Annotated in this window: 36 protein-coding genes and 1 tRNA gene (2 of these 37 cut by a window edge); 14 read left to right on the top strand and 23 right to left on the bottom strand. The window is 45.4% G+C overall.

From position 1 onward, the window contains the following. The 4 genes from QME03_RS02980 to mnmA form a co-directional block, all read left to right on the top strand. Positions 1-108: the end of a RagB/SusD family nutrient uptake outer membrane protein gene (locus QME03_RS02980; protein WP_281723410.1), read on the top strand. 1,503 nt of this gene lie to the left of the window's left edge; only the last 108 of its 1,611 coding nucleotides appear in the window; the start codon falls outside the window, past its left edge; it ends in the stop codon at positions 106-108. A 25-nt stretch (positions 109-133) separates the two neighbouring features. After that, positions 134-961 (top strand): hypothetical protein, encoded by an 828-nt coding sequence (locus QME03_RS02975; protein WP_281723409.1) that lies wholly within the window; start codon positions 134-136, stop codon positions 959-961. A 5-nt stretch (positions 962-966) separates the two neighbouring features. Next, positions 967-2,664 carry a C10 family peptidase gene (locus tag QME03_RS02970; RefSeq protein WP_281723408.1) on the top strand — a complete coding sequence of 566 codons (1,698 nt, stop codon included), beginning with the start codon at positions 967-969 and terminating at the stop codon, positions 2,662-2,664. 370 nt (positions 2,665-3,034) lie between these two features. Then, positions 3,035-4,111, top strand: coding sequence for a tRNA 2-thiouridine(34) synthase MnmA (gene mnmA / locus QME03_RS02965; protein WP_274946937.1), 1,077 nt, complete (start codon positions 3,035-3,037; stop codon positions 4,109-4,111). A gap of 173 nt (positions 4,112-4,284) precedes the next feature. On the opposite strand, the gene QME03_RS02960 is transcribed toward mnmA, so the two are convergent. Genes QME03_RS02960 through QME03_RS02945 form a run of 4 tightly spaced genes read right to left on the bottom strand, consistent with a single transcriptional unit; the run spans position 4,285 to position 11,221 of the window. Then, on the bottom strand, positions 4,285-5,304 hold the full coding sequence (locus QME03_RS02960) for a M64 family metallopeptidase (RefSeq protein WP_274946938.1): 1,020 nt from the start codon (positions 5,302-5,304) through the stop codon (positions 4,285-4,287). Positions 5,305-5,363: 59 nt separating this feature from the next. Further along, positions 5,364-6,275 (bottom strand): hypothetical protein, encoded by a 912-nt coding sequence (locus QME03_RS02955; RefSeq protein ID WP_281723407.1) that lies wholly within the window; start codon positions 6,273-6,275, stop codon positions 5,364-5,366. 45 nt (positions 6,276-6,320) lie between these two features. Further along, positions 6,321-8,042 carry a RagB/SusD family nutrient uptake outer membrane protein gene (locus tag QME03_RS02950; RefSeq protein ID WP_281723406.1) on the bottom strand — a complete coding sequence of 574 codons (1,722 nt, stop codon included), beginning with the start codon at positions 8,040-8,042 and terminating at the stop codon, positions 6,321-6,323. A gap of 23 nt (positions 8,043-8,065) precedes the next feature. Next, a complete protein-coding gene (locus QME03_RS02945) occupies positions 8,066-11,221 on the bottom strand; it encodes a SusC/RagA family TonB-linked outer membrane protein (RefSeq protein ID WP_281723405.1) in 3,156 nt (1,051 codons plus the stop codon). A 1,872-nt stretch (positions 11,222-13,093) separates the two neighbouring features. Between QME03_RS02945 and QME03_RS02940 the strand changes: the two genes are divergently transcribed. The 5 genes from QME03_RS02940 to QME03_RS02920 are packed head-to-tail and all read left to right on the top strand — an operon-like array spanning position 13,094 to position 23,302. Further along, a complete protein-coding gene (locus tag QME03_RS02940; RefSeq protein WP_281723404.1) occupies positions 13,094-16,093 on the top strand; it encodes a SusC/RagA family TonB-linked outer membrane protein in 3,000 nt (999 codons plus the stop codon). 14 nt (positions 16,094-16,107) lie between these two features. Continuing rightward, complete coding sequence (locus QME03_RS02935; protein WP_281723403.1) at positions 16,108-17,715, top strand: RagB/SusD family nutrient uptake outer membrane protein; 1,608 nt, start codon at positions 16,108-16,110, stop codon at positions 17,713-17,715. Between the two features lie 44 nt (positions 17,716-17,759). Further along, the gene (locus QME03_RS02930; RefSeq protein WP_281723402.1) at positions 17,760-19,481 is read left to right on the top strand and encodes a BACON domain-containing protein; all 1,722 of its coding nucleotides are present in this window, start codon (positions 17,760-17,762) and stop codon (positions 19,479-19,481) included. An 11-nt stretch (positions 19,482-19,492) separates the two neighbouring features. Next, positions 19,493-22,348 carry a S8 family serine peptidase gene (locus QME03_RS02925; protein WP_281723401.1) on the top strand — a complete coding sequence of 952 codons (2,856 nt, stop codon included), beginning with the start codon at positions 19,493-19,495 and terminating at the stop codon, positions 22,346-22,348. 9 nt (positions 22,349-22,357) lie between these two features. Then, entirely contained in the window at positions 22,358-23,302 is a 945-nt protein-coding gene (locus tag QME03_RS02920; protein WP_273115834.1) for a PorV/PorQ family protein, read from the top strand. A gap of 1,517 nt (positions 23,303-24,819) precedes the next feature. On the opposite strand, the gene QME03_RS02915 is transcribed toward QME03_RS02920, so the two are convergent. The 10 genes from QME03_RS02915 to QME03_RS02870 all read right to left on the bottom strand — a co-directional run bounded on the left by QME03_RS02915 (position 24,820) and on the right by QME03_RS02870 (position 38,918). Then, complete coding sequence (locus tag QME03_RS02915) at positions 24,820-26,763, bottom strand: NAD(+) synthase (RefSeq protein ID WP_281723400.1); 1,944 nt, start codon at positions 26,761-26,763, stop codon at positions 24,820-24,822. Between the two features lie 83 nt (positions 26,764-26,846). Beyond that, positions 26,847-28,037: a DUF2027 domain-containing protein gene (locus QME03_RS02910; protein ID WP_281723399.1), complete on the bottom strand. Its 1,191-nt coding sequence runs from the start codon at positions 28,035-28,037 to the stop codon at positions 26,847-26,849. 16 nt (positions 28,038-28,053) lie between these two features. Next, positions 28,054-29,277 (bottom strand): S-adenosylmethionine:tRNA ribosyltransferase-isomerase, encoded by a 1,224-nt coding sequence (locus QME03_RS02905; protein WP_281723398.1) that lies wholly within the window; start codon positions 29,275-29,277, stop codon positions 28,054-28,056. Positions 29,278-29,279: 2 nt separating this feature from the next. Then, positions 29,280-29,975 carry a phosphatase PAP2 family protein gene (locus QME03_RS02900; RefSeq protein ID WP_281723397.1) on the bottom strand — a complete coding sequence of 232 codons (696 nt, stop codon included), beginning with the start codon at positions 29,973-29,975 and terminating at the stop codon, positions 29,280-29,282. A 476-nt stretch (positions 29,976-30,451) separates the two neighbouring features. Then, positions 30,452-33,019 (bottom strand): BatD family protein, encoded by a 2,568-nt coding sequence (locus QME03_RS02895; RefSeq protein ID WP_025816374.1) that lies wholly within the window; start codon positions 33,017-33,019, stop codon positions 30,452-30,454. A gap of 41 nt (positions 33,020-33,060) precedes the next feature. Then, entirely contained in the window at positions 33,061-34,725 is a 1,665-nt protein-coding gene (locus QME03_RS02890) for a VWA domain-containing protein (RefSeq protein ID WP_281723396.1), read from the bottom strand. 218 nt (positions 34,726-34,943) lie between these two features. Next, the gene (locus QME03_RS02885) at positions 34,944-35,942 is read right to left on the bottom strand and encodes a vWA domain-containing protein (protein WP_025816376.1); all 999 of its coding nucleotides are present in this window, start codon (positions 35,940-35,942) and stop codon (positions 34,944-34,946) included. Positions 35,943-35,966: 24 nt separating this feature from the next. Further along, positions 35,967-37,046, bottom strand: coding sequence for an RING finger protein (locus tag QME03_RS02880; protein ID WP_110370153.1), 1,080 nt, complete (start codon positions 37,044-37,046; stop codon positions 35,967-35,969). Continuing rightward, positions 37,043-37,921: a DUF58 domain-containing protein gene (locus QME03_RS02875; RefSeq protein WP_273264115.1), complete on the bottom strand. Its 879-nt coding sequence runs from the start codon at positions 37,919-37,921 to the stop codon at positions 37,043-37,045. The genes QME03_RS02880 and QME03_RS02875 overlap by 4 nt, the downstream gene beginning before the upstream one ends. A 1-nt stretch (position 37,922) precedes the next feature. Next, on the bottom strand, positions 37,923-38,918 hold the full coding sequence (locus tag QME03_RS02870; protein WP_273264116.1) for an AAA family ATPase: 996 nt from the start codon (positions 38,916-38,918) through the stop codon (positions 37,923-37,925). A gap of 1,084 nt (positions 38,919-40,002) precedes the next feature. Between QME03_RS02870 and QME03_RS02865 the strand changes: the two genes are divergently transcribed. Next, positions 40,003-40,761, top strand: a complete 759-nt coding sequence (locus QME03_RS02865; protein WP_273117026.1) for an amidohydrolase — start codon at positions 40,003-40,005, stop codon at positions 40,759-40,761. Between the two features lie 205 nt (positions 40,762-40,966). On the opposite strand, the gene QME03_RS02860 is transcribed toward QME03_RS02865, so the two are convergent. The 5 genes from QME03_RS02860 to QME03_RS02840 form a co-directional block, all read right to left on the bottom strand. After that, positions 40,967-41,539, bottom strand: coding sequence for a metallophosphatase domain-containing protein (locus QME03_RS02860; RefSeq protein ID WP_273149271.1), 573 nt, complete (start codon positions 41,537-41,539; stop codon positions 40,967-40,969). A gap of 282 nt (positions 41,540-41,821) precedes the next feature. Further along, the gene (locus QME03_RS02855; RefSeq protein WP_281723395.1) at positions 41,822-43,471 is read right to left on the bottom strand and encodes an ATP-binding protein; all 1,650 of its coding nucleotides are present in this window, start codon (positions 43,469-43,471) and stop codon (positions 41,822-41,824) included. Between the two features lie 105 nt (positions 43,472-43,576). Then, entirely contained in the window at positions 43,577-46,024 is a 2,448-nt protein-coding gene (locus QME03_RS02850; RefSeq protein WP_281723394.1) for a DUF262 domain-containing protein, read from the bottom strand. Between the two features lie 4 nt (positions 46,025-46,028). Continuing rightward, positions 46,029-47,921 carry a DUF262 domain-containing protein gene (locus QME03_RS02845; protein ID WP_281723393.1) on the bottom strand — a complete coding sequence of 631 codons (1,893 nt, stop codon included), beginning with the start codon at positions 47,919-47,921 and terminating at the stop codon, positions 46,029-46,031. Between the two features lie 59 nt (positions 47,922-47,980). Next, entirely contained in the window at positions 47,981-48,901 is a 921-nt protein-coding gene (locus tag QME03_RS02840) for a WYL domain-containing protein (RefSeq protein ID WP_281723392.1), read from the bottom strand. Between the two features lie 248 nt (positions 48,902-49,149). On the opposite strand from QME03_RS02840, the gene htpG reads away from it, so the two are divergent. The 4 genes from htpG (at position 49,150) to QME03_RS02820 (ending at position 54,019) form a co-directional block, all read left to right on the top strand. Continuing rightward, the gene (gene htpG, locus QME03_RS02835; RefSeq protein ID WP_281723391.1) at positions 49,150-51,204 is read left to right on the top strand and encodes a molecular chaperone HtpG; all 2,055 of its coding nucleotides are present in this window, start codon (positions 49,150-49,152) and stop codon (positions 51,202-51,204) included. A 151-nt stretch (positions 51,205-51,355) separates the two neighbouring features. Then, positions 51,356-51,429 (top strand) — tRNA-Arg (locus tag QME03_RS02830). A gap of 227 nt (positions 51,430-51,656) precedes the next feature. Then, positions 51,657-51,938, top strand: a complete 282-nt coding sequence (locus QME03_RS02825) for an HU family DNA-binding protein (RefSeq protein ID WP_025816388.1) — start codon at positions 51,657-51,659, stop codon at positions 51,936-51,938. A gap of 506 nt (positions 51,939-52,444) precedes the next feature. Then, on the top strand, positions 52,445-54,019 hold the full coding sequence (locus QME03_RS02820) for an Rne/Rng family ribonuclease (RefSeq protein ID WP_281723390.1): 1,575 nt from the start codon (positions 52,445-52,447) through the stop codon (positions 54,017-54,019). 278 nt (positions 54,020-54,297) lie between these two features. Here QME03_RS02820 and QME03_RS02815 read toward each other — a convergent pair whose 3' ends face one another. The 4 genes from QME03_RS02815 to QME03_RS02800 all read right to left on the bottom strand — a co-directional run. Then, the gene (locus tag QME03_RS02815; protein ID WP_273113760.1) at positions 54,298-54,654 is read right to left on the bottom strand and encodes a hypothetical protein; all 357 of its coding nucleotides are present in this window, start codon (positions 54,652-54,654) and stop codon (positions 54,298-54,300) included. A 256-nt stretch (positions 54,655-54,910) separates the two neighbouring features. Continuing rightward, on the bottom strand, positions 54,911-55,261 hold the full coding sequence (locus QME03_RS02810) for a hypothetical protein (RefSeq protein ID WP_281723389.1): 351 nt from the start codon (positions 55,259-55,261) through the stop codon (positions 54,911-54,913). Positions 55,262-55,904: 643 nt separating this feature from the next. Next, entirely contained in the window at positions 55,905-57,620 is a 1,716-nt protein-coding gene (locus tag QME03_RS02805; protein WP_281723388.1) for a fimbrillin family protein, read from the bottom strand. A 47-nt stretch (positions 57,621-57,667) separates the two neighbouring features. Next, positions 57,668-57,671 carry the 3' portion of a hypothetical protein gene (locus QME03_RS02800; protein WP_025816393.1) on the bottom strand. Its footprint extends 185 nt past the window's final position, so only the last 4 of its 189 coding nucleotides appear in the window; the start codon falls outside the window, past its right edge — the gene reads right to left on this strand; it ends in the stop codon at positions 57,668-57,670.

Below are 57,671 nucleotides of genomic sequence, written 5' to 3'. Positions count from 1 at the left end.
TGGATGAACTTCGTTATCGTTGACCAAGAGGTTATGTCTAACCCCATTCTGAACGATCACAACAATCCCGACCCCTCTGGACTATATAAACCTTGGACGGGACATTGATTATCAACCAATAAAGATTATGATTATGAAATCCATAAAAAGCAAAATAACAGGCATGTTGGCGTGCGCCAGCTTGCTGATGTGTGGCTGCGTAGAAAGTTATGAGTATGAAGCTGCGTCGCTCTCTGGCGAAGGTAATGCCTTTATTGTGGGCAATGCCGTTACCACTTTGGGCTTCAAACCAGGCGATGCACTTACGTTTAGCGTAACCATTCAGCGCCCCGATAGCAGCGAAGCAGGCACTGTACACCTTTCAACAACAAGCAAAATCGTTACGCTGCCCGAAGGAATAAACTTTGCTAAGGGCGAGAAAAGCAAGACCGTAACCCTTTCTTTCCAAAGCCAAGAGGCTACAACCGATACCGTGAAGATTAGCGTGGCACCCGCCGACGCTTCTAATTACGGCGTTACATCGGCCACCTATATCCTGAAACATTATAAGGTGCGTCATGTAGATTATGTGTCGGGCTGGTTCGAAAAAACCTGGAACAACCTCGAAATACTGGAAGCTGGCAACGGAAACTTTAGCTTGTCTATCCCACTTAATGATGCTAACAACAATGCTTTCTTGCCTATCGAAATTGTTAAGCATACCGATGGTAAGGTATTTGTGCGCCCACAGGATGTGTATGCTTCGCGAAGCAACAAGGGAGATGTGCTGATGCTGCGCGTGGTGGGCAACTGGACAGGCGACGCCAGTAGGCTTTATAACGATGCCGACATTGCAAATGCTAGCACCTATGCTGGCAATTACAATGCCAACGACGATGCTTTCGAACTGAATTTTGCATGGTATGCCCCAAATTACGGTTGGTGGGGATGGAACGAAGAGAAGTTGTATTTCCTTGATTAATGCGTATGGAGAAACTTCTCATTGCAGCGTTATGCTTCTTTTCGCTTAGCGCAAAGGCTGCTACACGCACCGAAAAAGAGATGAGCCAGGCAGCTTGCCAGGCTCTCTCTGCCTTGTTTGTACCCACGTTACGGGCCAATGGCATGCCTCAAAAGGCACCTTCTACGATGCAAAAACTATATGCCGACGACCAATTGGCTGTGTATGGAGCGGCTCAAGGGGGCTATGCACTGGTGGCTTATAATGATGAATGGCCGGCAGTGTTGGCCTGTTCGCCCCATGATTTCGCAGGTGTAAGTGCTTCTTTGGCATGGTATATGGAGGCGGTTAAGCAAGCAATGGCAGCCAAAGTGCCATCGGAAGCAGGTCTGCCTGCAAGCTATGGCTACGAAAGTGCTGTGCAACCCTTTGTAGAAACGCACTGGGGACAGACCAAACCCTACAACCAACTATGCCCAGCCAATACGTCGGGCGAGCATTATCTCACAGGATGCGTGGCCACGGCTATGGCACAAATCATGAGATACCATGGTTATCCCGCTCATGGCAAAGGAACAAACACCTATGGGTTTACTCCTCATGGCGAAGCGGGCACGGGTTATAACATCACAGTTGACTTTAGTGCGGCTTCGTATGATTGGAAAAACATGCTTGCCTCTTACAAAAAAGGCTATAATGCACAGCAAGCAAAGGCCGTGTCAACACTGATGTATCATTGTGGCGTATCGGTTAGCATGCAGTATTCTATGACTTTCAGCGGCGCTTTTACAAGAGAAGCGCGCGAAGCATTTATCAAACACTTTGGTTATGACGAGGGAGCGAACATTTGTACGCGCGACTTTTACTCGGCAAACGAATGGATGCGCCTGGTGTATGGTGAGCTTAATGCCCGCCGTCCCATATATTACACGGGCGTAGACAATAACGCTGGCGGTCATGCTTTTGTGCTTTGTGGTTACGATGCGCAAGGTCGCGTGTGGGTTAATTGGGGATGGGATGGCAACGATGATGGCTATTACAACATCGCTTTGCTTAATCCTGGCACCCTTGCTTTCTCTTCTAGGCAAGACATGGTTATCGGAATTAGTCCTAAAAAGGTGATGGAACACGAGTCGCACCTATGTATGGACCAGCCGTTTACTGTAAGTAGAGCCGGTAAAAACGTGTCGATAAACGGAAGTAATGTTATTAATCGTGGCGGTGCTCCCTTTGTTGGGCGTGTGGCTGTTGTGATGCAGAAGAGCAATAAGCAACTGTTGCTCTGCTCAACCAATATCACATCGCCTATAGCTAACTACGACCATCAGTCTGTTTCGTCGCTCTATACTGTGCATTCTATGCCTACTGGCATCGAAGATGGTGTGTGGCGCGTGTTTATGGGGTCGCGTGATAGCGAGGATAAAGATTGGAGATTGGTGCGCCATTGGAATGGAAACCAGAACAATTATAACAGTGCGATGGTTACTATTCGTAGCGGTCGTATCGTTAATGTGTCGCAAGAAGACGACGATCGATGGTTTACCACTGGCATAACGGCGCCTCGCGCCGAGCCTTCTGCCACTTCTGCCACGCGTGTTTACGATATTGAAGGGCGTTTGGTATTAACTTTGCCCCACGGAGGTTACACTGCTTCCACGCCATTGCCTGGTAAAGGTATGTTTATCATCAAGCAAGGCAACCACACATGGAAGGTGTTTAGATAATCATTGCTTTTATTGCAAGGCGCCAAATGCTCTGCGCAACATCTGCTATAACGTGCCCTTTATGTGCCAAAAGGTACATATAGGGCGCGTTTTGTTTATAGAAGTGTTGTTGCTTGCTAGGGTAGGGGTGTGAAAAATAGGGCAGACGTATTGTCTATACCGGTTCTTGTTGGGTTAATTTGCTAGGTTTAGGGCTGTTTATCTCGTAAAAGGTGCTAATAATAACATTCAAAACGAGTTTTAAAGCACAACTATTTATGGCCTTTCTAGTGGTGTAAAGGCACAAAAGCGGTGTGTATCACATTGCCCAATAGCGTTAAACCTACATCAATAGATGGTAATAAGCTGATTTTTAACTAACTTTGCAAGCATGAATATCGAAGAATTGCAAGGAAAAAAGATAGCCGTGCTGCTCTCGGGTGGCGTGGATAGTTCGGTTGTGGTGTACGAGTTTAATCGGCTTGGACTGCATCCCGATTGCTTTTATATCAAGATTGGTCCTGAAGAAAACGAAGAATGGGACTGCTCTTCTGAAGAAGATTTGGAGATGGCAACGGCTGTAGCCAAACGTTTTGGGTGCAAACTAGAGGTGGTTGACTGTCATAAGGAGTATTGGGAGCAAGTAACGCGTTACACCATGGATAAGGTGAAGGCCGGATTTACGCCCAATCCCGATGTGATGTGCAATAGATTGATTAAGTTTGGTGCTTTTCACGAGAAGCGCGGACACGAATACGACCTCATTGCTACGGGACATTATGCCCAAACAGAATGGATTGAAGGCAAAAAATGGTTGGTTACAAGTCCCGACCCGGTGAAAGATCAGACCGACTTTTTAGCGCAAATATACGATTGGCAGTTGCAAAAAGCCCTCTTCCCCATAGGGCATTACCAAAAAGGAGAGGTGAGAGAGATTGCCGAACGCGAACATCTTATCAATGCAAAACGCAAAGATAGTCAGGGTATTTGTTTTCTTGGAAAAATCAATTACAACGATTATATCCGCCGTTTCTTAGGCGAAAATCCTGGCGAAGTGTTGGAATTGGAAACCGAAAAGAAGATTGGCATGCACCGCGGACTATGGTTTCACACCATCGGTCAGCGTCATGGACTGGGCTTTGGCGGTGGACCTTGGTATGCTGTAAAGAAGGATGTGGCGCGTAATGTGCTTTATGTGAGCAAGGGTTACGAGCCTGCTACAGCTTATAAACAAACTTTTAAGGTGAGCGACTTGCACCTGTTGACAGCTCCGCTTGACGACCTTGACATCCGATTTAAGATAAGACACACACCCGAATATCATCGTGCGCGACTCGAACCGCTAGCCGAAGGTGGCTATATGGTGCATGCTGAGACGCCCATGCAAGGCGTTGCGCCAGGTCAGTTTTGTGTAATCTACGATAAAGACCATCATCGTTGTTTCGGTTCTGCCGAGATTTCGTGGTGAGTAATGCCCGCTAAAGCTGGCGTTATGGGCCGTAACGTCTAGCACAAAGAACATATTGGCCTTAACAAAGCCCAAAGTGGCAAACGTTTTCACGCCATGTGCAATGCCAACCATGATAGAGGCATTGCGCATGGCGTGAAAACATATTGTTAACGGCCCGTTAGGCCTTGCTTTTACTTTTTGTCGAAGGCCACAAACTCTTCGTAAGTGGGTGTTCTACCCGTTGCAACTTCCATCACCTTATTATAAATGGCACGTCGCGAGGGCGCATTAAATTCGGTGCTTTCGGTGTCGGTGATAAGCATAATGCTGCTTTCTGTGGGTCGCCACACGCCCGTTGCATAGCGAGCACCGCCACCTTCGAAGAAGCCTAAGCCCTGATTAGCATAACGCGGGTCGGCTAAGAACTGGGCCCAAGGTGCTTTTGTGGGGTCGGTAGTTGTCGAAATGTTTGTCAACCAGCCCAAAGTATGGCCATAACGATAACGCTCCAATCCTTCGGCATCTATGGCAAGGTTCTGCAAGTCGTATTCATCGTCGAGCTTACCAATGGCATGTCCAGCCGTTTCGTGTATCAGAGTGTAGCGAAAATAGTTGCCGTCAACGCCGCCATAGAGTGTGGTATAGGCACAGGCCAGCGTAGAATTCCAGTCGTGCCAGTAGGTAATACCACCCGATTTTGTAGTATTCATCACCACGCTGATAACCGAGTTCTCCTCTTTATAGCCAGGAACGGTAGAGGCATAGAGCATTGTTTTATAGTCCAGGTTATCGTCGTTTACAAATCCGCACACCTTGTTGGCACTACTAATAGCACTACCTAGGGCCGTAGCACCATTTAAGTCGCTGCTTAAAGAAACCTTTTGCACCACATAGACATTAAAATAAGGACGCAACGACTTCATTGGTTCGAGTGAAAAGAGATGTTCGGCCGACTTTTTCATCACCTCATCGTAGGTTCCGTTTTTAATCATATCAACGGTAAAACCGTCTCCCATGAGGATGATATTGTATCCATTGCCTTTGGTTGCTGTTTGCAGTGTGGTTACTTTGCCATCAAGTGCCACGATATCGTCGGTGTTTCTTGTTAGTGCCGCTTGCTCTTCGTCGTCGACACGCTCGTTACATGCCGCGATTGTTAGAGCAAAAGCGGTAAGCAAGATATAAGTTAAGTATTTGCAGTTGAAATGCATAAGAGATGTTTTAGATGTTAAAGGGGTGGCGACAGCATGCGCCGTCACCACCCATTTGTTTATTTAAGTTGGAAATATAGGTACACCCAGCTGTCTTCTGAGTCGTTGCTATACTTGGCATAGTTGATATAAATCTTACCCCAAGTGCCGTTAGACGAGTACGATGAGTAGTCGGGACCACCATAAAGTACAAGTTCTTTGATTGAAGGTTCGCTTCCAGTGTTGCCCAAAGGATACAACTTGTAGGGTTGTAGGCGATTGTTGATAAGCTTATGGAAATAGAATGTGTATCCGCCTTCTAGCGAAGCGTCGGGCACGATGCTCGCTTTAGTCCACGAATCGCTTTTAACGGTGAGCACACCCGCTGAACTAGTGTTAAGCCAGAGGTTCTCTCCCGAGTGCATAAAGTCTTTGATGAAGAAGTTGTTGTTACCCAAATCCATCAGCGTTTCTTCCCAATAGTTAAATAGCGAGCGGCCATTAGAGCCGTTAGCCATCCAAAAATCGGCCTTCTTTGCTTCGGGGAAGTTGAGTTGTCCAGAGAAAACAATTCCGCCATCGAGTTTAGAATAGGGGTCAACCTCCTTCCCTTCCAGTTTCACTTCGTACTTAAACACATCTTTCAATTGCACTTGTTGCGGTGCTTTGATGTTCAGTTCAGCCAGCGAATCGCCCGCAGCGAAGGTCACCGAAGTAGGAATTTCCAGTCCTGTCGATTGCGAAACAACCTTCACAGGCATGTTCAGTTCAGCGCCAGCATTGTTTCGTTTAAGAATAAGTGTGGCTGTTCGTTCGTTGGCATTGTCCAAGTTGAGCACGCAAATGGGGTTGTTGGTGTTGGTGAAATGCACCTGTTGGCATCCGCTAGCCACCTCAGGCCCCGGTGTATAGTCGTCTTTATTAGTGCAGGCGCCCATCAATGCCGTTGCCACCAAGGCGCCTAACAAGCCAATATGCTTGAATGTCTTCATGTCAAATCGTTGTTAATTGTTTTGAAAATCAATGATTAAAAGCTGTTATTCGTGAACGTTCGTTGGGTTGGGATTATTAACGAGGTTCTCGTTGTACATCGTTTCGTAGTGGCTTAAGCAGATATTCATGCGCGGAGCCACGTATCCAGCCTTGGTGTTAAACTGATAACCCTCGGGATGGTTCGAACCATCGTAGCGTCTGATAACGGGTTTCTCCAGGCGTTTATAGTCGAAGAAAACAATACCTTCGCCCCAAAACTCGATGCGTTTTTGGCGTAATATCTCGTCGTTAAAGGCATCCATTGTTGTGGCATTGCACTGATAAGAGCCATCGTCGTATCTGTAAGTGTTCAGATAGTTGGTTAAAGCTTGCTTGCCAGCCTCCAAACCCTCGTAATGTGCTTTGGCTTCGGCCTCGATAAGATACATTTCTTCGGCGCGCATCAAGGGGATATCTACAGCAGCACCCACCTTATAGTTCTTCATATCGCCACTTCGTGGGTGGAATTTCAGTCCTGTATAAGCAGGTAACTGTGCCCATTGTTCGGCCGAAAACAGTGTGGTGTACTTCGAAAAAGCCGATGCGTTGCCTGCGTCTGCAGGGGCAATCCAGGTATTTTTGCGCCAGTCGCCTGCCTCAATAGTTTTGTATAAGGCAGCATCAATTTCGCGGAACGCTTTATATTCGAGGTTGTTTACACCGAAAGTGTTTTCAGACGACATGTTTCCAACAAAGTTTTTCCAGTTCCAGCTAGAGCCATTGGTCATATCGTTCGAATTGATTTGCACTGCCAACAGCCATGCTTCGTTGGCCGTATTAAAGCCCGTTGTGCTGTTAAACCATTCTGCTTTAGTGGTTGGGCGATGGCCTTGCGATATGGCTAGGCGAGCATATTGCGCTGCTTTTTTAAAGCAGTCGTTGGCCGATGTGATGCCCAGTTTGTTGTAAATGGCCAGTGCTTCATCGTTTTCATGACTGATTTGCGCTTGCAGGTCGGTGCTGCTTTTCTCAAATCGCGAACCCATTTGCAGCCACAAACGCGCCTTCATACCGAAGATAACGCTTTGGTCAATCATGTTAGCGCTTGTTCTTTTATATCCTTGCAGATACTTCTCGGCTCGGTCAAGGTCGGTCATGATAAAGCGATACATGGCGTAGAAGGGTGCTCTGGTGTCTTTTGTAGCCTCCTGTTGCGTGGTAAACTCAGTACGAATAGGTACTGTTAAGCCGTATATCTTGTCTGCTTCGGCTTTGCTGTCAAGCTGTGTAAAGCCAGTCTTCTTATATTCGTAGGCGCAAGCCATGTCGTAATAAGCAAATGCACGATAGCCAAGAGCGTTGCCCACATAAGCTAATTCTTCGGCAGAAGTAAACTCGGTGATGGGTACAGCGCCTAACGTAAGGTTGCATTTCTTAATGAGTTCGTAATAGAATGGCCACCAATCAGTAGCCACATAATATTCGGGGCCCAGCTGATGGTCAAAACCTTCGTCTTGATAGAAGTCGTAAAGCGTGCTGTACACGGGTATCTCGGCACCCATCGTCTCTCTATCCATGGCCAAACCGGCATATCCATAGTGTCCGTTTCCGTTGCCCATGCGTAAGAAAGCTCCAGGTATGGCTTTGCTTAATGCAGCTGCCGAGTTGTCGGTTTCTTTAAGTTGCTCTTGCGTAAAGCCTTGTCCGGGGTACACTTCTTCAAGACAACCTGTTAGTGTGGGTACTGCCAGACCTAGGAATATGATGCTTTTAATGAACTGTTTCATAAATGTGGTTCCTTTCTTTGTTCTTAGAATTTAACAGAGATGCCGGCAGATGCGGTGCGCATTGGCGAATAAGAGTTGTCGTAAACACTGCCATCGAGTGAGGTTCGTGGGTCGAATCCCTTGCGTTTGCCCCAATAGGCCACATTGTCACACGATAAGAAGAGGCGCAAACTGCTTAATTGCAGTTTCTTAACAAGCTGTGCGGGGAAGGTGTAGCCCAGTGTAATCGACTTGAATGTGAGGGTGCTAGCATCCACCAAGAACCTATCCGAGAAGGCCGAAGTGTTGAGGTCGCCGTATTGGAATCGAGGAACAGTGGTGTTGGTGTTCTCGGTCGACCAGGCATTGAGCAGGTCTTTGTGGTAGGCTTGTGGTGCGATAGAAGGTTCGGGGTTGCGCATCATGCCTTCGTATCCGCTGTCGTAGGCTTTTCCTCCCAACGAGTAAATAAAGTTAACGTTGAGGTCGAAGCCGTAAGCGCGTAGCGAAGTGCCGAAGCCACCATATACATCGGGATGCGGACTGCCACCTAGATAGTAGTCGGCCGAGCTGTAATCGGTGGTTGTTTTCATGTCGCCTGTGGTGGCATCGGTGTAATACCATGTGCCCAAACCTTGTTCGTTTACACCAGCATACTTCTTAATATACCAGGTGTTGATGGGTAAACCCTCGCCCACATAACGCGAACTGTTGGCATAACCCGCGTGTCCTTCCTTCTCCATGGTTTTGTTTTGTTCGGGAAGGTAGCTAATATTGTTGTGGTTGTGGGTGATGTTGAAGTTCATTGCCCACGTAAAGGACTTTGTGCGAATGAGGTCTGCATCGAGATTTAGCTCCACGCCGCGGTTCATCATGTCGCCAACGTTGTCGTAATAACCATCATAACCCAGTGAAGGAGGCACCGAGAACCACAGCAGCATGTCGGTGGTTTTACGCTGATAATATTCCACGCTACCCGTTAAACGCTGCTTGAAGAGTTCGAATTCGAAGCCCAAGTTCATGTTGGTGTTGGTTTCCCAGGTGATGTCTCGTTTGCCTTTGTTGCTGAATGCCAACGAACCTTCGCCGTTGACGGCCGAAAGATTGTAGAAGTCTGAGTAATAAAAGTCGCCGATGGCGTCGTTTCCTTGCTGTCCAAAGCTGGCTTTAAGCTTCAGCATGTCCATCCAAGTGGGTTTAAACCACTTTTCTTTTGTAAGAATCCACGCACCACCAAACGACCAGAAGTTACCCCAACGGTGTGAGGGATGGAAGCGCGAAGAACCATCGCGACGGAACGATGCCGATGCGAAAAGCTTATTGTCGTAGTCGTATTGACCGCGGAAGAAGAAGCCTTCAATATTATAGAAGTTCTTATAACTATTGGTCGACACCAGCGAAAGCGCACCAGCGAGTTCGGTGTTCATCTTAAACGCAAAGATATTGTTCTTTCTGCCAGTAAGTGTGGTGCTGGTGTTGCGTGTAAATTCGTGTCCAAGCAATGCCGAAACGGTGTGTTTGCCAAAGGCTTTGCTATAGTTTAGAAGTTGTTGCGTGTTGAAAGCGAAAGTGCGATAGTGCGAAACGCCCACCTGTCCGCCACGTGTTTTGTCGAAGCCGTAGTAAGGATTAGAGGCGTCGTTGTCGCGGTTTTCGGTGTTATAGATACTCACGTTGAGTGTAAGTTTCAGGTCTTCGATAAACGAAATATCGGTATATCCCTGCATTCCATACGAGTTGCTGCTATTGGTCGACACGTTTAGGCGGTCGTCTTGCAAGGGTGCTTCGTTCAAAAATATTTCTCTTGTTACGCCGTTTACCGCGCCATTACCATAGTCATACATGTTTCCGTTGCGGTCTTGCAGAATGTTGCCTTGTCCGTCGCGCAGATATAGGGGGTAGATGGGTGGTATTTGGTGGGCTGCACCGAATGCATTACCCGAGGCATTAGATTCAGAATGAGTGTAACTAATGTTTCCTCCCACCGTCATCCATTTGCGTGCTTGGTATTCAGACTTAAGGCGAGCCGAGTAACGCGTGTAGTCCGACCCATAGCAGATACCATTATTCTTCATATAACCCAGGCTAGCGTAGGTTTTAAACACATCCGTTCCACCATTAATACCAATATTATATTCTTGGCGGAAGCCCTTTCTCAAACCCTCTTTCTTCCAGTCGTCTGGATAAAGCAGATATTCTTTACCATTGTGTGTAACGATATTGCCAAGCGTGGCATGCGGGTTGAGTTTGCCGTTTTGGCCAATCAGATATTCGCCAGTGGGCACACTATATAGAATACTGCCCAAACCGCCCTCGCTACCACGTTTATACATGGTTTGGTTAGCCTTGATATAAGCCGAATAAGCATCTAGCCCATCAGCGTTATGAAATTTGTTATAGATGGATTTAAAGAACAATTCATAATATTGTCTGGGGTCGCTAACGGTTTCGTAATCCACTTTTGCGTCTTCGTTATATCCCCATTTAGCGTCAACAGATATGGTGGCTGTTCCGCGTTTTGCCGTTTTTGTGGTGATAAGGATAACACCATTGGCGCCACGAGCACCATAAAGCGAGTTAGATGCGGCATCTTTTAGCACGCTGATACTTTCAACATCGGCTGGGTTGATGTCGCTGTAATAGCCAGCATAAGGCAAACCATCCACCACGATTAGCGGACTGTTGCCTGCGTTGAGCGAACCAATACCACGAATTTGTATGGTAGGCGAGGATGAAGGGCCATTGCCTTCAATCATTTGAACGCCCGATACCTTACCGTTTAATGCCGATAAAGGGTTGTTTACTTGTCGCTCGGCAATCTTGTCTGCATTAACAACACCAGCCGAACCCGTAAATGCTTCGCGCTTTTGTTTACCGAAAGCCACAACGATAACGTCGTCTATTTGTTTCGAGTCAGACTTCATTACAATGCGCATTTCGGGCTTAATCTGTGTGGTTACGGGCAGCATACCAATATACGAAACCACTATTGTGCGTGCAGTTCGCGGTACATTGTCGAGTGTAAACTTGCCATCTAGGTTGGTAGCCACGCCAAGCGTTGTGCCCGTAACCTTTACCGAAGCACCGATAATGGGTTCGCCAGACTCGTCTACCACTGTTCCACTGACCTTCATTGTCTGTGCCGAGGCGAAGAAGGCCACCAAGCACAAAATCATTAATGTTGCAGTTCTTTTAATCATAGAGTAAAGTCAATTGTTAATAGTATGCGTTATGTTAGGCTTTAGGTGTATTCTAAAATGCTCCCCACATCTTGTTTTGGGCCCTTTAATAGGGTGTCGCTTCAATGTCTTTTTGCTTTTGTCAGGCAGTTCCACTCGCTTTCTTTGCTATTTGGCTTGCTGTATTGGTAAAAAGTAAGTGAAGTCTGTTTGGCGTTCAGTCAAAAGGCTTGTTGAAGGTGGCTTTCAGAACCACCAAAGGCTAAATTAAATGTTTCGTTCTTTGATGGCAAATGTAAGTAATTTCCATTATAAGTGCAAATATTTTAAAAGAAAAAAGATAATAAGTGGAAAATTGTTACAGGCTGTAATTAAAAACGTATTCTTTGGAAGATGTTTAATCTCAACGAATTAGCCGTTTGTTAGGGCGCACAATTCATTATTACTTGGCTTTGTTGCTCGTAAATGTAGGGGCTAACAACGGTGCTGTGCAATGCTTGCGCTGGGTATGGAGGGGAGGGGGATGTAAAGGGGTAGTCCTTTAGTGGGTGCTTTAGTGTTTGCACACACCAATATGCGCGCGCATTCTATTTTGTACTTGGTGTCTTTCAGCTATATTTCATATCGCCAGTGGCAGCGTGTTTGATGTTCGTTCTTATTGAAAGGTGTGTGGGGTGTGGGGTTTGATTTGTTAATTAAGTAAACAAACTTTACAAAACATGCTCTCTAAGTCAGTCTATTCTAAACCAAAAGAGCGGGTAAAACCTATGAAAAACGCTCTCGAAGAGCAAAAACAACTGCCTGTTTAGAGCGATTTTGCTCCCCGTTTTTGCTATTTACTATGAAATTGCCTTTCTATTTTGAGAAAAATAGCGCCAAATTTGCGTTGCGTAAACAAACATTTTGTCCCTAAAAAGTAGAAATTCGTTTTCTAATAAGTACCATTTTACCTTGCTAACTCCAGCAAAACACCTTGCGTTTTGCTGCATATTACCATGCGTTTTGCTGCATATTGCAGTGTTATTTGGTGCAAATAGCACTAACTTTTTGTTGCGAAAATGCGGTTGTTTGTGTGTTTGTGTTTTATTTGTGACAAATAACAGTACAAAAAGAAATTAAAAACAGATTATTCGTGACAGTCTTTTGCGGAGTTAGAAATCCATTATAAAAAGGAACTTTTTTACCGATGCGCAGGCGCTAACGTGGCAAAAATAGTTGGTTTAGAAGCCTTTAAAGGGCTATTTTTGCTTGTTTTACGTGTAAGTAGCACAAAATCAGCGGGTTATAAACTTTCGAAATACGCCAGAATTTCGGAGCTTCGCCAAGAAAATTTATAGCGATGGCACTCATAATGTTAAATTTTAGTACAAATAATTTACAATTTTATTTCGTGCTTTGCTGTTTTATCTTCATCAAGGCGCAACACGAGTTATAGTTTTACTCGTTGTTTAGAAGCATAAGTATTAAGAATGTAGCTTTAGTAGTCGTATTTATTGTTGTTAAGTTCCAAATATAACATTGTTTTTGGTTCATCTTTGTAGCTAAATAAGTAGATGTATAATGTCCTATTTTGTTTCTGCAACTACCCTTTAGTTGTTTGGGGTTCTGTCTTTTGCATCATATAGGCTTGCATTTTCCTGTTTGTAAAGATTGCAAATACTATTAAATACAATACGTAAAATATGCAAAATTGCTGCATTTATTAACTTATTTAGTCAAAAAGGCCTGCAATTCAGAAAAAATGAATATATTTGCAAAATGATATAAAGTATTAGACTAGATATCAAAGCTATTAGAATAAGATTAATACAAGACCTAAGCATTTTCCACATAACCTTGTTATGGTCGCGTAGGTACATGCATAAACTATAATCAACCTAGATAATTGCATTTATGAAAGTAAGGATTTGGATGTTGACCCTTTGTTTGTTAACTGGCTTAAGTCAGGTTTTAGCACAAACGATAACAGTAAAGGGCAACGTCGTAGATGAAAACGGGGAGGCCTTACCAGGTGTAAGCATCGTCCCTAAGTCGGCTCCTAAGACGGGCACCGTGTCTAACATAGACGGTAATTTCTCTATTAGCGTGCGAAGCGGAGAAAAACTCACGTTTAGTTTTATGGGTTATAACAGTCAGGAATTGGCTGCTTCGGCGCAGATGAAAGTGCGCATGCAGCCCTCAGACCTCATGCTAAACGATGTTGTAGTGGTGGGTTACATGGAACGTAAGGTGGCCAACACCTCGGCTTCGGTGGTAAAGGTAAGCGCTAAAGACCTTGCCATGAAGCCTGTTGCCAACCCCCTAGACGCTGTTCAGGGCAAAGTAAGCGGTTTACAAGTGTTTTCTTCGTCGGGCGAACCCTCTGCTCGTCTTTCAATGGCCTTGCACGGACAAGGCTCGTTGGGTGCAGGTACGGGCTTACTGATTATACTCGACGGTATGCAAGTAAGCATGAACGTGTTACAATCCATGAATCAAAACGACATTGAGAGCGTTCAGTTTCTTAAAGACGCGGCAGCAACCTCTATTTATGGTGCACGTGCGGCCAATGGTGTGATGTATGTAACCACCAAACGCGGCCGAACAGAGACGCGCCCCACTGTAAATCTCAGGGCACAATATGCTGTTTCGTCGTTGGCTAACACCGATTATTTCGACCAATTGATGTCGGGACCAGAGCTGTTGCGTTATTATCAAGAAACAGGTATCTACACCCCAGCCGAGATTGCAGCCTTTAAAGAAAATTATTTTAAGGAAACCGACTTTCAATGGTATAAGTATGTGTATCAGCCTGCGCCCATGTACACGGCCGATGTGTCGGTGTCGGGTGGCACAACAGGCGTGAGATATTACCTCTCGGGTGGTGCATTGAGTCAAGACGGATTGCGTATGGGCTCGAGTTACAAAAAGGTTTATGGGCGTATTAACCTTGATGCCAATCTAGCCGAATGGGTTAAGGCCAACGTAAACACACAAGTGTCGTATGATGATACGCAAGTTTCGCCCTTCGGAAGCAACAATGCCGTGGGTGGCGGACTAGCAGCTATGAACGCTCCCTTTGCTTCTCCCTACGACCCAAACACGGGATTGGAGTTGGAACGTGTGCCTTTGCTCGACCTTTCAACGCCCAAGCACGTCATCTCTACCAATCCTGCCAAGACCAATGCCTTCATACTCTCGGCCAATGGTAGCCTAACGCTCACTCCTATAAAGAACCTTACCATCCGTTCGCTCGCTGGTTTGGAGCTAAATTATGGCGATAGTCGTTCGCGCACCTTGCCAAGCTATTACCGTGCATATGGCAATGGCAGTTCGCAACGTGCCTATTCAATGGCTTCTAACGTCACCCTAACCAACACCGTGGCCTACAATATTGGTTTCGACGACCATCATATCACGGCATTGCTAGGTCACGAGTACACCAATTATAAAGACGATGGTTTCTCGGCATCAGGTTCGGGCATCCTCGACGATCGCCTTTACCTACTCAATAACGCCACCCAAAGCAAGTCGGTAGGCGAAGACACCAACAGTTATGCCTTTCTATCGTTCTTCACCCAGTTGTCTTACGACTTCTCGGAGCGTTATTTTGTCGATCTCGTTTTGCGAAACGATGCTTCGTCTCGCTTTGGTCGCAACAAGCGCAACGGTCTATTCTGGTCGTTAGGTTTACTATGGAAGGCCAAGAGCGAAAGCTTTCTAAAAGACGTTTCGTGGCTCAACGAACTCGACTTGAAGGCTAGTTATGGTACACAAGGCAACTCTTCCATACCGCCTTACAGCACTTCGTCGTATGTAGGAAAGGTGGGACAGAAGAAAGGTGGCATGAGTTTGGGTTTCGTTAGCCTTGGAAATCCCGACCTGGGATGGGAACATCAAAGCAAATTTACTGTAGGCGCGAAGGCTCGTTTGTTCAATCGATTGGATGTAAACCTAGAATACTACAATCGTATAACCAGCGATATGCTTTTCGAAGTGCCTTTGCCCTATACTTCAGGACTACCTGTGAGCAGTGCGGGTTATGCTACTCGATACGAGAATGTGGGACGTTATCTAAACCATGGTGTAGACTTTCAAGTCAATGCCGACCTTCTTCGCGGTCGCGACTGGGGCGTTTCGGCCAACATTAACTTCAACTATAACCGCGATAAGGTGCTAGAACTGTTCGAAGGTCGCCAATCATGGCACGAGCCAGGCGGACAATTGGCCTACATTGTGGGCAAACCCATCACCTTTGTTTTGCCCCTTTATAAAGGCGTTAACACCCAAACAGGTGTGCCCGAATGGTATAATCCAGGAACAGATAAAGACCAAACGCGCCGCGACGACAGCGATGTTGTGTCTGAATATACCACAGCATTGAACCAAAACACAGGCGTTAGCGCCTACACACCCTTTACTGGAGGATGGGGAATATCGGCCTATTGGAAAGGATTTTATGTTAATGCCGACTTCTTTTTGGCGCTTGGCAAGCACATGATTTCAATGGATAAGCAGTTCTATGAAAACGATTACCACGTGCGTAACCGCGAAGGCAACTACAATGGCTCGCGTAAACTGTTTGATTATTGGAAGCAACCAGGCGACAATACCGAATTTCCATCGTTGGATTGGGTGCGTCAGGCCAATCACCAAAGCACCTATCTCGACTCTAAGATGCTGGAAAACGCCTCGTTTATGCGCCTTAAAAACTTTACATTGGGCTATGATATCCCTCGAAAGAGCCTCGGAAAGCAGAACATTGTGCGCTCGGCAAAAGTGTTTTTTACTGGTCGTAACTTGCTAACATTTACTAAATTCCGCGGTATCGACCCCGAAGTAAACCGTAATGTTTCGTATGGCGTTAATCCCAACACCAAGCAAATGAGCGTGGGTGTGGAGATTGGACTCTAACAACTCACACAACAATGAACACGAATATGAAAACAACGAAGATATTTTTATGGACACTCGCGCTCGCAGCCATGCTCCAAGGGTGCAATCTCGACCGCGAACCAGCCGACTATATAGACTATAACAGCGCTTATCTCAACATGCAAGACGCCGCTAAATGGGATAATGGCATCTATTCAACACTTCGCGGCAAGTTTGGTGGCGGGTATGTGCTGCCACAAGAGGCACAAGCCGACATGTTAAACGCACACGCCGCCTTTGGAAACCTTTATGGTGAGTTCCACGGATGGAAGGTTTTGCCCGAAAGTAACGTGCTGCAAGAAATCTACCACTCGTATTATTCGGCTCTCGTTGATGTCAATGTGGTGATAACCAACCTGCCAAACCTCAATGTTAGCGAAGCAGAAAAGCCTCTGAAAAATCAGTATTTGGGTAACGCTTACTTCGCTAGAGCCTTTTATCACTTTAACTTGGCTTTGCGTTGGGGTACTGTTTACGATGCTGCTACGGCCAATAAAGACCTTGGAGTGGTGCTGGCGCTGGTGCCAGGCGACCTGAATAAGCCCAAACGAGCCACTAATGAGCAAACCTATAAACAGATTTTAGACGACCTCAACGTGGCCGAAACATTGCTATCTGGCGTTGAAACCAAGGTGGGCAACAGCGAAATAAGTGCCGATGCCGTGCGAGCACTTCGCGCTCGTGTGTATCTTTATATGGGCAATATGGACAAAGCTTATCAAGAAGCAAAGCAATTGGTAGACCAAAACACTTATCCGCTTATTGCTCCTTACGTGTCTACACTCAACAGTGAGGGCAAAATCAATCCTCAAGAGGATGCTTTTGCACAGATGTGGTTTTATGATAAGGGTACAGAACAGATATGGCAACCCTACGTAGCAAAAGAAAACGAAGTGCCAACAGTAACTCCTCTCTATGGCGCCGACCTCTCTACAACTACTTATTGGGATGAAAGCAATCGTTCGAGTATGGTAGGCGACTACAATAAACCGCCCTATGTACCAACGCGCGAGGTGATAAACGACCTCTTTGCAAGTGAAACCGACCATCGCGCACTGGCACTTTTCGAGTTTGTTAATACCACGGTGAACGATAAAAACGCATCAACGCAGCTCTATGTTGTATCTAAGTTCAAAGGCAATCCCAGCTATTCCACCCTCAATTCCACACATTGGGGAGGTTATGTTCCTAACGGCAATCAGGCTCCTAAGCCTTTCCGCATTGCCGAACAATACCTCATCGTGGCCGAAGCTGCTTATAACTTGGGTAATGTAGCCGATGCTCAATACTATCTTAACATGCTAAGAGACTCGCGAGGGGTGCCTACAACCAGTGCAACGGGCAACGAATTGTACGAAGAAATCAAAAGCGAACGTGCGCGCGAATTGGCTTTTGAGGGCTTCCGTCTTTGGGATTTGCGACGATGGAAACAAGGCTTTAGCAAGCGTTCGTACCAAGGTGCGCAAGGTTATTACCAAGTTCCAGCCTCCTTCTATGCTGCAGGCTTTAGAGTAAATATTGCTCCAGACAACAAGATGTTTGTGTGGCCGTTCCCCGAAAACGAAGTAAGAATAAACCCCAACATCGTACAAAATCCTTGATGTGATAAGCAATGAGACATAAGCAAACAAAAAACACAAACGCTATGTATAAGAAAATAAAATTATGCGCGCTGCTCATCGTGGCATTGTTGGCTGGCGCATGCCAAAAAGATCTTATCTTGGGCGGCACCGAAAGCATCGTTCAAGGCGAGGCACAGACCTTTACACTCAAGCAAGAGGGCGAAACTAAGGCCGTGAATATGGCTACACTTGGCGACGAATGGCAAGTGGAAACGGGCGCTTACGGTGCTTGGCTCACTGCAAAGAAGGTGGGACAAACGCTCGAACTCACCGCCACAGCCAACGATGGCGCTGAAGAACGTCGTGCCGAAGTGGTGATTAACACGCCCAATGGTAAACAAATGTTCGATATTACGCAGTTTGGCACCGACCCCTTCATCGCTGTTGAGGGTAGCAATGGCACGGCAATCTTCAACCATGAAGCGCATTCGGGCGTTGAACTAAATGTTATTTCTAACTCGGATAATTGGCGAGTGCAACAGGTGGACAAGCAAAATAATAGCTGGTTAACCTATGACGTCGACCTCAAACAACGTAAGTTGAGGCTTAACCTCTCCGCTATTGAACGCAATAGTCAATGGGCACAGACCAGTAGAACCGAGAAACTGTTTCTCTCTAACGGCAATAAGCACTTCTTACTCAACGTAACTCAAAACGGATTTGTGCAGTTCCAAATGCCTGTTTGGGACATCGAGAACTTTGATTTGGCACGCGTCACCGAGCTTGAAGCACAAAGAAACAACAGCCGCGATAAAACTTTCGAGATTGATTCGCTCATGCCTTTCAAGGAAGATAGGGATAAAATATACTACGCTTTCCACTCTCCAGGCGAACAATCACCGCGAATTTTCTACATGCCTAACTACGAAAGCAAGAAGATTTACAATGCTTGGCTCAAAGCTCCTAAGGGTCAAACCTTCCAAAAAGAGTCTTTCGACCCCTGGTTAAAGCAAAACAACTTTAAGCTTGGCAACAAACAGCGAGACGAAACCGAAACACAATACTATTGTGAAGAAGAAAACGTAACCCGCTTGATGCATGTTTACAACGACCCCAACAACTTTAAAATGTATGGAGGCATTTATAAAAGTGCCTGTATGAAGTATGTTGTGTCTTCTAATAGTATGATTGTGGGCAGCAATGGCCGTGCAACTTGCTTCCCTGTGTTCAATTCTAGTCGTTTACATAATAAGAATTTCAAACTTCAAGAGGTGATTGAATTTGAGAAGAAGCGTGGAATGAAACCCGACTTCAACAACGAATTCAACGATGAGAAAATCACAACCACCACCGAAGACCCACTTTGTCGATACTCACGCCTGCTTTTCGTTCCCGAAAATGCTAGCTACGAACCCGGCTCGCTGGCTAATGTAACTTATTATTTCAACTGGCAAGGAGCCACACCCGAAGACTTAGATGCGGGTTTGGTACCCGATGTTGAACTCAGTGGTACTGTTGGCTTATGTCATGTGTTCTATATGGGTGGCGATATCCTATATAAACGCGAGCTAGAAGGCACCCCTGGCGTGTACGAATGGTACACTTACACCTTGCCCGTTAGCACTAGAAACGTTATCGAAGATAAGGGGTACACCTATTTCCGCGGTGATGATAATGGCTTTGTTACTTTCTTCCGTGGCGAAGAAGACCTCATCGACATGCGCCCACAGCAAACGAGAACAGTCATTACTTATTATAAGAGTAAGCACTATGTAGACCAAATCAAGAAGACTCTCAATCTCTAGACCCTTATTCAATGAAAAAGTTCAATAATAAATATGCTTTGGCAGCCTGCATTACGTTGGCCGTTGGCCTCTTCTCGGCTTGCAACGACGACTTTCTTTCAGGGCAAACCAACCCCAATGCTGCACAAAATTCAGACAATGATGCCTTTCCTTGGCAACCAGGATTGGCCTTTATTAAGCTGAAAGCTAACGTTTCGCCTAGCACGCGCGCTGCAACGCAGAGTGTAACACGCGCTAAAGTGTTCGATAACTCGAATGTAAAGGTGGAACAGGTGTTTGATATGACCAACGATTATGCCAACCTTAAACGAGCTAGAGGCCTCGATAGATGGTTCGTTGTGAAGTTTGATAGCACCAAAAATGTTGAAGATGTAATCAACGAACTACGCCACGACCCCGCCATTGAGAAGGTTCATGGCAATGTTCAGGTTGCTCCTGCTAAGGTGAAATACACCTCGGCCACGCGCAGTCCCATCTCTCCACGCCGGCTAAGACCGGCTAACGATGGTACTGGTTATCTGGGTTTCACCGATCCCTACCTGAAATACCAGTGGCATTACACCACTACCAACAGCGTATATGCCACCTTTAAGCCGGGTGCCGACATCAATCTCTTCTCGGCTTGGCAAAAAGAAACGGGCGACCCCAATGTGGTTGTGGCGGTAATGGACTCGGGTATCGACTTCGAACACGAAGACTTGGCTGCTTCGGCATGGCAAGGTGTTGACCCTTCTACGGGTGCTACCATCCACGGACGCAACTTCTATGCGGCCGAAACAGGCAATGGCGACCCCAATGTGATTATTCCTGGAGGGCACGGCACGCACGTTGCAGGAACTATTGCCGCACGAAACAACAACGGAACAGGTGTTTGTGGCGTGGCTGGTGGTAACGGTGATGCCAACTCGGGTGTGCGATTGATGAGCTGCGAAATATACGGACGCGATGGATATAACCAAACGGCATCTACTGCTTACATCGTGAAAGCTTTCGAATTTGCTGCCGAAAATGGTGCTTCGGTTTGCAATTGCTCGTGGGGTTACGCCTTCGACCGCAACAAATATCTTAACAACGAGCATTTTCAAAACATCTTTAAAAAGCAGTTCGACTTGCTTAAAGAGGGCATCGACTATTTTACTGACATCGCTGGATGCGACCCTCAAGGCAACAAAAAACCTGGTGCTTACATGAAAGGTGGACTGGTGGTCTTTGCTTCGGGTAACGATTCGCAATACGATATCGACATGATTCCTGCTTGTTATCCGCGAGTAATGGCCGTGGGCGCATTTAATAGTATGGGCGTTCCCACCGACTATATGGATAAAGGCACATGGGTAGACTTGCTTGCACCTGGTGGTACCACCAACGCGGGAGAGGTTACAAAGGGCGTTTTGAGCACTGTGCCCGCCAATTTCTACCAACTTACCACGGGCGAATACCCCAATACCGACTTTACTTTGCCCACCGACTACAATTATGCCTACGCTCAAGGCACGTCGATGGCTGCCCCACACGTATCGGGTGTGGCTGCTTTGGTGGTGTCTAAGTTTGGTAAAGACAATCCCAACTTCACAAGCGAAGACCTTCGTAACCGACTAATGGGGGCCGTAAAGACCAACAGTCCCTATGCTGTTAAGACCGATGCCAACCTCGCAGGTAAAATGGGCGTGGGATATATTGATGCCGATTTCGCTCTTTCAGACCCCGAAACGCTGAAGCCCGAAACGCCTGTGCTTAGCGTTACGGATTGGTCTGCAGATGCTACTCGTGGATATTACGACGCTCAAATCACATGGAACGTCACCGCCGATGACGATGCTCTGAATGCCGAACGCACCGCGTTTGCCTATGATATATGGCTATATAAAAAGGCTGATATGGCCAATCCCGTGCTAAAGGTTACGCGTTATTCGTATGATATGACTGTGGGAACGCAGATACAGCACGATTTCAATGGACTTGAAACGGGGGTTGACTATGTTGTGAAGATGGTTGCACGCGACCGCTTTAACAATCTCTCGCCCGAAGTGATGGCTAATTTCACCACCCGACTGAACCATGCCCCTGTGTTTGGGGCTACTATTGGCGACACGCTGCGCCTACTCGACACGCAACCTTACTTCCATAAGGTGCTACCTGTGAACGATGAGGATGGACATACTTGGATTTACAACACCACCGAACTGCCACGAGGCGTTGAATTTAAACGTGTGGGCAATGCCTTCGACTTGCTTATCAAGGTGGATAAAGCGGGCTTGTACAGCTTTGATGTTACGCTTACCGACCAATTGGGTGGTCAAACGCTTCAGAAATTTGTGTATAAGGTGGTGGCTCACACTGCACCGCAACTCGTTAACACGCTGAGCGATGTGTCGCTTTTCGAACAAGGCGATGCCGCCCAAATCAATTTGGCCAACGTTTTTAACTCTATGAGTGGCGCCGAACTGCAATTCACTGCCTCGTCTAGCAACGAAGGGGTGGTGAAAGCCTCAACAAAGGGCTCGCAACTCATTCTTGAGTCGGGCAAAAGGGGTGTGGCAACCATTACCATAACGGCCATCGACGGTGGCAAACGCAGCTCCACCACGCTGCAAGTGCGTGTAACCGATAGCAATGCGCCCGATGTACACGCCATCTATCCCATACCAGCGCACAGCTATCTCAAGGCACTGATGCGTAGCAATGTGGCACAAGTGCAGGTTATTGTAACCTCTCTTCGTGGTGAAAAACTCATCGACGAAACGCTAACGCCCAATGCCACCACGAAAGAAGTTACATTGGGCATCGACCGCCTTGCGCCTGGCACCTATTACCTGCTGCTCAAAACCGAGCGCATAACAAGCAAACATACTTTCATTAAGAAATAATAGCACGCTATGAACAAGATATCTATGGCACTTATCACACTGGGCACTTGCCTGGCAATGGAGGTAACGGCGCAAAGTCGCATTCTTCCTGTGCTCGAAGCCACACCCGATGCGCGCAGTGCAGCGATGGGTGGAACCCTACTTGGCCATGCCAATCAGATGCATATTTACGCTAATCCGGCTGCACTTGCCTTTAGCGACCAGCGTTTTGTGGCTGATGCTTCGCTCGAAGCACAACCTAAAACCGATGACGGCCGACTGATGCAGTATAATTTTGCTGCTGGTTATCGCTTTGCTAATCGTTCGGCGCTGATGGCTGGTATGCGTTATCTGGGTGGACTCACTGTTCCGGCCGTTAATGCCGTGGGCACCACGGCTAGTGTTTCGCCCTACGACGTAACGCTCGACCTGGGTTATGCTTTCTCTGTAACGTCTCAAGTGGCTGTGTATGCCACGGCAACCTATGCGCATGCGCATGCTGCCACCAGTGCCAACGCTTTGGCTTTCTCGCTGGGAGCGGCATTTCAGCAGTCATTTTCTGTGGCTAAGAACATGCCTAGCGTGCTAAACCTGGGCGTGAGACTGCTGGATTTTGGCAAATCGGTGAAGTTTAACGATACGGGGGTGCCTCAAAGTCTGCCCACTTCGTTGGTGGCTGGGGGTGATTGGCTGGTGACTGTTGCGCCTAAGCACAACCTAACTTATGCGCTTTCGTGCCGATATTTCACCCCAAAAGATGCTCATGAGACGCTCGTTGGTACGGGTTTGGAATACACCTACAACCAATTGGTGTCTGCACGTGTGGGTTATCAGTTTGCCAACAAGGGCTCTAATGCACTTACTGTTGGTGCTGGTGGACAACTTAAAGGCTTTAAACTCAACTTGGCTTATCATCATGCTTTTGCCGAATATGGTGTTGATGCGTTGATGGTTGGCGTGGGTTATGCTTTCTAGTATGACTTTTTTTTAAACTTAATGTGGCTGGGCACGAATAAATACTTTGCCCGCACTTTTTTTAAAGGCTGAATTCTTATTTGGGGTTCAGCCTTTATTAATGGTTTTTTGCTCATAATCTATGGCCTATATGCCTTATTTATCTAGGTAGAATGCATGGTTGTGTGCGAGAATTTAACGCCACAACCTACCAATGGTTGTAATGGTTAGCCACGAATGTTGCTATAAATATGGGGTTTTACCGAAATATATTAAGACGCTGCGGTGGATTAGCTAATCTGTTTGTTGTTATAATATTGTTAAATGGAGTAGCAAAACTTTACAAAACGTGCTCTTCGAACCAAGCCATTCTAGAGAAAATAAATGCTTTATAGCATGCATTTTGGTCCAAATTTCGGCATTTTATTTTTTATTTTACATCGTTTTTGAATGCCAAACTGCAATTTAGTAGCATTTAGCCTTTCTATTTGTTGCCCCAGCACCAATTTTTAACAGCGCTAAAAACAGCTTTTAGTAGCTAAAAGGTAAGTTTTTAAGACCGTTTTTACCTCAAATTGGGGTTATTTGTTTCTTGTTCGTTAAATGTATATACATCCTTAATGAGTAAAATAATGCATTTCTGTTTGCGTTTTCTAGCATTTTACCTTGCGTTTTGCTGCATTTTACCTTGCGTTTTGCTAGAGTTAGCCTTGCGTTTAGTAGGAGTTAGCACTGCGTTTTGCTGCAAATAGCCTTGTGTTTTGCTGCAAATAGCCCGTTTTGACTGTTGAAATTGCGTCTTTCTGTAAGAATATGCGTTTTGTTGACCAACGTTTACGCAACTTTTTGATGGGTGAAAAACCTTCGCGAGAATTGAATATTTGGCAACGAGTTTGAAGTTGGTGCGTAAAAAGTGAACTATTGGTGTTAAAATTTGCGCTAAATATTTTACATTTTCTTTCGCTTTTTACGCGAGCTTGCATTACTTTGGCTGGTTGTTGTTGAGATTGGTTGAGTACTTGTTGGGGGGTGGTTGTTGCCTTGTTGCGAATGTTTTGCGTGTTTGTTGTAAATGATGCGGACTTTATGGTGACAATGCCAGCGCATTGTAGCCGATAACTAATCGAAATCAGTACACAACACAACGCAACGGGGGATGGTGAAAAATAATGTTGAACGCGCTAACAACATATAAGGCTTAGACATAGACACGACAACAAGTTGAAAGGGCCAAATATTGTACAAATATAAAATGCACAATTCGAAACAAGAAAAATTAGGTGTTAGACCGATTGTGCTCTGTTTTATCTTGCATTCATTGCTTCCAGTCTCTCTTTATTTTTCAGTTGGCATCTTGTACGTCTTATCCTTTTTTGCGAAGGGCACTCAGCCTTAAAGACTAAGGCGGTTAATTGGCTCAACAAGCAAGCAAAAACAAAGTGGCACACACAACCGATTTAGGATAAAAAAGAAAGGAGTTTTTATCTGGGTAATAATCTTACCCACATAAAAACTCCTCTCGGCGATAAAGTTATTATTTATAGCTTATCGCATTGGTCGAGCCACATTTGGGCCGTTGCATCGCTAGGCATGCGCCAGTCGCCACGCGGACTAAGGCTAACGCTACCCACTTTAGGCCCATCGGGTAGGCACGAACGTTTGAATTGCTGCGTAAAGAAGCGGCGCATAAACACCCTTAGCCAATGCTTTATCTCGTCGTCGGTGTATTGATTGGCTCGCTGTTGGGGTGCAGCAAAGGCGTGACGAGCCATGAGATAGAGGCGTTGGGGCGTGAAACCGTGGCGCAAGAAGTGGTAGATAAAGAAGTCGTGCAACTCGTAGGGGCCAACCAAGTCTTCGGTTTTCTGCTTGATATTACCAGCTTCGTCGGCCGGAATAAGTTCGGGCGAGATGGGTGTATCGATGATATCGTAGAGTGTGGTGCGCGTTTCGTCGTTGTGCATGGTTTGCGCCACATGGCGCACCAGGTGCCTAATGAGGGTTTTGGGTATGCTAACGTTCACGGCATACATGCTCATGTGGTCGCCATTGTATGTGGCCCAGCCCAGCGCCAGTTCAGAAAGGTCGCCCGTTCCCACAACAATACCGCCCTCTTTATTCCCTAGGTCCATCAATATTTGTGTGCGTTCGCGTGCCTGTCCGTTTTCGTACACCACATCGTGCACGGCCATGTCGTGGCCAATGTCTTCAAAATGTTGCGTAACACTCTTGGCAATATTTATTTCGCGTGTGGTAATTCCCAATTGGCTCATCAGGTCGATGGCGTTGCGATAGGTGCGATTGGTGGTGCCAAAACCTGGCATTGTGACGCCCACTATGCCCTTGCGCGACAGGCCAAGTTTGTCGAACGTGCGCACACATACGAGCAGAGCCAGCGTGGAGTCTAGTCCGCCACTGATGCCAAGCACCACTTTAGAGGCGTGGATGTGCTTTAGTCGTTGGGCTAAGCCAGAGACTTGAATGTTGAAAATCTCTTCGCAGCTATCGTGCATCACCTCGTTAAGTGGCACAAAGGGTAGGGGATTGATGGCCCGTTGCAGTGTAAAGGGCCTATTGTGTATGGGTGCAAAGGCCTTGTGCAGCAAAGCCGTGTGGCCATGTTGAGCATTGACGTAGGTGCTATTGGTGCGGCGTTCGGCCCTCAGTTTAAAGATGTCGATGTCGGTAACCACCATTTGCGGTTCGAAAACAAAGCGTTGGTTTTGTGCAAGCAGCTTTCCGTTTTCGTAAACCATGGCATTTCCCCCATAAACCAGGTCTTGTGTGCTTTCGCCAAAGCCACATCCGCTGTACACATAGCCAGCCATGGTGCGCGCACTTTGCTGTGCAAGCAGACTTTTAAGATAGTTGTGTTTACCAATAAGTTCGTCGCTAGCCGAAAGGTTGCACACAATGTCGGCGCCAGCAAGTGCCAAATAAGTGCCAGGAGGATTGGGTGCCCACACGTCTTCGCATATTTCAACGCCAAATTTCATGCCATCGGCGGTTACGAATATCTGACTTTGAGCTGTGAGCAGCGCATCTTGTCCAGCGTAGCAGATGGAAGTGTCGTTAAGATGGTGAGTGGAGGCAAACCATCTTTTTTCGTAGAACTCGCTATAATTGGGCAAATAGGTTTTAGGAACGATGCCCAGGATGTGTCCACGCTGAAACACCACGGCGCAATTAAGTAGGATGCTGTCTACCGCCACAGGCACACCCACCACCGAAATAACGTCGAGCGCCTTGGTGTTGGCCACCAATGAGCGCACAGCCACTTCGGCTTGTTCGATTAAAAGTTGTTGAGCGAAGAGGTCTTGACAGGTGTAACCTGTGATACCCAGTTCGGGAAACACCACAATCTCGGCCCCTTGTTCTTCAGCTTGTAGTATTTGCGCCTCTGTTTGTTGGGCGTTAAAATGGCAATCGGCCACCTTTACGGCTGGAATAGCTGCCGCCACTTTGATATATCCGTGTTGCATGCTTTATTTTTTTGATGAGTAAAGGAATTTTGATATTTAGGGGGAAAGCTCAATTAGGGGTTTAGTGTGGAAAATAACTCGCCTTACAGCTTTACCAAAGTAGCCCCGTAGCCATATTCTTGGAACGAAGCATCCTGATAAGTGCAGTGTTTGAAGTTGCGGTTAAGTTCGTTGATGATGGCCTTTCGCAACACACCTTCGCCCTTACCGTGAATAAACACGATTTTAAGTCCACGTTCGGCAGCATGCTCTTTAAGCGTTCGGCGGAACACTTCAAGCTGATATTGCAGAATATCCATTGAGTTCATGCCTTGAGTAGTTTCCAAAATCTCGTGCGCATGAAGGTCAACCACCAGCGGTTCGTTGGGTTTGCGGTCGCCACGAGCAGTTTTTGCAGATGCAGCAGCAAAGTTTTTAGACGAATTAGCATCGTGTTTCATCTTTTGAAGAGCCGCTTTAGAGAGCATTTCAAGCTTCAGTTTATCGGCATCAATTTGTTCGATGGGTGTCTCAGCAGGTTCGTCTCCCTCTAAGATGGTGTAGAGCATGGCAGGTTGGTCGTAAAAAGGAGACTCGGCAAAGAGATGTTGTTTGAAGAGCTTCAGCGGTTCGATGTGCAATTTAGCATCGATAACAGGTTTGCGCACATAGCTTTTTTGTCTTTTGAAAGCAATAGCTTGGAAAGCCGCTTGTTGCAAGCTGTTATAGTCTTCGGAGGTAATGGTGTCGAGTTTCAGTTTAGTGTTAGGTTCCATTTCGCCCTCGTGGCGTAGCGTCCAGCTTTCTCCTTCGGCAGTGGCAAAGGTGTAATGCAGGTAATAATTGCTGTCGTTAACCAATTCGAGATTTATCTTGGTTTGACTAAGTTGTTGTGTATTATCGGGCACAAAGGCCAGATACACGTTTAAGCTATTGCCCCCTGCGCGCTCTTCAACCGGTTTACGAAACGTGATCTCATTGTCCGAAGGGTCGGTTTCGTATTCAGAGTCAGTGTTATCGGCATCGTTTTCGTATCCGCCACTCAGCAGCGCCTTGATAGACTGCTTGCCGGGTGCATCCTGTTGTGTGGAGTTGGGTTTGGATTGAGTAGCAGCCGAGGAGGTTCGTCCTTGTTTGCGGTCTAACTCTTCGTCTACCACAACCACCTCGTTAATGCTCATGGGAATTTCAAAACCATCGGCATCTTGCACCAGAACGATGTTTTTTCCTTGGAAACCAGCCACGATGCCGCCCCCCGTTTCGCTTAGAAATCTTACTTTATCACCTTTTTTCATTGTTATGCTGTTGTTGTTAGGGTATGAGAATGCTGCTATCGCCATAGCTTAAGAAGCGGAAATCGTTGTCAAGTGCATAGCGATAAATGTCTTTCCATTTGCCACCCACAAAGGCACTAACCAGTAAAAGCAGCGTGCTTTGTGGCTGGTGAAAATTGGTTACCAGGCGTTTAACAATTTTATAGTTGTAACCAGGTGCGATGATAATCTGCGTGCTTGAGTGGAGCGTAGGCAGATTGTTGCGTTGCATGTAGGCAATGAGTTGGCCAATGGCTTCAGCCGGTTCAATATTGATGGCAGTAGGTGCATAGGGTTCCCATTGACTGACGTGCAGTTTTTCGAGAGCAATGTTGGCATCAGCCATTACCTTACACCCCATGTAGTACAAGCTTTCGAGTGTTCGCACGCTGGTGGTGCCCACAGCAATGGCTTCGCAATTGTGTTTGAGCAGTTTTTCGAGGGTGGAAAGGCGCACACTTACATATTCGGTGTGCATGGCATGACCTTCGATTTCGTCGCTTTTAACGGGTTTGAAGGTGCCAGCGCCAACGTGAAGAGTAAGTTCTTCGCGGTCTATGCCATGCTGGTCGATATCAGAAAGCACCCTTTGTGTGAAGTGTAAGCCCGCAGTAGGTGCAGCCACCGAGCCTTTAATTTTGGAGTAAACGGTTTGGTAAGTGGTTTTATCGCTCTCTTGTGTGTTGCGGTTGAGATAAGGAGGGATGGGCAGTTCGCCCACTTTGTCGATGAGTTCGGCAAAAGAAAGCTTATCGGCTCCCGTCCATTTGAAGTCTATTTTCAACGCCGTGTCGCACGAAAGGTCGCGTTCGGCTGTTAGTGTTACGGGCGGTTGTCCTGGTATATCCACGATAGTGGTGAGTGCACCCATCTTCCATTTCTTGAGATTTCCCACCATGCAATACCACGAACAGGCGTTAGTGGTTTGGAACATCTGTTCGTAATCGGCAGGCAAAGCAGGTTCGAGAAGGAATATTTCAATAAGCGAACCTGTGTCTTTTCTGAAATGAAGTCGCGCTTGTATAACCTTGGTGTTGTTGAAAACCATGAGAGCGCCTTGCGGAAGATAGCGGGTGATGTTGGTAAACACGTCTTGCGAAATGTCACCATGATTGTAAACAAGCAGCTTACTTTGGTCGCGTTGGGGCAAAGGAAACTTTGCGATGCGCTCATCGGGTAAGTCGTAGTTATAGTCTTTTATCCTGATATGTTTTGTATCCATTGTTATGTATTGAAAATACTATATATGATGACGACGCCAATCCATAGGGCCATGATGTAGAGCAGCTTGGCGATGTCGGCCTGGAGATAGCTTGCGGCGGTGGCTTGAGATGTTTGTTGGGTGCGGGGTAGACCTAATGGTTTTCCGAAACGACGATAAACGGCATAGGCCGACCATCCCACGAGGGCGCCCCAAAGCAGTCCGAAGAAAATGTCTGAGGGGTAGTGGAGACCCAAATAAAGGCGTGTCCAACAGTTAATAGCCGACCACGAAACAAGCATCACAGACAAAGAACGGCTCTTGATGAGCAAACTGAGGTAGACAGCCAATGAGAAAGTGTTGGCGGCATGGGCCGAAAAAAAGCTGTATTGACTGCCACGCATGCCGTTAACCACTGCGATGGTGTGCTTTATGAGCGGGTCTTGGCTGGGTCGCAAACGAGCAAAGAGGGGCTTGATGATGAGTTCTACCGACACACTTACCACAACAACAGCAAGCACCGCACATCCTATGGCGAGGAATATTTGGGGCATGGTGTCGTTGTTTTTAATAATTACGAAGACGAGTGCCAAGTAAAGAGGTATCCATGTAAAGCCCGACGTGAGGTTTTGAGCTAGCGCGTCAATGAAGAGCGAGTTGCTCCCGTTGAACCAAGCAAGCACTGCTCGGTCTATTTCCAATAGTTGGGTGAGGTTCATTTTTTTCTTTTTCTGTGGCCTTTTATAGATGACTGTTTTGTTGTTGATGATGCTTGCCGCTGTTGCGGCTGGTGTTTGCCGTTATTGCGATTGGTGTTAGCCACTGTTGTGACTGGTGTTAGCCGTTATTGCGACTGGTGATAGCAATGGCAAAGCAGGGATTTTATTGGGGCGGCGCCTATTGTTAGTTTGCTATGGTCTGCATTTGTGCCCTCCTTATTATATAAGGTGTAGTTGCAAAAGCAGAAAATGGGTGGCCATATTGTAGCCCAATGCATAGTCAAGAAGATGAGTTAGTGTGGAGATGACTACACCTTATATATATAAGCGCACCAGAAGTGATGGCTAAAGGGGTGCAAATGCAGTGGCAATTTGCATCCCCTTGTATTTTATAAAGTGCAGAGGACTCGCCAACAGCAAGCATCGCGCAGTGCAAAGAGCAGCACTAGCAAACATGCGAACCACGTTTTTACACCTTAAATTTCTTCAACAGCGTCTTGTTCAATCCACCCTTCGCGTCCATCGGCCAGCTTAACGCCAATCCATCCCTTGATAGAGCGGTCGGTAATGTCAACCCTTGTGCCTTCGTGTAGCACGGCTTCATCGGCTCCCGAGCGGATGGGTGTCTTCTTTAAGTTGGTAGACGGCGCTATGATTATAGCCCCTTCCTTATTGGTTAAGGCATTTTTTTGGTACATAGCGAAGACCGTACACAAGATGAAGAGTACACCAAAGGCGATGGAAGAGACAAAGCCAACCTTTCTAATGGCGATGCGCGAGTTGAAGAAATACAACAAGATGCAGCATCCCAAGAGCGCAATAGCCGCCAAAGCCATAGAGCCCCATCCGTCTACAGTGGTGAGATTGGCCATGGATCGACACCAAGTAACGAAGAACATTTCATCGGGTTCGGCCACCTTGTCAATGGTCTTACCCCGTGCAAACTGCAAATTAAACCTTATACTTCTGTTTCCTGGGTTTATTAACGCAGCTCTTTCGTAGGCCAAAATGGCTTGAGGAATGCTATCCGAACGAAAATAGGCATTGCCTAAGTTGTAATACAGCTCGGCCGAAGGCATTTTTTTGAGTAGCTGTTTATAGTCGGCGATTGCCTGTTGATAGTTTCCGCGCTTGTATTCTTGGTCGGCCGAGGCTTTAGTTTGTGCGTTGGCCGTTATTGATAGCGTGCAAAATAGCAGCGCGAGCAGCATCAAGCTCCCTTTTTTATTCGATTTCATAGTGGCTTCGATGTCCATGATGGCTTTAACGGCCATCTGATAGGTTTTGTTCATGTTGCCTTGCGAGTCGCCAGGTGCATAACGTTCGAACTCGCACTCATCGATAGCAGCGATAAAACTGTCGATGGTTTCGGTGTTAACGGCTCGTCGGTTGAGCATTTCGGCTATGTTTTCGCGGGTGAGTTGCTCGGCCGAGATGCCCAATTTGTCGCTAACATATCCCCAAAGGGCATGCAGCACCTCATCGTAGAAATCGTTTTGCTTCCCTTCCTCCATTAGTTTTTCAGCCAATTTCAGTCGGCGAGCAGCCACCTTGTTTGCTTTAGAACCGCGCAGTCGGCGTGAGTCTGAATTAATCTCTTGTCTTTGACGGAGCACAAAGAAGGCAATGACTGTGGCAGCCACGATGATAAAAAGCAGCAAATACCACAGCATGGAGGTGAAGAACATGTTGTCTTGCTTAATCATCACGGCAGGTCCCTGCATGATGGGGCGTATATCTTTGTTTTGTTCGTCTTCGAACTTACTCATTTCCGAACTCGTACCAGTTCCTTTCTCTATTTTTAGTGAGAAAGCTTGAGTGCGAATAGTGCGGTATTGTTGCGTTTTGGTGTCGTAGAATACAAACTCTGTGGGTGGAATTTCGTATTTTCCGATTTGTTGTGGCACGGCCAAGTAGTCGTAAATCATATTACCCTCAATGCCATTAGTGGTAAGTTGGGTTTTATCGGTAATCTTAACGTCGTACTTGTCGAAGCTTTTGGGGAAGTTAACCACTGGCGCTTTAAGCAGTTTTAGGTTTCCCAAGCCACTCACAACGATGCGTAGGTTGAGCGGTTCGCCTGTTTTTACATCCTTTTTGTTGAGTTGTGCCGAGATGGTGAAGTTGCCAACGCCACCCGAGAAGTTAGCAGGGCGAGCGGGCAGAGGGTCTACTTGTAGCGTTAAACCAGGAGCTTCGATTTCTTTTTTCACTTCAACATAGCCCGAACCGCCATTGAAGATAGCTTCAAAGGGGTCGACGCTGCGGTTTCTTTGTACCACGATGCCATCAAACTTGATGCTGGGAATCTTGAGTTCGCCACTCATCTGTGGGTACATCACGTATTGACTCCAGGTAACACATTTATAGTTTTTGCCGTTAAGTCTTTCAAGATGGAAGCTTTTTTGCGTGGGGAGTTTCACTTCTTGTGTGTGAAAGCCATTGAGGTCGGGCATTTTACCATTGAGTTGTGTTAACTCCACGAGGCTATATACCTTATACGATAGCAGAACGGGTTCTTGTTCGCGCACTCTTTGTTTGCTTGCACTCACTTTAATAAAGAGGTCACTGCCCGAAATGTTTGTACCAGCAGTGCGCACAGGGTCGCTTTCGTCGCTTTCGTGCATTTTTGGGGCACCGTTGGCATTGGGTTTAGCCGTGCCCACGACATTAATTTTAAGTGCAGGCGACACCACAGTCTTGCCTCTAACCACTGCTTTGGCCGGTGAAATGGTGTAAGAACCATTCTTTGTGGCGTAGAGCGTGTAGGTATAAGTTATTGACGAACTAGAGCTAGTGTGGCCGTTAGTCATTTGATAACTTGATTGCGATGAGGTATAAGGGCCAGCAATCACCTCTATTCCCGCTGGAATGTTACCCGCTTTAAAGTCGTCTACGTCTTGTGTGTTGATGGTATAAGCTATTCGGAAGTTCTCTCCGGCGGCCACAGTCGAAGGAGCCGACACCGTAAGGCGTTGAGCTGCCCCAATCGTGATGTGGGTTATGGCCAGCATTAATAGGATTATTCTTTTCATTCGCTTCATAGAACCATTTGTTTTTTAGATGTATGTGGTTAACATCGTTGTTACCAGTTTTTCTCAACCGTTCTTCTCGACGGCTGTTGCGTTGCCTTCTTCAGTCTTTGCTGAGTGGCTTTCTCGTCTTGTATGGCAGCGTTGAGCAGTTGTTCAGCGTTTTCCTTACTCATTTGTTCTTTGGGTTTGGGTTGCTGTTTCTCTTTTTGTTTTTGCTCTTTTTGCTGTTCTTTTTGTTGTTGTTGTTGCTGTTGTTGTTTCTGTTGTTCCTTATTGTTTTTGTTCAAGCGTTTACACAGAGCTAGGTTATAGCGCGTTTCGTTGTCATTGGGATTATTGCGCAAGGCTTCTTCATAGGCTTTAATGGCGTCGCCATATAGCTGATGGCGTTGGCAGATGGTGCCAATGTTGTGGTAAGCCATAGCCTTACGAGTTTTGTTTGCCTCCATTTTACCTGCGTTTTCAAGTTGAACAATGGCTGCCGAGTCTTTTTGCTGCATCATCAACGCATTACCCAGGTTGTAAACCGCGTGTGCATTGCTTCCGTTTTGCGACATAGCTTTGCGGTATTCCACTTCTGCTTTAGGGTAGTTTTGGTTGCGATAGAGTTTGTTTCCTGTTCTGATAAAGTGTCTGTCGCTTTGTGCAAAGGCCAATGTGGGCACAATGAGCAGAAGCAACATGGCCATTGGTTTTTTAGAACCAAAGAGATGGATGTTGCGCAGCTTAGGATTTTTTATATCGAGGATGAGTATTTCGGCAATAAGCAGAATGATAACGATGATACACACGGCTTGGAATTGTTCGCCATATTCGCTATATATCACGGCTTGTGTGTCTGCTCGTTGCAGTTTAGCCAATTCGTCGTTTAGTTTTTCTTGTGCGTCGTTGGTGTTATCTACGTGGATATAAGTTCCTTTTCCGGCTTGTGCAATCTCCTTACACATGGTTTCATTAAGTGCTGTTAGCACAGTTTGTCCGTTGCGGTCGGTGAGATAGCCTCCCTCTTGTAGTGGAATGGGCGACCCTTTGGTGCTACCAATGCCCAGAATAAACACGCGCACGCCTTTGTCGTTGGCAGCTTTAGCCGCTTCGAGTGCGCCCCCTTCGTGGTCTTCGCCATCTGTTATCACGATAACCGCTTTGCCAATGTCTTTTTGTTGGCTAAAACTTCTCATCGAAAGATTGAGTGCTTTGGCGATGTCTGTGCCTTGCGTGGCCACCAGAGAGGGGTCTATGTTTTGCAAAAACATTTTGGCCGACACGTAATCTGTGGTAATGGGCAACTGTACAAAGGCGTCTCCTGCAAACACAACGAGTCCAATGCGGTCGTGTGTAAAGTGGTCAACGAGGTTTTCGATAAGCAATTTGCTTTTCTCTAGTCGTGAAGGCACAACGTCTTGAGCCATCATCGAGTTGCTCACGTCGATGGCAATAACGGCTTCAATACCGTTTCTTTTCTCGTGGGTTATTTTCGTTCCCATCTGTGGACGAGCCAACATCACCACCAAAAGGGCAAAGGCGAAAACGGCTAAGCCTAGTTTAACCCATGGCCGATAGGCAGAAACATCGGGCATGAGGTCTTTAAGTAGTTCTGGATCGCCAAAAGCTTTCAGTTGTTTCTTTCGTTTGCGATGGCCTAAGAGGGCTACTAATACCAATACTGGCACTAGTAACAGCAGCCATAGATATATAGGGTCTTCGAATCTAAACATTTCTTTTTCCAGTTAAAATGGGGTTGTATTTTGAGGAGTTTAGGTAACTAGGCATTCTATGAACACTAGGGAAATCAGGGCTCACTAGGGACACTAAAACAACTAGAACCATGCGCAGCTTTGTGGGCGTTGGCCATATTTCTCACTCTTTCACCTTTAAACAGCAAGGCATATTACTCCCCTCTCCCCTTGGAGAGGGGTTGGGGGTGAGGCCTCTTTTACGGTATTCGCCTTAGCACAGTGGTGCGCAGCAGAATTTCAGCGAGCAGCGTAAGGATGGCCAAGATGGCGAAAGGCTGGTAGGCCTCGTAGAGTTTAGAGAACTTCTTAACGCTCATTTTCGATTTCTCCAGCTTGTCGATATCCTTATAAATCTGCTTCAATTCTTGGTTATTTGTTGCGCGATAGAAATTACCGTCGGTAGTGGCGGCGATGTCTTTAAGCACTTTGGTGTCTATTTCTACGGGCATATTAACATATTGCACGCCACCAGCCACAGGCATAGGATAGCGAGCCACCTTGTTAGTGCCCACGCCGATGGTGTAAACACGTATGCCTAGACTTTTAGCGATGTTGGCACTAGTCATCGGAGAGAGGTCGCCCATGTTGTTCGAACCATCAGTAAGCAGAATTACCACTTTGCTTTTGGCCTTGCTATCTTTAAGACGCGAAACGGCGTTAGCCAGTCCCATGCCAATAGCAGTACCGTCTTGAATCAGTCCTCTGGCAGCAATGTCGGTTCTAACGCTTTGCAACATGTTGAGTAGCGACGTGTGGTCGGTGGTCATTGGGCATTGCGTAAAGGCTTCACCTGCAAAGATTGTCAGACCGATATTGTCGTTTGGTCTGTCTGCAATAAACTCAGCGGCTACTTCTTTAGCGGCCTCCATACGATTAGGTGTGAGGTCTTCGGCCAGCATCGACGTCGAAACGTCCATGGCTAGCATGATATCGATGCCCTCCACTTGCTTGTTACCCCACGAAGTATGCGTTTGTGGTCTGGCCAAGATGATAACGGCCAGCGCAAAAGTGGCACACCTCAGCAGCACAGGCAAGTTCATCAGTCGCATTCGCCAGCTTTTGGGAGCGTAGCGATAGGCCTTTGTGTCGCTCATGCGCAAGGTGGGTTCGCCCCTTTTTTTATAGATGAAGTACCAAAACAAGTATGGTACAAGGAGCGCAAGCAGAAAGAAATATTCTTTGTTAGCAAATTCCATAATGGTATTTATCCTTGAGGTTTGTTAACCCAGCACATCGTAGAGGCTGTAAGCGATGTACACCGCTATGGCCACCACGCAAACGCCGATGGTCCAAATAACAGTTTTGAGTGCCAGTCGTGTTTGTTTTGTACGTTTATCGGCCTCGGTAAGCTCGGGTACGATACGTTCTGTGTCGGGTTGGTTTTCAATCTTGGTCTTGTCGATAAACTCAATAGCGTTAACCAAGTTGAGGTCGTTCTCGTTAATCAGCGTGGCATATTTGGCAAATTTCACCAAGTCGGCTGTTTGGAAAATCTCTTTTAGTTCGTTCATCATTTCCTGATTGCCATTAGCGTTTAGGTGTTCGATGATTTCCGAACTGGTCATCTCCATGGCATTAAAGCCAAAGCGTTCGTTGATGTATTGTCTTAGGGCGTCGGTGAGTTGCGTGTAATACTCCTTTTGATTTTCCGATGCGGTCATTCTCTCGGCTTTTATGCGTTCGATGGCCGTCATAGCCTTTTGGTGAGGCAGTATTTTCTTTACTATACGTATGCGTGTGATAACGGGCTTGTTTTGTTTGAGCCTCACGAAGAGGTAAACGCCCAATGCAGCAAGCAGCAGCATCAGCACGCTTAAGTAGAATATTGACGCCCATGGTTCGTCGGCCCACGAGAAAGGATTGTTCTGAACGTCTTTCGGTGGGAAGAACTGATTGGGGTGAAGCGTGTCTACGTCCATCGTAACCACTTTTAGTGCCAACACGTTAGCTTCGTATTCTTTGTTGTTCACCTTTACTTTCAGTCCTGGTAGCGAGTATAGTTTCTCGTCGAACGAGGTGAGCGTGTAGCTTTTCGTGGTTTTTTGCAGTCCATTGTCTAGCTCGGTAGTTTCCTCTTCTGAGGTTTGTAGCACCTCAATACCAGGCACCATGTGTTCCGAGGGTTTAAAGTTGGGGAACACCACCGCTTGCCCTTTGGGTGCCGTTACAATCAGGTGTAGGTTCGTTTGCTGTCCGATAAAGATGGCGAACGAGTCTATTTTCTGTTCCACAGTTACCTGAGCGTTGGCGACAAGAGCCAATAGCGCGACGATGAGCAGCGTTACTTGTCGTTTAATCATCTGTTTTGTCCTCTTTGCATGAATAAAAGCATCAGTGCTTTAACATAGTCTTCGTTGGTGGCCACCGACACCCAGTCTACGTTGCTTTGTGCGAACGTGGTCCGAAGTGTGTTCATTCTTTCCGTCCAATAATCGTTGTGTGCCCGTCTAAGTTTAGCACTGGCAGTGTCGATAAACATTTCGTGACCTGTTTCGGCGTCCATCACCTTCATCAATCCCACGTTGGGTAGCGTCTTTGCACGTTGGTCGTACACCTGAATAGCCACTACATCGTGTTTAGAATTGGCAATTTGCAGTTCTTTTTGAAAACTGTTATCGGCGTAAAAGTCGCTCACCACGAATGCGATGCACCTGCGTTTCATTACCCTAGTGAGATATTCGATGGCCGCGGCAACGTTCGTTCGTTTGCTTTCGGGTTTAAAGTCGAGCATCTCGTGAATGATGTACAGGATGTGTTTACGTCCCTTTTTGGGTGGGATGTATTTCTCAATGCGGTCGGAAAAGAAGATAACGCCAATTTTATCGTTGTTTTGTATGGCGCTAAAAGCCAAGATGGCGGCCATCTCGGTGGCCATTTCTCGTTTGGTGCGTTGTGCTGTTCCAAAGTCGAGCGAGCCACTCACGTCGATGAGAAGCATCACGGTGAGTTCGCGTTCTTCTTCGAACACCTTAACGAAAGGTCGGCGAAAGCGTGCCGTTACGTTCCAGTCGATGTCGCGCACGTCGTCGCCAAACTGGTATTCTCGCACCTCCGAGAAAGCCATACCTCTGCCTTTGAAGGCCGAGTGGTATTGTCCCGCGAAGATGTTGCTACTAAGTCCGCGGGTTTTTATTTCAATTTTCCGTACCTGTTTAAACAGTTCGAGCGCATCCATCTTAAGGCACCTCCACCTTATTGATAATTTTGCTTACGATTTCTTCGCTTGTTACGTTGCTTGCTTCGGCCTCGTAGGATAGTCCGATGCGGTGTATCATCACATCATGCACCACAGCGCGCACGTCTTCTGGCACCACATAACCGCGATGTTTGATGAAAGCATAAGCCCTTGCAGCTTTGGCAAGATTGATACTAGCACGAGGCGAACCGCCATAGTTGATGAGTGGCTTCAGTTCGGCTAGCTGATAGCGTTCGGGATAGCGCGATGCAAACACGATGTCGGCGATGTATTGTTCGATTTTTTCGTCGATATACACCTGGTTAACCACGTCGCGCGCCTTCAGAATGTCGTTGGCTGTGGTAACGGGCATCACCTTGGGCAGTCCGCCGTGAATGTTTTCGCGTATGATGAGCTTTTCTTCTTCCAGTGTGGGGTAATCAATAATCACCTTCAGCATAAAGCGGTCTACCTGTGCTTCGGGCAGTTGGTAAGTACCTTCTTGCTCAATGGGGTTTTGCGTGGCCATCACAAGGAAGGGTTTTGGCAAGGGGAAAGTTTTTTCGCCAATAGTTACCTGATGCTCTTGCATGGCTTCGAGCAGTGCACTTTGCACCTTTGCGGGGGCACGGTTAATTTCGTCGGCCAGTACAAAGTTGGCAAATACAGGACCTTTTTTCACTTGGAAGTTTTCTTCTTTTTGCGAATACACGAGCGTTCCGATAACATCGGCCGGCAAAAGGTCGGGAGTGAACTGTATACGACTATAATCGGCGTCAACAAGTTGAGCTAATGTTTTAATTGCGAGTGTCTTTGCTAGTCCAGGAACACCTTCCAAGAGAATGTGTCCATCGCTAAGCAAGGAGATGAGCAACGATTCGATGAGGTGTTTTTGCCCCACGATAACGCGGTTCATGCCTGTTGTCAGGTTGGTTATAAATGCGCTTTGTTGCTCGATAAGTTGGTTTAATTCACGGATGTCTAAAGATTCTGCCATAATGTATTACTTTTCTAAGTATTAATTTATGGCAAAAGTACAACATTAATAACATATTTCATCATGTTCGCCTCTAAATATTATTAAATAACGCGTGCTTTTTGCATAAGTCAAGCGTAGGTAGGGGTATTTCTGTTGTTTTTTACAAAAAATACTTGCTGTTGGAAACTCTATGAAGAAGCCTGATTTAAGGGGGTGTTATGGTTTTGCGCATTAAATCTAAGGAAGAGTGTTTTTGTAAAATATTGCGTGTAAATTTTAACATTATGAGTGGCTTGTTATTCATCAAATGCCCACTTGTGTTCAAATATTCGATTCTCGTGGGCGTTGTTTTTGCGTAAAAGGGGGATGCTTGAAAAGCGAAGTTTAGGTAGTTAGATGGTGTATTTAAATGCAGTTTTAGCGTAAAAGTGCGCTATTTGGTGCTAAAAGTGCTGCTATTTGGTGCAAAATGCATTGCTATCTCGTGCAAAACGCATTGCTATCTCGTGCAAAATGCATTGCTATTTGCTGCAAAACGCAAGGTTAAATGTAGCAAAACACTGTTCTAAATGCAAGAAAATACATAGGTTGTTGGTGCATGATACATTTTTATTCTATTAAGAACGTTGTGCAAAGGCTAGGAAATGGAGCAAAAAATGAGTAAAAAGTAGGCTGTTTTGGTGCAAATAGCTGTTTTTTGCGATAGTAAATTTTGTTAGATCTACTTCAAATAGAAAGGCGATTTGATGCTAAATGCTATGTGTTTTCTTGAAAGTGGACAATGTGTTGAGCTTTGTAGGTGGAATTTTAGCACTAAATTCCAGTAAAAACGATTAATTATTCTCTAGAATGGTGTGAAATTTAAGATCTGTTTTGTAAATAAATGCGTATGTTTTTAAGATTTCTAGACTTAGAACTTTTGAACCTTAGAGTGGGTGAAGTTTTAAGTTGATGAGGCTTTGTGCTTTTAGGGTTTTAAGCTTTGAATTGGTGTGTTTTGGGATTAGCGTGTTTATGAGTTTGTTAGTTGTTGTGTATTTCTTTTGGTGTTTCGCTTAAAAATGCTAGCTTTGCGGTTGAAACATCGCTAAAAATAGAAACAATGGAGATAGCATTATTGCAAACCGACATCGCTTGGGGTGACAAAAAGGTGAACCTTGAGCAAGTGGAACAGTTGATGAACCAACATCCTGGGGCGCAGCTTTATGTGTTGCCCGAAATGTTTGCCACAGGGTTTATGGTGGGCGAAGGTGTTGTTGTGGAACCTGCTGATGGCGATGTGCATCGCTGGATGGTGCAAACGGCCACACAAAAAGGATGTGCCGTTGCTGGTAGTGTGGCGGTGGAAGTGGACGGAAGGCGACATAACCGCTTTTATTTCGTTATGCCCGACGGCGTGACATGGCATTACGACAAGCGTCATCTTTTTACATACGCTGGCGAAGACAGGCTTTACACCAAGGGCGAAGACCGCGTTGTGGTGCGCTATGGTGGCATGCGCATTCTTTTGCAGGTGTGTTACGACCTGCGTTTCCCCGTGTTTAGTCGCAACCGTGGCGACTACGATGTGGCCATATATGTGGCCAACTGGCCCACGGCGCGCCTTTTTGCTTGGCAAACGTTGCTTAGGGCGCGCGCCATCGAGAACCAATGCTTTGTGTTGGGTGTTAACCGCGTGGGCAACGACCCTGCTAATGCTTACAGTGGAGGCACTGTTGCGCTTGACCCACAGGGCCAAACGCTGGCCGAATGTAGAGCAAACGAGGTGGATGTGGCACGCGCCACGCTCTCTCTTGAGGCGTTAGAGCAATTGCGACGCTCATTTCCTGTGATGAGGGATGGGGATGTGTTTATATTGTGAGGTAGTAAGTGGTAAAGTAGTAGGTAGTAAAGTTGCAAGGCTAAATGCTTTGTTGCAAGACGTTAGCGTCTTGATAAACTTGTCAACTCGTTAACTTGTCAACTCGTCAACTAGTTATCTTGTCAACTTACAAACTTGTCAACTTACAAACTTACAAACTTGTCAACTCGTTAACTTGTGACCTCGTCAACTAACCACCCTTTGTTTACGTTTCGAGTGTAAGCATTGCGGGGGCGTTGACTAGGTGGTATTGGTCGTCTAATACTGCGCCGTTGGAAAACACGGTATTGCCAAATACATCTGTTCCATACGACTCGTGGGCGTGACCGAAGAGGTGGAACTTGGGTTTAACTTCCATTACGCGATTGCGGAGTGGCAGGTTACCCCAATGTGTTCCATTAGACTTGTCGCGTATCATCATGGGTGGTTCGTGGGTGATAAGCACGTCAACGGCGTTGGGTATAAGTATTTCGCAATGGTTGTAACCTAGTCCGAAGAACTTTACACCCTCTATTTCGCATGCCTTGTCTTGAAGAAAAAGCACGTTTGGGGGTAGGTCGTCTATGCCCTCGGCATCCCAAAGACAGAGGTCGTGATTGCCTGTTACGAAGAGTTTGTGCGGATGGGGTAGGGCGATGTACCAGTTAAGGAAGTCCAACGCCTCTGCTTCCGTTCCCCTGTCAGTGAAGTCGCCGCAATGAATCAGTACGTCTGCCATTGACATGTTTTGCAATAGGCCGTGACGATTGTGGGTGTCGGAGATTTGTAGGATGGTCATATTATAAGGAATTAAAGTAGTAATGGAGTAAGGAGTAAGGAGTAATGGAGTAAGGAGTAATGGAGTAAAGGAGTAAAGGAGTAAAGGAGTAAGGAGTAAAGGAGTAAGGAGTAATGAGTAAAGGAATAAGGAATAAAGCAATAAAGGAGTAAGGAGTTATGGAGTTAAGGAGTTAATGAGTTGAAAAGAATGTTTGCTACTCTGCAACTAGGCATTTGGCTTAACTCCTGAACCCCTTAACTCCTTAACTTCTCAGGACAACGACCTAACTCCTCAAGCAATTTATTTGCTGAATCCAATCTGCGAAATGCCATAAGTTTCTTTGCTTTCGTTCTCACTACATTTGCAGAGAGTGGGCAGCTCTTCTGTTGGTGGACCATAGAGAATGGTGTTGATGGCATACCTGCGCGCCACGTTTTCTATTTGTCCGCCCGACAAGTTGTAATGACTGGCTAGCCAACTAGCCGTTTCTTCGCTTATTTCTGGCATGATGGACTGCCAAATATGGCGGCGCGTTTGGATGGATGGGGCGTTGAACTTCACCTTATAAAGAAAGCGACGCTCGAAAGCCTTGTCGAAGTTTTGCACCAGATTTGTTGTGGCAATAAGTATGCCGTCAATCCTTTCCATCTCTTGAAGGATAATGTTCTGCAACGCGTTCTCCATCTTGTCTGTTGCCCGTTCGGCACCTTTATGGCGCATGCCAATAACAGCATCGGCCTCGTTGAAAAGCAGTATGGGAGCTAGCGATTGGCTTTCCACCTGGTTGCGGTAGTTGTCGAAAAGGGCTTTGATGTTCTTTTCGCTCTCGCCCACCCACATGCTCTTAATCTGTTCAACGTTCACTTGGATGATGTTGCGCCCGGTTTTACGTGCCAACTGCAACACGGTTTCTGTTTTGCCAACGCCAGGCGCACCGTAGAATAGGCAAGTAAAGCCACAGCGAAAGCCTGCCTCCTTCATTCTGCTGTGTATCTGGTGATAGCGTTTTTCATCTAGTAGGTCTTCCAGCTCGGCAATCTGCTGTTGTGTATCTTTCTCGTAGAACAGTTGTTTGGCAACAACGTCTTTCGCTTTTATCATGCCTTTGCAGGCTTGAGACATGCTGGAGAGGTTCAACTCGCTTAGCAGTTCGCGCTTGGCCTGTCTGGTAAGGCGGAACGTTTCTCGGTCTGCCAGTCCGTTGTCATTCCCATATTCTATCAGCTGCAAGTATTGTAAGGTGTGGCATTTTACGTTAAGCATGCATTTAATTCTGTTCCATTGATTTTTGCGGAAGAGAAACTCGATGTCGTGAAATCTTATTTCATCGTCGTCGTTGTTTGCAAATAGGTGGCAAAAGAGAACGAGCAACGTTTGGTCTTCCTCGTTTAGGTCATATTCCCGCAGCTTTCTCGAGAATGCCAGGTGGGTGTTGTGTTCCAAAAGGCATTGGATTTTACTTGCTGTTTGTTCGTACGACAACTCCTTGTCTTTTCTCATCTCGAAGACGGTTTCTAGTTCCATCATCAGCTCAGTGGCCGAAAGGTTGGTCTTGGCCTTCACTACAAACGCCTCGTTGTTCGTAAGTGCCTCGATAACATCTATGGGCACACGGAAAGCGATCTGGCGTTCGTCTTCTCGTTTGAGGATGTACTCGCGGCGAACAAGTTCGTCTACATCGTTCATGCACTTGATAATCTGAATGGTTGTGCATTGCAGAAACTCTGCAATGTCGCTTGCGAGTATGTTTCTGCTGTCGCTCTTGTCGACGAAGAGCGCGAGCATCACGCTCTGTCGCTTGCTCAATTGCAATTTATCGGCGATGAAACAGATGTATTCGTCGGCCTTGTTGTAGAACTCGTCACTTAGTCCCGACCCCTTTGCCAATGCCACAATGTGCTCCATTGCTTCAAGCAAATTCATGTCTTTCATTTCTTTCTTTGCTTCCATCTTTTTTCTTTTATATTGATTGATGATGCAAAGTTAAGCCAAGGCTGTGCCGAAACGAGGCACAGCCTTGGGGAATGTGTGGGGATATTGAGAATAAAAGCGACTTTATTCTTGCATCTTGATAATGTCTTCCAATAGATTGCAGAAATCTGTGACACAAGGATTAATACCTACATCTTTGCAATAGTATTCTTTGCTTGCATTAGGCGTAGAGGCATTACGGGTTTTAAATGAACTCCATTTTTCTTCCATTGCATAAACCTTGTTGTCATACCAGTATATAAAGTAGTATGTCTTGTCGCCGAACAGATAATTAAAGTAAATACCCCAACCTTTAAGCATATTACAATTTGGGATTTTTTGCTCCGTGTAAATGTTTATCTTGCCAGCTGTCTCGCATTCATTTAGCAACTTATTCCTATGAAAATCATTTTGGTCAGGAATGAAGCCTTCGAGTCTTGGTGGGTAGATAGCCCATTTGTAGTGAATGTTCTTGATGCGGTATCTCCTTTCTTGGTTGGCGACAAAGTTAAGAAGATTGGTAGAATACAAGTCTTTATAGATTTCGAAATCACCTTCACGAACAGTTATATTGAGATTATTCATTAAAATTTGATGTACTGCTGTAGCCCATTGACTTCGAAGGAGAATTCTATTTCTCCATGTCTCAGCAGTGTTGTCTAATACAAACTTATCGCCCTCTATTAAGCTTTGGTAGTCTTTGGCTTGGTAAAGGACGGCTTTCAGAACTAGAGCTTTCGACTTGTACTTGTATTCCTCGGTGTCTTTAACCCCATTCTTGTCGAAAAACTTTTGGACGTTAATCCATTTCTCATCGAAGAAGCCCACTGTCCACTCATCAGCATTGTTGCGAATTAGGAAACGAATACCACCATCAAAGAATGCAAATTGCTCCGCTTCTTCAATGGTTTCTTCCCATGTGGTATAGTTGCTTCCGTCCTGCTTGCGACAACTTCCTTTGTACAAAGCAAGGCTGTCGTCGTCGGCAAGAATTACCTTAGCTTTTTCTATTTCTTCTATAAGTTGTCTTCCAAATGCGTTGTTTGGTGCAGTCTTATCGTAGTATTTAAGCTCTTTGTAAATATTATGTGCATCGAACCCTGATAGCACGCTGATAACGCTTTTCATGCTGCTTACGCTATCTATAGCAAGGCCACCGTCGGGATTTCTTACCGAAGCCATATTCCATACAAATCTCATCCAATTTTTTAGGTCTTTCTTCTCTAAATCAGTATTGGCTGCACCCTCTTTAAAAAACTTACAAATAGCATAGAATACTACGCGTTGCTGTTGAGTAATGCTGTCTACTACCAACCATTGCGTTTCAGTGTCTGCGCAGACGTTTTTACCCACGTTATCTATTTTGTATTGTGGAATGAATTGGAATTCACTGGACCATGGTCGAGAAAGGGCCGCTTGCTCAACATTAGAAATGGACAAGTTATCAAGAATTACTTTTAAATCATCAAACAATACTTTGTCAATCTCATTGTTCCATTTATAGTTGTCCAAGCTTTTATATCTTACAGACCTATTGTGTTCTTTTGTTTTCCTTCCTGTGAGATATGAATAATATTTGTCGTCCTCATCTTTAATGTCTTCGATGTGATAGTTAAGGAAGAAGCGATTTAAGAATTCGAAATATATCTCATCAACCCTATTGTTTCCCGACCTGTTTTTCCAAAAGAGTTCCATCCATGTGGTGTCTAAAGAGATGGGAATGCCTGTCTTTATGTCGAGAAGCGATTTCCATTCTTCGTTGTCTTGTGCTTGCTTGCGTATGTAACCAACAAGGTCGGCCTTGAAGTTCTCAAACATTGTCAGCTGTTTGCCACGGGCATTCATCTTTATATATAGGTCATCCGACAGACCGAAATGGTCGAGAGAAAGTTGATAGAAGACAATTGGTGCATCTTCTGATGTTAGTATCTTCCAGTATTCCTCAAACTTTTCGGGCGTTGTGTCTTGGAACAGCTCCTCAATGCCGTCTGTAATGTCTTCACCATATTTATCATTTAGTTTCGTTCCACTAAGCATTCTCAGCAAAGCTTGTATGGTTGGGTCCTGCTTCCAAGCAGCGGGAAACCATGTTCGGCTTGTGATAAACTCGGCTATACCAGTATCAGAGGCTGTTTTAAATGTCTCAAAGTTAGTAGGTATACACAATTTGTGAAAGAACTCGCGTGAAGATATTCTTGTTTCGTAGGTAAAGTTCTTTAACATTTGGCAAGCCTCTTCCAGCTTGTTTGCTCTCAATGCAACATACCAATGCAATAGCCACAAGGTTGTTAGTCTTTGTTGCCCATCTAATGGTTGCATCTTTGCTTTGTCAACAGCCCCATAAACAAAGTCGAGTTTCAGGTATTGTTCGCCGTTGGGCAGATTCTTGTCTAAGGCTTTTTTCAGGTCGATGAGAAAATTTTGGCGTAAGTATTCTTTGCCAAGCCTGCCTTGAGCGTAATCACGCTGAATGATTGGTATTTCAATGTTGGTGTTGGAAATGAAATTCCAAAAAGATATTTTGTTGTCCATGATTTTATTTGTCTAATTGTTTAATGCATGCTTCGATGTCGTTAAGGTAACCCTGTGCGTCGGTTTCTTTCGTCCAATAGTTGATGTCGCCGATGGTGGACGAATAATACTTCATGAAAACATTTCGTGTGCAGGGTGGTACAAATGGAGAGTTGGCATCTGTTTCCTCTTCAATATTAAATCTCTTATCACGTGAGAGCTTTGGAATAGGTATCAGCTTTCCTTTGTCTTTCCCAATGATTATGCGACGTTTGGCCGAGAATATGGCATTGCCATAGCTGCGGTTGGTTGAAGAATCGAGTAAAGTATAGTTCCAAATCCTATTCTTTTCTTCTTGTGACCAAGGCTCATGTTCAGGGATAGATTCTTTGATCTCTGCATATTTACTTTTCTTCTCATCCTCATCTTCTATGTCGAAGTAACTGGATATTTGGTCTTGCACATCTTTATGAACACTCCAATACACATTGAGCAACCATTCCCCTTGGGTAACTGTGTCGGTTTCTTCGTTTTCTGTATTCGAATTGATGTGTTCAACGTCCCATTTCTCTTTCTTATAAAGGTGGAATGGGAACTTATAGAATGCGGCAAGTTGCTCTGTTTCTTTTTCCTTTATGTTCCTGTTGATGACAGTTTGGATATTATGGAAAAGCAGAATGGGCTTGCATCTTGTTTTACCTTTGCCATCTTGATACTCATGTTCAAGTGATGGACAGCCGCCTATCACCTTCTTTATTTCTTCTTTTAGTGTCTTCAAGAATCCTTTCTTGTCTTCCGATTTGTTCCAATATTCTACAAGTTGGGAAATGCTATCTGCCTTACAATCAATAAGAAATCCTACGTAATGATACAACTGCAAGTCGTCGTACCATTCCACAAAGGTGTTGAACAAGCTTTTAACCTTTTCCCAACAGAAATCGATAGAGGGCCTATTTCGTGAGAAGTATTGATAGAAATATCGGAAAGTCCTGTTTGCGTCTGTGCCAATGTGTTTGAGTTCAGTTTCTTCCAGTTCAAGCATGTTGAGCTCACACATCAATTCGAACAAGAAATCGATGCGCGTTGGGTTCTCATAACCCACTTCGTGTAGGAAAAGCCAAAAGTCTTCTTTTTGCAAAGTGTATTCTATTCTGTCCCATTCAGAAGCTATCTCTTGTTGCCTTAGCTTGAGTGCAGATGGGTCTTCTTTCTTAAAGTTCGAACTGTTTAGTAACAATGCCTTGATAAGTTCGGCATTGGTAAGGCCTATCTTCCCTATATTTAGCCTTGTGAAGACTTTTATTGGATCTTCATCTACCGATTCATACCAAATGAAACGAACGTTGTTTGATTGGTCTATTGTAGGTTCGTCTTCATCACAAGATGATGCGAGCAGTGTGTTTGCAAAACACCATTTGTTTGCTTTTGTTTCTTCGAACCATTGCTTTATCGTGCTAAGTGCTTTGCTGGCATGGTAGTAGTCAACTTTTTCACAAAACTCTTTGTCTGATTCGGTGATTTGTTTTAGGAAGTTGGTGCTTACGTTTGCCTCACGTTGATATCTCAACTCATATAGATTTGAGGGTAAGTTCATTGCTTCTATCAGTGCTTTCATGGTAGAAAGAATAAGGTATATGGTGGTCAGTCGTTGTTGCCCATCAATAACTTCATACCAAGTGTCGCCCACTTCTAGTTCGTTGGCTTGCTTTTCTTGCTCGGTCATGGCACGTACCACAAGTGGTTGCAGACAATAAAACTCGCCTCGCTTCTTTTCCTTTTTGCCGAAGTCATTAATGTCTTCTAGCAAATCTCTCACTTCTTGTTCAGTCCAACGATAGCCTCGTTGGTAACTTGGAACAAAGAACTTCATGTTGAGCAGTTGACTAACTGCCATTACTTCAATTTTGTTTTCTTCCATAATAAACAATTTGTATTGATTTAACTTGTGTTTGTTCTTTTATCTGTTGGTTTCTGAAATTATGAATAGTCTTCCTCTCCATACCTTTCCGTCATCTCCCTTATCTTCTCTTTCATCGTTTCTCTCAGCCATTGAGGTTCAATCACTTCCACATCGGCTCCAAGCGAGAGCAGTTCTTGTTGGAAATCGAAAGTGGGACGAAGGCGAAAGGCGAAGGTGCAGCGGTTGTCTTCGGGCGCGAGTTCGCGTTGCGAGGCATGCAAAGGCAGGTCGCGAAGATAATGAGCTTGCCATTCGCTAACCCTTAGCGTCACTTCTTCTGTAGCAGTGTTGTCGCCAATGATAACGCCGAAACAATCGTTGAAGAACGCCTTCGCATCGAAATCAAGTGGCAGCGCAAACTTATTACCCGTAAGTAACTCCAAGTTAACGATGCGGTCGAGCGCATACACCATCACCTTATTATAATAAGGAGAGCGTGCCGCCATGTACCAACGTCGCCTAAACATCTTAACGCAATAAGGTTCTGCCTCGAAAGTGGTAGCCGATGGGCGGTAATAGCTGTGATAGGTAACGCGCAGCGTGTGGTTCTCGCGCATGGCTTGCAATATTGTTTTTAGCTGTTGGTTGTTGGTAGGCGTGGGTTGTAGCAGTATTCGGTCTTTCATTCGTTGGTTTTCCATGAGCAGGTTACCCTCCGTGATGGTGTCGAAGAGCCATCGTTTAAGTGTTCCGTTGGCTATTTCGCCTTCGTTTGCGATGTAATAGGCATAGCGTCCCTTGCGTTCGCACTCGATAACAAGGCCCAATAAGTCTTCTACTCCGATGCGCCATTTATGGAAAGTGCGCAGCGGAAGGTCTTCTCCACCGCTGAAATCAACTTCTTTACGCCACTCCTCGTTAATCTCTTCGAAAGTTATTTTGCATGCTTTATATATGGTTTCGGCTAGCCAAATGTATTTGTTTAGTATCTTCGACATGGCTTTATGGTTATTAGTTATGCAGCAAAGATACGTAGAACCTATGTAAAAACTGTGCATAGCTTTAACTTTTTACTAGAAAAATAATAAAGTATTTGTATTATCGGGTTTATGGGTTCGATAGTTGTTTGTCTGCCTTATCTGTCGATGTGCCATCTCTTTGCACATCATTCCATCTTGGCACAAAGTTTGCATATCATGCAAACGTATAACGATTATAACGAACTTAACACATTATTATATATAACATGCAAAAAGGAAACATAGGGGTAACAACAGAGAATATCTTCCCCGTGATAAAAAAGTTTCTCTATTCAGACCACGAGATTTTTCTTCGCGAGTTGGTTTCTAACGCCGTAGACGCTACCCAGAAGTTGAAGACGCTGGCAGAGCGTGGCGACTTTAAAGGCGAACAAGGCGACTTAACCGTGCGTGTGAGCCTGGATGCCGACAAAGGAACACTAACCATCAGCGACCGAGGCGTGGGAATGACGGCCGACGAGATTGACAGATACATCAACCAAATCGCTTTTTCGGGCGTAACCGACTTCCTCGACAAGTACAAAGACAACGCCAACGCCATTATCGGACACTTCGGACTCGGTTTCTACTCGGCCTTTATGGTGAGCAAGAAAGTGGAAATCATCACGCGCAGCTATCAAGAAGGTGCGCAAGCCGTGAAGTGGAGTTGCGATGGGTCGCCCGCTTACGAGATTGAAGAGGTGCAGAAAGACGACCGCGGCACCGACATCGTGCTGTATATCGACGACGATTGCAAAGAATTCTTGGAGAAAACGCGCATACAACAGCTGCTCAACAAGTATTGCAAGTTCTTGCCCATCCCCATCGCCTTCGGCAAAAAGACCGAATGGAAGGATGGAAAGCAAGTGGACACAGAAGAAGACAACATTATTAACGATGTGGAACCGCTGTGGACAAAGACTCCAAGCACGCTGAAAGACGAAGACTACAAGGCGTTCTACCGTACGCTCTATCCCATGCAAGATGAGCCCTTGTTCTGGATTCACCTCAACGTAGACTATCCGTTCAACCTCACGGGCGTGCTTTACTTCCCCCGAATACACAGCAACATCGAGTTGCAGCGCAACAAAGTGATGCTGTATTGCAACCAAGTGTTCGTTACCGACCAAGTGGAAGGCATCGTTCCCGACTTCCTCACGCTCTTGCATGGCGTTATCGACTCGCCCGACATCCCCCTAAACGTGAGCCGTAGCTATCTGCAAAGCGATGGCGACGTGAAGAAAATATCGACCTACATCACCAAAAAGGTGGCAGACCGCCTGCAAAGTCTGTTTAAAGAAGGCCGCAAGGGCTTTGAAGAGAAGTGGGACAGCCTGAAACTTTTCATCAACTATGGCATGCTTTCGCAAGAAGATTTCTACGAACGAGCCAAAGATTTCGCCCTGTTGAAGGATGTAGACGGCAAGTATTTCACCTACGACGAGTATCGTACACTCATTAAGGACAACCAGACCAACAAAGACGGACAATTGGTTTGCCTGTACACCAACAACAACGAAGAACAATACTCGTACATAGAGGCCGCTCGTGCCAAGGGTTATAGCGTGTTGTTGCTCGAAGGCGAACTGGATGTGCCCGTGGCCTCGATGTTGGAACAGAAGTTGGAAAAGTGCCACTTCGTGCGTGTAGACAGCGACATTGTGGAGCGACTGATACAAAAAGACGGCGCCCCGAAGAGCAATATAGACGAGGCCGACCGCGAAAACCTTTCGCAAGTGTTCCGCTCGCAGATGCCGCACATCGACAAAGCTGAGTTCAATGCCGAGGTGGAGGCTATGGGCGAAACGGCTCAACCCATACTTATCACCCAAAGCGAGTACATGCGCCGCATGAAGGATATGAGCCGTTTGCAGGCTGGTATGGCCTTCTATGCGCAAATGCCCGATGCTTATAGCGTGGTGCTAAACAGCGATCATGCCTTGATAAAGCGCGTGTTGGAGGATTGCAAGCAATCAACGGCCGACACGTTGCAGCCCGTTGAGGCCGAAATTAAGGGCTTGGAGGCTCGCTTGGCCGCACTGCACCAACAACAATCGGCCAAGAAACCCGAAGAGATTACTGAGGAAGAACGTGCCGAGGTGAGCAAAATCGAAAAAGAAATTGCCGACCAACGTGCGCAGAAACAAGCTGCATTGGCCGATTTTGGTAAGAGCAACGACATTGTTCACCAACTCATCGACCTAGCTTTGTTGCAAAACGGACTGCTTAAGGGAGCAGCATTGGATGCATTCTTGAAGCGTTCGGTGGCTTTGATAAAATAAGATGGGCACGTGTTGAAGGGGCTAAAATCCCCTTCAACACCCCCAAATTAAGCGAGAAATAACCAAAATCGTACTTTTTTGATAAAAAGTTGCTGAAAAGTTTGGTGGAAAGAAAAAAACTCTATACCTTTGCACTCGCAATTCAGAACAAGGTTCCGTAGCTCAACTGAATAGAGCATCTGACTACGGATCAGAAGGTTGTGGGTTTGAATCCCGCCGGAATCACAAGAATTGAGGCTGATACATCATAGATGTGTCAGCCTTTTTTGTGTGTAAATCTTGTGTTCTGTAATGTAAGGCGTTGAGAATAAGCAAGTTTGTGTAGAATAAAATCACTCCTTTGTGCGTAAAAAAAGGCAAATATATTTTCTAATCACATAAAAAACTCGTATATTTGCACTCCGTATCCGAGAAAGGATGAAATAGTAAATCATTAAATAACAACAATAAGAATGACAAAGGCAGATATTATCAACGAGATTGCCATGCAGACTGGCATCCAAAAGAAAGATGTTTCAGTGGTAGTTGAGAGCTTTATGGAGACTATAAAAGGCAGCTTGTTGAACAAAAAAGACAATGTTTACCTTCGTGGTTTCGGCAGCTTTATTATCAAGCATCGTGCAGCTAAGACCGCACGCAACATCGCCAAGAACACAACAATCACCATCGCCGCACACGACTTGCCGTGTTTTAAACCGGCCAAGAGCTTTGTTGAAAGCATGCGTGGCGAATAAATAAAGGTGGAAACAATACATATATATTATATTAACATTTAAAAATTACAGCTATGCCAAGCGGAAAGAAAAGAAAACGCCACAAGATGGCTACTCACAAACGTAAAAAAAGACTGAGAAAGAATAGGCATAAGAGCAAGTAAAACACTTGCCTAACGCTTATTCGCCATTGAAGGGTAGGCCGACAAATCCGCAGAGGACGGCACGGCTAGCCCTTTAGGCAAGGTTCTTTTGAAGGCGAGTTCTATAAAATGAGCATCATGCTTGTTTTTATAGAACGCGCCTGTAAGTCTCTTTAAAGGTGCATGGGTATTGAAACACTACTAAACAGCCGAATTGCCAAACAACAGTGGCGATGGATGAGGCTAAACAGAAAGTGAAATAAACGCAAACACCTTTAACACGCACCATATAGCCACCTGCAGAGATGCATCGGCCAAACATAAAGACTTAACAGAACTTGCCTAATACGTACTTACGACGAGAACTAAGGAGCTAATAAGAAGATGACTAGCGAAGTAGTAATTGACGTTCAACAGAAAGAAATCTCGATAGCACTGCTAGAAGACAAAAGACTAGTGGAATATCAGAGCGAACCACGTGAAGTTTCGTTTTCTGTTGGAAATGTCTACGCAGCGAAAGTAAAAAAACTGATGCCCGGGCTTAATGCCTGTTTCGTAGACGTTGGATTTGAACGCGACGCTTTTCTTCATTATCTCGACTTAGGAAGTCAATTCGATTCATACGCCAAGTACCTTAAACAGGTGCAAAGCGACAGGAAAAAACTTTATCCCTTTGCAAAGGCATCGCGACTTCCCGACTTGAAAAAAGATGGTAGTGTGCAAACTACGCTCACCTCGGGACAAGAGGTGCTGGTGCAAATTGTTAAAGAACCCATATCCACCAAAGGGCCGAGGCTCACGTGCGAACTGTCGTTCGCTGGACGTTACCTCATACTTATTCCCTTTAACGATAAGGTTTCTGTCTCTTCTAAAATTAAAAGCGGAGAAGAAAGGGCACGACTAAAACAGCTCATTCATAGCATTAAACCTAAAAACTGTGGCGTTATCGTGCGAACTGTGGCCGAAGGTAAAAGGGTTGCAGAACTAGACGCAGAACTAAAAACACTCACGCAGTACTGGGAAGAGGCTATCGAAAAGGTGCAGAAAACCCAAAAAAGACCGCAATTGGTGTTCGAAGAAACAAGTAGGGCTGTGGCTTTGCTACGCGACTTGTTCAACCCAACCTACGAAAACATCTATGTTAACGATGAAGATGTATTCAAAGAGGTGAAGCACTATGTATCGATGATTGCACCAGACAAGGTGGACATCGTGAAACTCTATTCGGGAAAGGTGCCCATCTTTGATAATTTCAACATCACTAAGCAGATTAAATCGAGCTTTGGGAAAACTGTAAACTACAAGCACGGCGCATATCTTATCATCGAACACACTGAAGCGCTGCACGTTGTTGATGTTAACAGCGGTAACCGTACACGTTCGGAAAAGGGACAGGAAGCTAACGCATTAGAAGTGAACCTTGGTGCAGCCGATGAATTGGCTCGACAACTACGACTTAGAGACATGGGAGGCATCATCGTGGTAGACTTTATCGACATGAATGTCGCTGAAGATAGACAACTACTCTACGAAAGGATGTGCAAAAACATGCAGAAAGACCGCGCACGACATAATATCTTGCCACTAAGTAAGTTTGGACTGATGCAAATTACAAGGCAACGCGTGCGACCGGCAATGGACTTAAGTGTTGACGAGACCTGCCCAACATGCTTCGGAAAAGGAAAAATAAGGTCGAGCATCTTGTTCACCGACCAGCTTGAAAGAAAGATAGATCGGCTTGTTAATAAGATTGGTGTTAAGAAATTCTATTTGCATGTGCACCCCTACGTTGCTGCTTATATTAATAAAGGGTTTGTTTCCTTGAAACGACAGTGGCAATTGAAATACGGATTTGGCTTGCACATCGTCTCTTCGCAGAAGTTGGCTTTTTTGCAATACGAGTTTTACGATGCAAACAAGCAGTTTATCGACATGAAAGAAGAGATTGAGACGAAGTAGTTTTTCAAATGGATTGACCTTTTACGAAAGCCATTGACTTTCGATTGGTTTTAATCACGAATTGAACTTACGAGATAAGAAAAGTAAACTAATAAAGAAGGGAGAAAGGCCTGTGTGGCTTTTCTCCCTTTTTATTGGTTAAAAATTAGTAGATTAGTCACCCATAAGTAGGCTAATCCCCATATCGATAACCTTGCTGTGCGTGTATAGTTGCCCATCCCAGCAATAAGGTTAATATAATCAATATTCATCTCATAATTGTGGTATTTTAGTCGTTGTTAGTTTTCGTAAAACTTTATCATCCCCACATAGTGTGGCCAAAGGTGGTCGGCTGTTTCTGGACCAACCCATTTTTGAAACATCGGCACACGAAAATGAACAATGTCGCCTTCGTTCATCTTTTCGCCGAAGTCTCTATCATAAAAACCGATAGAACTTCCCACAGGTACACCTTTCTTGGAGGTTGACCGTGTAATTAGGATGATGTTATAATACTCATGGTTGTTGCTCTTGATGAGCGACAATATTTTCCCCTCATACTTTATGTTTTCAAGATTCACTTCAGTGTTACATGATGTACCCAAAGCTAAGGGGAAAAAGAAAAGCATGAGCCATAAAAGTATTTTATGTTTCATATTGTTTTGAATTGTTTTTTTAGGATGGGTTCAATTGTTTTACCAGTGTTAAGCATCAGAACAATCCTTGGACGAATAATAATAGGGCTATCCCCCCTCACTCTTTAGATGTGCGAGGCGTAATCCTCGCCCTGTAATATATTGCTTTTGGTTGTTACAATATTATTGTTTGGATGCAACTCTAGAAACGGTTGTAATCAATAATAGGGAATGTAATAATGAATAATCGTTTCATAATCGTTATTATTTGGCGTTGTTAGTTATCATAAAATTCTACTATTCCGATAAACATTGGCCATCGGAGATCTGCTGTCCTAGGCCCTTGCAATTCTTTGAAATCTATCACGTGGAAATGAACAATGTCGCCCTCGCTTATCTTTTTGTCGTATTCCGTGCCAACGAAGCCAAGAGTTACCCCTACCGGTACCCCTTTCCTAGAAGACGATTTTGTAACTCTAATGATGTTGTAAGGCCAGCCTTTTCCTTCTCTAATAAGAAATTCTCCTTCGTACCTTATGCTTTTAAGATCCACCTCCGTGTTGCAGGCCGTACCCAAAGCTAAAGGGAAAAAGAAAAGCATGAGCCATAAAAGTATTTTATGTTTCATCTTGTTTTGAATTAATTATTTGTTATGTAATAAGGATTAATAAACGTTGCCGACAAACAATGGCTTGCCGGTGTTAATAGGTAAAGGGTGGCGTATTGGTATTCATAGGCGTTGTATTGTTAGTTGATAAGTTTACGAGTATACAAGTTGACAAGGCCAGATGTTAGTTGACAAGCTTACGAATAAGCAAGTTTACAAGGTGGCTTGTATGTCTCCGCATTAACTCGCGATTAAACGAAAACGTGCGAACGTAACTTGTGTTTACGCTGTAAAGTTATGTAAAAAAATCTAATTCGCAATCTTTTGTTGTCGAAAAATTGAATGTGAGATTAAATTTACTGATAGAAGTTGTTTTGACTTTTGTTATTTCGGACAGCATTAAAATGTTTTGAACCAATAATTTCCAGCGCAAACCGCTCTCGTGGACGAGGGATGAACCTCGTTTTCTCTTGCTTGATAGGCTTTTGCTTACCATAAGTTCATCGATGTATGGTGTGTTTTGAAGCAGGTAGTAGGAAAAAGTGTATAAAAAACGTGGAGAAAGGATGGTTTAACTTAGCACATCTCTTTTCTCCACGAATTATTTGTTAGGCAAAGGCAATTAAAAATCTAAGTTTCAACTTTGTCTTTCCCTATTAAACCCTTAATTTGCAAGTATCGGGCGAATGCTATACATGTTGCGTTTGGGATTAATGGCACTAGCACCCTTTGTCGTTCCGTAGAAGAACAAGTTTTGGTATTCCATATACTGGCCCGTAAAGGCTTGAGCTTGTTCGCAGTTTGTACCACAAGCGGTCCAATACATACCTTGGCTACCAGGCTTGTTAAGTCTTGGAGTGCAGTCTATATAGTCGGTGTAGCTTCCTGCAAATGGGAAGAACACACCCTTGCAAATATCCTCTTTCGTGAATTGCTTCATATAGCAACGAGCATACGACAGACCGTGAGCATCTCTATTAGAGCAAACAAGCTTTCTATTGTCTCGGCTAAGCACCCAACCTTTGAGGCAATTGTTTACAGTGGGGTCGAACAAAATACCGTAGATAACATTGTTGTTGCAATCCTTGTAGTAGCCAATATATTGGCCAGTTTTTGCCATTAGCTTGTCGAAATCGCCCTTTGTAGGAAGTTTCCATTTACCACGCGATGCGTAATAAGCCAAGTCGCCGTAGTTTTGGGTTGAACTAAGCATTGATGGGATGTTGCCTCGTACTGTCCAGTAGTAGCACATGAAAGCGCGACTGTAGCGATAAGCCTCGGCAATGTCGCCCCAACGGAAGTGGTCGAACTTAACCGTTTGTGTTGCATTGGGCATACAAGCACCCTGTGGAGAGGTGCCACACTTGTCAGTGTAGAAGTAATCCCATGGATTTTTAGCCAAGTGGTAGCCGCTAACCCATCCAGTTCTTTGGTCGCCAGGCGTATATTGCAGGTTGTATCTGCTCCATTTCACACCGTCGATGTCCACCCAAGGCGTGCATCCCATGTTCATTGTGATGGTATAATATCTAGCGCGTTCAATGCGCATGCCATCAGTAAGGGCTTGTTCGTACTCGCTTCCGTCTGTTGTTTGGATAGTAAACACAGGTCTATAATTGTCGTTAGGGAACACGGCAACATAGAAAGAGTCGAGTGGTGCACTAGGATTAATGGTGAATGTGTAGCTACTGGGGTTGTCAATCTTAGATGGGAACACGTATTGTCCAGTCTTTAGGTTAAACTCTCCCTTCGATGGTTCGTTCGAGATGGTAAGGCTTTTGATGTTTTTAATGGGCTTTCCATCATTACAGAATTTCACTAAGAGTAGTGCATACTGCTTTCTAAAATTGATAGTACCCCAACCTTTAAAGTCGGTAGTCGAGATATTTTTGGCAAGTCCCCAACTATAATCCACATACTTAATATTCTCAATCGTTCCATCTTGTTTACCAGTAACGGGATTACCGTTTTCAATCACCGTGTTTTGGTCTAAGCTAACGCTAACATTACCAGGCGTAACGCCGTAATCGTTTTGCTTAAAGGGATAGAATAGGGCGATGTTGTCACCTTTTTTGCATGTCACCTCACCCTCGAATTTCATTGTCTTTCCGCCCTCTAAGGCCACAATGTAGTCGAACCCGTTTGGCGTAGTTAGGTTATAGGCTATAAATTTGTCGCCTTTAACCCATTTGTTGCCGTTAATAAGGCTCACACTCGAGCGAGTGAGAGGCTCGTTTTCAGTGGTGATGGTGAGTGTACGTTTAGCGCTAGTGCCAGCATCTATTTGGCTTTCGCTCTCGTTGTTAATGTCGGTAGCACACGAAGCTAAGCCAATTGCGATAGTGCCTAGCATCATGCTGTAAAGTTTCCTGTAGGTCATATACCTGTTATTTTGAGTATAGATTGTTCAAATTCTGTTCCTTTCTCTTAA

Origin of the sequence: Hoylesella shahii, from assembly GCF_937990675.1 — a bacterium.
GTDB classification, from domain to species: Bacteria; Bacteroidota; Bacteroidia; order Bacteroidales; family Bacteroidaceae; genus Prevotella; species Prevotella shahii.
Note: the sequence above shows the minus strand (reverse complement) of the source record. Positions and strands in the feature narration are given on the sequence as shown.

What these genes read in the sequence shown, in the direction of transcription:
- QME03_RS02855 (WP_281723395.1), bottom strand. Translation starts at nt 43,471, where the DNA reads ATGGAAGCAAAGAAAGAAATGAAAGACATGAATTTGCTTGAAGCAATG.
- QME03_RS02870 (WP_273264116.1), bottom strand. Translation starts at nt 38,918, where the DNA reads ATGGCAGAATCTTTAGACATCCGTGAATTAAACCAACTTATCGAGCAA.
- mnmA (WP_274946937.1), top strand. Translation starts at nt 3,035, where the DNA reads ATGAATATCGAAGAATTGCAAGGAAAAAAGATAGCCGTGCTGCTCTCG.
- QME03_RS02860 (WP_273149271.1), bottom strand. Translation starts at nt 41,539, where the DNA reads ATGACCATCCTACAAATCTCCGACACCCACAATCGTCACGGCCTATTG.
- QME03_RS02930 (WP_281723402.1), top strand. Translation starts at nt 17,760, where the DNA reads ATGTATAAGAAAATAAAATTATGCGCGCTGCTCATCGTGGCATTGTTG.
- QME03_RS02810 (WP_281723389.1), bottom strand. Translation starts at nt 55,261, where the DNA reads ATGAAACATAAAATACTTTTATGGCTCATGCTTTTCTTTTTCCCTTTA.
- QME03_RS02890 (WP_281723396.1), bottom strand. Translation starts at nt 34,725, where the DNA reads ATGTTTAGATTCGAAGACCCTATATATCTATGGCTGCTGTTACTAGTG.
- QME03_RS02960 (WP_274946938.1), bottom strand. Translation starts at nt 5,304, where the DNA reads ATGCATTTCAACTGCAAATACTTAACTTATATCTTGCTTACCGCTTTT.
- QME03_RS02920 (WP_273115834.1), top strand. Translation starts at nt 22,358, where the DNA reads ATGAACAAGATATCTATGGCACTTATCACACTGGGCACTTGCCTGGCA.
- QME03_RS02900 (WP_281723397.1), bottom strand. Translation starts at nt 29,975, where the DNA reads ATGAACCTCACCCAACTATTGGAAATAGACCGAGCAGTGCTTGCTTGG.
- QME03_RS02905 (WP_281723398.1), bottom strand. Translation starts at nt 29,277, where the DNA reads ATGGATACAAAACATATCAGGATAAAAGACTATAACTACGACTTACCC.
- QME03_RS02845 (WP_281723393.1), bottom strand. Translation starts at nt 47,921, where the DNA reads ATGGAAGAAAACAAAATTGAAGTAATGGCAGTTAGTCAACTGCTCAAC.
- QME03_RS02805 (WP_281723388.1), bottom strand. Translation starts at nt 57,620, where the DNA reads ATGACCTACAGGAAACTTTACAGCATGATGCTAGGCACTATCGCAATT.
- QME03_RS02840 (WP_281723392.1), bottom strand. Translation starts at nt 48,901, where the DNA reads ATGTCGAAGATACTAAACAAATACATTTGGCTAGCCGAAACCATATAT.
- QME03_RS02885 (WP_025816376.1), bottom strand. Translation starts at nt 35,942, where the DNA reads ATGGAATTTGCTAACAAAGAATATTTCTTTCTGCTTGCGCTCCTTGTA.
- QME03_RS02820 (WP_281723390.1), top strand. Translation starts at nt 52,445, where the DNA reads ATGACTAGCGAAGTAGTAATTGACGTTCAACAGAAAGAAATCTCGATA.
- QME03_RS02875 (WP_273264115.1), bottom strand. Translation starts at nt 37,921, where the DNA reads ATGGATGCGCTCGAACTGTTTAAACAGGTACGGAAAATTGAAATAAAA.
- QME03_RS02880 (WP_110370153.1), bottom strand. Translation starts at nt 37,046, where the DNA reads ATGATTAAACGACAAGTAACGCTGCTCATCGTCGCGCTATTGGCTCTT.
- QME03_RS02895 (WP_025816374.1), bottom strand. Translation starts at nt 33,019, where the DNA reads ATGAAGCGAATGAAAAGAATAATCCTATTAATGCTGGCCATAACCCAC.
- QME03_RS02945 (WP_281723405.1), bottom strand. Translation starts at nt 11,221, where the DNA reads ATGATTAAAAGAACTGCAACATTAATGATTTTGTGCTTGGTGGCCTTC.
- QME03_RS02865 (WP_273117026.1), top strand. Translation starts at nt 40,003, where the DNA reads ATGGAGATAGCATTATTGCAAACCGACATCGCTTGGGGTGACAAAAAG.
- QME03_RS02950 (WP_281723406.1), bottom strand. Translation starts at nt 8,042, where the DNA reads ATGAAACAGTTCATTAAAAGCATCATATTCCTAGGTCTGGCAGTACCC.
- QME03_RS02825 (WP_025816388.1), top strand. Translation starts at nt 51,657, where the DNA reads ATGACAAAGGCAGATATTATCAACGAGATTGCCATGCAGACTGGCATC.
- htpG (WP_281723391.1), top strand. Translation starts at nt 49,150, where the DNA reads ATGCAAAAAGGAAACATAGGGGTAACAACAGAGAATATCTTCCCCGTG.
- QME03_RS02815 (WP_273113760.1), bottom strand. Translation starts at nt 54,654, where the DNA reads ATGAAACATAAAATACTTTTATGGCTCATGCTTTTCTTTTTCCCCTTA.
- QME03_RS02935 (WP_281723403.1), top strand. Translation starts at nt 16,108, where the DNA reads ATGAACACGAATATGAAAACAACGAAGATATTTTTATGGACACTCGCG.
- QME03_RS02915 (WP_281723400.1), bottom strand. Translation starts at nt 26,763, where the DNA reads ATGCAACACGGATATATCAAAGTGGCGGCAGCTATTCCAGCCGTAAAG.
- QME03_RS02940 (WP_281723404.1), top strand. Translation starts at nt 13,094, where the DNA reads ATGAAAGTAAGGATTTGGATGTTGACCCTTTGTTTGTTAACTGGCTTA.
- QME03_RS02975 (WP_281723409.1), top strand. Translation starts at nt 134, where the DNA reads ATGAAATCCATAAAAAGCAAAATAACAGGCATGTTGGCGTGCGCCAGC.
- QME03_RS02970 (WP_281723408.1), top strand. Translation starts at nt 967, where the DNA reads ATGGAGAAACTTCTCATTGCAGCGTTATGCTTCTTTTCGCTTAGCGCA.
- QME03_RS02955 (WP_281723407.1), bottom strand. Translation starts at nt 6,275, where the DNA reads ATGAAGACATTCAAGCATATTGGCTTGTTAGGCGCCTTGGTGGCAACG.
- QME03_RS02850 (WP_281723394.1), bottom strand. Translation starts at nt 46,024, where the DNA reads ATGGACAACAAAATATCTTTTTGGAATTTCATTTCCAACACCAACATT.
- QME03_RS02910 (WP_281723399.1), bottom strand. Translation starts at nt 28,037, where the DNA reads ATGAAAAAAGGTGATAAAGTAAGATTTCTAAGCGAAACGGGGGGCGGC.
- QME03_RS02925 (WP_281723401.1), top strand. Translation starts at nt 19,493, where the DNA reads ATGAAAAAGTTCAATAATAAATATGCTTTGGCAGCCTGCATTACGTTG.